Origin of the sequence: Ruminococcus sp. N15.MGS-57 (genome assembly GCF_000980385.1) — a bacterium.
GTDB lineage: Bacteria > Bacillota > Clostridia > Oscillospirales > Ruminococcaceae > Hominimerdicola > Hominimerdicola aceti.
Map to the genome: position 1 here is coordinate 1 of NZ_LARF01000019.1, position 42526 is coordinate 42526.

General features: G+C 42.9%; 40 protein-coding genes. 22 read left to right on the forward strand and 18 right to left on the reverse strand.

The genetic code is table 11. The annotated features are described in order from the left end of the window. Window positions 1-66: 66 nt before the first annotated feature. From WS40_RS05700 to WS40_RS05710, 3 genes are all read right to left on the reverse strand, one after another. Complete coding sequence (locus WS40_RS05700) at window positions 67-861, reverse strand: ABC transporter ATP-binding protein (RefSeq protein WP_022286550.1); 795 nt, start codon at window positions 859-861, stop codon at window positions 67-69. A 10-nt stretch (window positions 862-871) separates the two neighbouring features. Continuing rightward, window positions 872-1843, reverse strand: a complete 972-nt coding sequence (locus tag WS40_RS05705) for an ABC transporter permease (RefSeq protein WP_325208442.1) — start codon at window positions 1841-1843, stop codon at window positions 872-874. Between the two features lie 86 nt (window positions 1844-1929). Beyond that, window positions 1930-2952, reverse strand: coding sequence for an ABC transporter substrate-binding protein (locus WS40_RS05710; protein ID WP_046440919.1), 1023 nt, complete (start codon window positions 2950-2952; stop codon window positions 1930-1932). 218 nt (window positions 2953-3170) lie between these two features. On the opposite strand from WS40_RS05710, the gene WS40_RS05715 reads away from it, so the two are divergent. Beyond that, entirely contained in the window at window positions 3171-5561 is a 2391-nt protein-coding gene (locus WS40_RS05715) for a CotH kinase family protein (protein WP_325208443.1), read from the forward strand. 52 nt (window positions 5562-5613) lie between these two features. On the opposite strand, the gene WS40_RS05720 is transcribed toward WS40_RS05715, so the two are convergent. The 3 genes from WS40_RS05720 to WS40_RS05730 form a co-directional block, all read right to left on the reverse strand. Continuing rightward, complete coding sequence (locus WS40_RS05720; protein ID WP_046440924.1) at window positions 5614-6804, reverse strand: metallophosphoesterase; 1191 nt, start codon at window positions 6802-6804, stop codon at window positions 5614-5616. Window positions 6805-6884: 80 nt separating this feature from the next. Next, window positions 6885-7991 carry an ATP-binding protein gene (locus WS40_RS05725; RefSeq protein WP_046440926.1) on the reverse strand — a complete coding sequence of 369 codons (1107 nt, stop codon included), beginning with the start codon at window positions 7989-7991 and terminating at the stop codon, window positions 6885-6887. Window positions 7992-8106: 115 nt separating this feature from the next. After that, entirely contained in the window at window positions 8107-9417 is a 1311-nt protein-coding gene (locus WS40_RS05730) for an MATE family efflux transporter (RefSeq protein WP_046440928.1), read from the reverse strand. 309 nt (window positions 9418-9726) lie between these two features. Here WS40_RS05730 and WS40_RS05735 point away from each other — a divergent pair, with 309 nt between their 5' ends. Continuing rightward, complete coding sequence (locus WS40_RS05735; protein WP_022286543.1) at window positions 9727-10653, forward strand: LysR family transcriptional regulator; 927 nt, start codon at window positions 9727-9729, stop codon at window positions 10651-10653. A gap of 78 nt (window positions 10654-10731) precedes the next feature. On the opposite strand, the gene WS40_RS05740 is transcribed toward WS40_RS05735, so the two are convergent. Then, window positions 10732-11214: a metallophosphoesterase family protein gene (locus tag WS40_RS05740; protein WP_022286542.1), complete on the reverse strand. Its 483-nt coding sequence runs from the start codon at window positions 11212-11214 to the stop codon at window positions 10732-10734. 82 nt (window positions 11215-11296) lie between these two features. Between WS40_RS05740 and WS40_RS05745 the strand changes: the two genes are divergently transcribed. Genes WS40_RS05745 through WS40_RS05755 form a run of 3 tightly spaced genes read left to right on the forward strand, consistent with a single transcriptional unit; the run spans window position 11297 to window position 12371 of the window. Beyond that, the gene (locus WS40_RS05745) at window positions 11297-11557 is read left to right on the forward strand and encodes a hypothetical protein (protein WP_022286541.1); all 261 of its coding nucleotides are present in this window, start codon (window positions 11297-11299) and stop codon (window positions 11555-11557) included. 39 nt (window positions 11558-11596) lie between these two features. Next, a complete protein-coding gene (locus WS40_RS05750; RefSeq protein WP_256321770.1) occupies window positions 11597-12049 on the forward strand; it encodes a hypothetical protein in 453 nt (150 codons plus the stop codon). Continuing rightward, window positions 12036-12371: a hypothetical protein gene (locus tag WS40_RS05755; protein ID WP_046440931.1), complete on the forward strand. Its 336-nt coding sequence runs from the start codon at window positions 12036-12038 to the stop codon at window positions 12369-12371. The genes WS40_RS05750 and WS40_RS05755 overlap by 14 nt, the downstream gene beginning before the upstream one ends. On the opposite strand, the gene fliB is transcribed toward WS40_RS05755, so the two are convergent. Both fliB and WS40_RS05765 read right to left on the reverse strand, forming a co-directional pair. Continuing rightward, complete coding sequence (gene fliB, locus WS40_RS05760; RefSeq protein WP_046440933.1) at window positions 12368-13471, reverse strand: flagellin lysine-N-methylase; 1104 nt, start codon at window positions 13469-13471, stop codon at window positions 12368-12370. The genes WS40_RS05755 and fliB overlap by 4 nt on opposite strands. Window positions 13472-13571: 100 nt before the next feature. Then, window positions 13572-14504, reverse strand: a complete 933-nt coding sequence (locus WS40_RS05765) for a hypothetical protein (RefSeq protein WP_046440935.1) — start codon at window positions 14502-14504, stop codon at window positions 13572-13574. Between the two features lie 337 nt (window positions 14505-14841). Between WS40_RS05765 and WS40_RS05770 the strand changes: the two genes are divergently transcribed. From WS40_RS05770 to nrdD, 3 genes are all read left to right on the forward strand, one after another. Next, complete coding sequence (locus tag WS40_RS05770) at window positions 14842-15369, forward strand: SH3 domain-containing protein (protein WP_046440938.1); 528 nt, start codon at window positions 14842-14844, stop codon at window positions 15367-15369. 56 nt (window positions 15370-15425) lie between these two features. Continuing rightward, entirely contained in the window at window positions 15426-16112 is a 687-nt protein-coding gene (locus WS40_RS05775; RefSeq protein ID WP_046440978.1) for a M48 family metallopeptidase, read from the forward strand. A 132-nt stretch (window positions 16113-16244) separates the two neighbouring features. Beyond that, window positions 16245-16535 (forward strand): anaerobic ribonucleoside-triphosphate reductase, encoded by a 291-nt coding sequence (gene nrdD / locus WS40_RS05780; protein ID WP_046440940.1) that lies wholly within the window; start codon window positions 16245-16247, stop codon window positions 16533-16535. A gap of 75 nt (window positions 16536-16610) precedes the next feature. On the opposite strand, the gene WS40_RS05785 is transcribed toward nrdD, so the two are convergent. The 5 genes from WS40_RS05785 to WS40_RS05805 all read right to left on the reverse strand — a co-directional run bounded on the left by WS40_RS05785 (window position 16611) and on the right by WS40_RS05805 (window position 23028). Further along, entirely contained in the window at window positions 16611-17432 is an 822-nt protein-coding gene (locus WS40_RS05785; protein WP_046440942.1) for a zinc ribbon domain-containing protein, read from the reverse strand. A gap of 132 nt (window positions 17433-17564) precedes the next feature. Further along, window positions 17565-20513, reverse strand: coding sequence for a YfhO family protein (locus WS40_RS05790; protein ID WP_325208444.1), 2949 nt, complete (start codon window positions 20511-20513; stop codon window positions 17565-17567). Beyond that, the gene (locus WS40_RS05795; RefSeq protein WP_022286531.1) at window positions 20500-21447 is read right to left on the reverse strand and encodes a glycosyltransferase family 2 protein; all 948 of its coding nucleotides are present in this window, start codon (window positions 21445-21447) and stop codon (window positions 20500-20502) included. The genes WS40_RS05790 and WS40_RS05795 overlap by 14 nt, the downstream gene beginning before the upstream one ends. A gap of 78 nt (window positions 21448-21525) precedes the next feature. Then, window positions 21526-22110 (reverse strand): hypothetical protein, encoded by a 585-nt coding sequence (locus tag WS40_RS05800; protein ID WP_046440943.1) that lies wholly within the window; start codon window positions 22108-22110, stop codon window positions 21526-21528. Window positions 22111-22158: 48 nt separating this feature from the next. Next, on the reverse strand, window positions 22159-23028 hold the full coding sequence (locus WS40_RS05805) for an AraC family transcriptional regulator (RefSeq protein WP_046440945.1): 870 nt from the start codon (window positions 23026-23028) through the stop codon (window positions 22159-22161). A 170-nt stretch (window positions 23029-23198) separates the two neighbouring features. Between WS40_RS05805 and galE the strand changes: the two genes are divergently transcribed. The 4 genes from galE to WS40_RS05825 all read left to right on the forward strand — a co-directional run bounded on the left by galE (window position 23199) and on the right by WS40_RS05825 (window position 25873). Then, complete coding sequence (gene galE, locus WS40_RS05810; protein ID WP_022286528.1) at window positions 23199-24209, forward strand: UDP-glucose 4-epimerase GalE; 1011 nt, start codon at window positions 23199-23201, stop codon at window positions 24207-24209. Between the two features lie 159 nt (window positions 24210-24368). Beyond that, window positions 24369-24785: an STAS domain-containing protein gene (locus tag WS40_RS05815; RefSeq protein ID WP_195551838.1), complete on the forward strand. Its 417-nt coding sequence runs from the start codon at window positions 24369-24371 to the stop codon at window positions 24783-24785. Between the two features lie 4 nt (window positions 24786-24789). Next, a complete protein-coding gene (gene spoIIAB, locus WS40_RS05820; protein WP_046440948.1) occupies window positions 24790-25206 on the forward strand; it encodes an anti-sigma F factor in 417 nt (138 codons plus the stop codon). Window position 25207: 1 nt separating this feature from the next. Further along, a complete protein-coding gene (locus WS40_RS05825; protein WP_022286525.1) occupies window positions 25208-25873 on the forward strand; it encodes a sigma-70 family RNA polymerase sigma factor in 666 nt (221 codons plus the stop codon). 935 nt (window positions 25874-26808) lie between these two features. On the opposite strand, the gene WS40_RS11460 is transcribed toward WS40_RS05825, so the two are convergent. Next, window positions 26809-27351, reverse strand: a complete 543-nt coding sequence (locus WS40_RS11460) for a helix-turn-helix domain-containing protein (RefSeq protein WP_325208445.1) — start codon at window positions 27349-27351, stop codon at window positions 26809-26811. A gap of 176 nt (window positions 27352-27527) precedes the next feature. On the opposite strand from WS40_RS11460, the gene WS40_RS05835 reads away from it, so the two are divergent. The 3 genes from WS40_RS05835 to WS40_RS05845 all read left to right on the forward strand — a co-directional run bounded on the left by WS40_RS05835 (window position 27528) and on the right by WS40_RS05845 (window position 31065). Then, the gene (locus WS40_RS05835; RefSeq protein WP_046440952.1) at window positions 27528-28517 is read left to right on the forward strand and encodes a 2-hydroxyacid dehydrogenase; all 990 of its coding nucleotides are present in this window, start codon (window positions 27528-27530) and stop codon (window positions 28515-28517) included. Between the two features lie 737 nt (window positions 28518-29254). Further along, window positions 29255-30295 carry a helix-turn-helix transcriptional regulator gene (locus tag WS40_RS05840; protein ID WP_046440954.1) on the forward strand — a complete coding sequence of 347 codons (1041 nt, stop codon included), beginning with the start codon at window positions 29255-29257 and terminating at the stop codon, window positions 30293-30295. Window positions 30296-30297: 2 nt separating this feature from the next. After that, window positions 30298-31065 carry a uracil-DNA glycosylase family protein gene (locus tag WS40_RS05845; protein WP_046440956.1) on the forward strand — a complete coding sequence of 256 codons (768 nt, stop codon included), beginning with the start codon at window positions 30298-30300 and terminating at the stop codon, window positions 31063-31065. 144 nt (window positions 31066-31209) lie between these two features. On the opposite strand, the gene gdhA is transcribed toward WS40_RS05845, so the two are convergent. Beyond that, window positions 31210-32562: an NADP-specific glutamate dehydrogenase gene (gdhA, locus tag WS40_RS05850; protein ID WP_038670652.1), complete on the reverse strand. Its 1353-nt coding sequence runs from the start codon at window positions 32560-32562 to the stop codon at window positions 31210-31212. Window positions 32563-32970: 408 nt separating this feature from the next. On the opposite strand from gdhA, the gene nth reads away from it, so the two are divergent. The 5 genes from nth to WS40_RS05875 all read left to right on the forward strand — a co-directional run bounded on the left by nth (window position 32971) and on the right by WS40_RS05875 (window position 35480). Next, a complete protein-coding gene (gene nth, locus WS40_RS05855) occupies window positions 32971-33597 on the forward strand; it encodes an endonuclease III (protein ID WP_046440959.1) in 627 nt (208 codons plus the stop codon). Between the two features lie 66 nt (window positions 33598-33663). Then, complete coding sequence (locus WS40_RS05860) at window positions 33664-34200, forward strand: DUF5662 family protein (protein WP_046440962.1); 537 nt, start codon at window positions 33664-33666, stop codon at window positions 34198-34200. Between the two features lie 11 nt (window positions 34201-34211). After that, window positions 34212-34415 carry a hypothetical protein gene (locus WS40_RS05865; RefSeq protein WP_038670658.1) on the forward strand — a complete coding sequence of 68 codons (204 nt, stop codon included), beginning with the start codon at window positions 34212-34214 and terminating at the stop codon, window positions 34413-34415. A gap of 350 nt (window positions 34416-34765) precedes the next feature. Continuing rightward, a complete protein-coding gene (locus WS40_RS05870) occupies window positions 34766-35041 on the forward strand; it encodes an HU family DNA-binding protein (RefSeq protein WP_022286828.1) in 276 nt (91 codons plus the stop codon). A gap of 31 nt (window positions 35042-35072) precedes the next feature. Beyond that, on the forward strand, window positions 35073-35480 hold the full coding sequence (locus WS40_RS05875; RefSeq protein ID WP_046440964.1) for a DUF6465 family protein: 408 nt from the start codon (window positions 35073-35075) through the stop codon (window positions 35478-35480). A gap of 178 nt (window positions 35481-35658) precedes the next feature. Here WS40_RS05875 and WS40_RS05880 read toward each other — a convergent pair whose 3' ends face one another. Next, window positions 35659-36213 carry an SH3 domain-containing protein gene (locus WS40_RS05880; protein WP_046440966.1) on the reverse strand — a complete coding sequence of 185 codons (555 nt, stop codon included), beginning with the start codon at window positions 36211-36213 and terminating at the stop codon, window positions 35659-35661. 344 nt (window positions 36214-36557) lie between these two features. Here WS40_RS05880 and WS40_RS05885 point away from each other — a divergent pair, with 344 nt between their 5' ends. Beyond that, complete coding sequence (locus tag WS40_RS05885; RefSeq protein WP_046440968.1) at window positions 36558-37757, forward strand: 6-phosphofructokinase; 1200 nt, start codon at window positions 36558-36560, stop codon at window positions 37755-37757. A gap of 362 nt (window positions 37758-38119) precedes the next feature. Then, window positions 38120-40747, forward strand: coding sequence for a valine--tRNA ligase (locus tag WS40_RS05890; RefSeq protein WP_046440970.1), 2628 nt, complete (start codon window positions 38120-38122; stop codon window positions 40745-40747). Between the two features lie 142 nt (window positions 40748-40889). On the opposite strand, the gene WS40_RS05895 is transcribed toward WS40_RS05890, so the two are convergent. Continuing rightward, window positions 40890-42526 (reverse strand): DUF5915 domain-containing protein (locus tag WS40_RS05895; protein ID WP_046440971.1); only part of this gene is annotated, 1637 nt, incomplete at its 5' end.

A 42526-nucleotide genomic window follows, 5' to 3' on the forward strand; every position in this document is an offset into this window, starting at 1 on the left:
TCCCAAAAGCAGGAAATCTCGACTCTTTGAGCGCTGTTTTTTTACAACGCCTTTTTGTATGTCTGATTATTCTTGAAGTATCATCTTGTCTGAAAGTTCGTCCTCGGCGGTGTCGGAATAAAGCTTCATAAGCTTTTCCACCGTCATGTTTGCTCTCTGCTCGCCCTCGATAGTAAGAAGCAGTTTGCCTTGGCTCATTACGATAGTCTTGTTGCCGTATTCAATGGCATTTGAAATGTTGTGTGTTATCATAAGAGTAGTCAGTGCGTTTTCCTTTACTATCTTTTCGGTTATCCTCATGACCTTTTCTGCGGTCTTAGGGTCAAGTGCCGCAGTGTGTTCGTCAAGAAGCAGAAGCTTTGGTGTAACGATAGTCGCCATAAGCAGCGTAAGAGCCTGCCTTTGACCTCCTGAAAGCAGTCCCACAGGCATTTTCATTCTGTCCTCAAGACCTAAGTCAAGCTCCTTGAGCCTTTCTCTGAACACTGAAACGTCCTTTTTCCTGATACCGATAGTCAGCGAACGACGCTTTCCACGACTGTAGGCAAGGCCGAGATTTTCCTCTATGGTCATGTTTGGCGCAGTTCCTCTCAGCGGGTCTTGGAAAAGCCTGCCTATAGTTCTTGCACGTTGATGCTCCTTTAGGTGAGTGATGTTCTTTCCGTCAAGGAATATCTTGCCGGTGTCAGCCTCGTAACTGCCACTGATAACGTTCATAAGTGTGGATTTTCCTGCACCATTTGAACCTATTACTGTAACAAAATCTCCGTCAGCCACATCAAGGTCTATGTGCTGGAGTGCCTTACGCTCGTTGGCAGTGTTCTTGTTGAAGGTTATGTTTATATTTTCAAGCTTAAGCATTTTAAACCTCCTATTTGTCACTGCATACACGCTTGTATGCCTTTGTGATATACTTCTTGATAGCAGGCAGAGAGATAGCAATGGCAACTATGCAGGCTGAGAAAAGCTTTGTGTAGTTGCTGTCCATACCGAGATTCATTGCAAAAGCAAGAACAAATCTGTATGCTATCGCACCGAATATCGCCGCAAGTATTCCGCAGAGGATCGAGTGTTTGCTGAAGAATATCTCACCGATAATTATAGAAGCAAGACCTACCACCAGCATACCTGTGCCGCTGTTTGAGTCGCCTGCCGAGGAATACTGAGCGTACATTGCGCCTGAAAGGGATACCAAAGCGTTTGCAATGGCAAAGCCCATGATCTTCATTCTGTCTGAGTTTATTGAAGAAGCCCTTACCATGTATTCGTTGTCGCCTGTGGCTCTAAGTGACATTCCTGCCTGAGTTTTAAGAAACCAGAAAAGCAGAACAGCCGCAATAACAAGCACGATACCTGCCGCCGCAAGCTTGTAATAGTCGCCGAAATATTTCTGAGCTATTGTAAATATAGTATCTTTCTTATAGAGTGAAATATTAGGTCTATCCATGATTTTCAGGTTTATGGAGTAAAGAGCCGTCATTGTGATTATTCCCGCAAGTATAGGCTGAACGTTGAGTTTTGTGATAAGTATTCCCGTCACGCTTCCTGCGATAGCTCCTGCAACTATTGACAGCAGTATTCCCTTGATAGGGTCGCCGTTGAAAGCCTGCATAACTGATACTGCAACGCCAAGGGTGAAAGTTCCGTCTACCGACAGGTCAGGGATATCTAGTATCCTGAATGAGATGAATATTCCAAGTGCAAGGATAGAAAAAACAAGACCCTTTTCAAATGTTCCCGTAACAACGCTTTCCGTGAGCTGAGTGTTTATTATCACAAGAAGTAAGATCAAAAGCACAGCTTTCGGTATAAGCGAGATAACTGTTTTCTTATTCAGTTTCATATAATTTTCCTTTCAATAAAAAATAGCAGGGAGCGAAAGTCCCGCTCCCTACTATTATACTATGTTTGATTTGATTTTGCAATAGTTTAATCAAAGTAAACTGTCTTTTCTCCGTTTGCAATATCGTCAGGAATAGTGATACCGATCGTGTCAGCAGTTGTCTTGTTGATATAAGTGCTGAGGTCTTCGTTGAATACCTTTATTGGTATCTCGGACGCCTTCTTTTCACCGCTGAGTATCTGAGCTGCCATGTTTGCAGTTTCCTTACCAAGGTCGGAATACTCGATACCAACAGTGCCAAGACCACCGTCCATTACCATTGAGTCAGCGCCAACGAACATTGGAACCTTCGCCTTGTTCATAACTTCTGTAACTGTACCCATAGCGCCTGCGATAGTGTTGTCGTTAGGTGAGAATACAGCGTCGCACTTTGCGGCAAGGTTCTGAGCAGCTTCCTGCACCTCAGATGTGTTTGACGCAGCACCCTCGATAACAGTGATACCCTTCTCTTCACAGTAAGCCTTTACTTCTTGAAGGGTAGAAACTGAGTTGTCCTCGCCTGTGTTGTAAAGATAACCGAGAGTTTTTATTTCAGGCTTCATTTCAAGCGCAAAGTCAAGTATCTTTGTAATAGCGAGCTTGTCAGATGTGCCTGTGATGTTTGCCCCTGTGCTTTCAAGCGAGTCGCAAAGACCTGCACCGATAGGGTCTGTTACTGCGGAGAATACTACTGGTATCTCCTCAGAGTATGGAGCTGCAAGCTGTGCGCATGGTGTTGTGATAGCGATGATGATATCGTCACCGTCAGCCTTGAACTGGTCGAGTATCTGCTGAACAGTTGTTGACTCGTTGTTAGCCTGCTGAGCGTCGATAGTGCAGTTTTTGCCGTCAACATAGCCAAGCTCTGCAAGTCTGTCGATAACAGCATCTCTGATAGTGTTGAGAGATGTATGCTCCATTATCTGCACAATGCCTATCTTATAGTGCTTTTCTGATGAGCCGCCTGCCTTTGAATCGTTTGAGGAGTCCTCCTTAACGCCGCATGACGCAAGAGCAGCCACAGCCATTACCGCTGCAGCGGCAAGTGCCAGAACTTTTCTTAACTTCATATATGTACCATTCCTTTCGTGTTTACGGGGATTTTACCCTACTACTCTATTAAAGCACAGCCGTAAAAGTTTGTCAAGTAAAAGTTAAAAGGATTGTAGAAATAGTAAAAGCCGCAGAGAAAATCCCCATGGATTTTGTATGTTTTGCAGTTGGTTGACAGAAATGTGAAAAAAGGCTATAATGATATTTGTAATATTGCAGAGCGGGAGGTTTCATATTGGGACTGAAAAGGGTTTCCGTGATAGGGCTTTGTCTTGCGGCGGTGGCAGCGGTTGTAATGCTTGCTGCTGTGATAATAAGACCGCCGAAAATATATATAAGCGAGATATGCCCCTCAAACAGCGAAACATCTGAGAAAACAGCTATGCAGGACAAAAACGGAGAACCAAGCGATTGGATAGAGATATATAATCCCACGAATAAAGATATTTCTCTTACGGGATTTTCACTTTCAAAAAATGGCGGTGGAGATCAGCCTTTGGGTGGATATGTCATTAAAGCCCATGACTATATAATAGTATACTGCTCGTCAGCAGGCTTTGAAAATGCTGATTTTCCTCACGCTGATTTCAGCATAGGCAAGGTCAGCGAAGCGGAGATAATGCTGAAATATGACTCGTTCCAGTGTGAGAGCATAAAATTGCCTAAGCTTAAAAAGGGCGTGAGCTATTCTAAAAATGTCAAGGGTGAAATGTACGTTTCAGAGCCTACACCTCTTGCAGCGAATGCAGAGAAAACTATTGGAGATACACCTGTGTTTTCTCAGGCGGCAGGCAGCTATGAAAAGGCTTTTGACCTTGAGATAACCGCAGGAGAGGGGCAGACAGTGTATTATACCACCGACGGCACCGACCCTGCCACGTCGGACACAAGAAAGGTCTATGAAAATGCCCTGAGAATTGACGACAGGTCAGATGATGAAAATGTCCTTTCGGCTTATGACCCTATGAAAATACAGCTTGATTATCGTGACAGCATAAAACTGCCTGACAAAAGCGCAGTTAATAAAGGCACTGTCATTAGAGCCTGCGCAGAGGGTACAAGCGGAAAGTGCGGAAAAACTGTTACTGCCACTTATTTTGTGGACGTTTCAAGTGCAGATCATAACGATCTGCCTATAGTATCCATTACCACCGATCCTGATGGGCTTTTCAACGAAAAAACGGGCATTTACTGTCTTGGGGACGTATACAAAGAATATGACGAAGAAAACCCCGACCACCCTTGGAACGGCTCTATCCCTGCAAACTATAATCAGCGTGGCAGAGAGTGGGAAAAGGAATGTTATGTTGAGTATTTCGACAGCGAGGGCAACAGTCTTATTTCTCAGGATTGCGGCATAAGGATACAAGGCGGCTGGTCTAGGGCGGATTATCAAAAGTCGTTCAGGCTTTATGCTCGAAACGATTACGGCAAAAGCTCTTTTGATACAGTTTCCTGGGATAGCTTTACAGATGTAAACGGCGAGGCTATCACCTCATGCAAGACCTTTGTGCTTAGAAACGGCGGAAATGACGCCAATTATTCAAAATTCAAGGACATGATGATACAAAATATGGTGTCAGGCAGAGGCGTTGAAACTCAGCAGGGAACAGCCTGCGTGGTGTTTATAGACGGTGAATACTGGGGACTTTATACTCTCCAATCCGATTACAGCGACAGATATTTTGCGGATAGATATAATGTTGCAAAAAGCAACGTTGTCATGTATAAAAATGATGAGCTGAGCGAGGGTGAGGCTGAGGACGAAAAGCTTTTCAATGATATGTATAAGTTTATCACAGAGAATGATATGTCCATTGAGGAGAATTATCGCAAAGCCTGCGCAATGATAGATATGGATAACCTTGTGGAGTATGCCGCCACTGAAATGTATATCTTCAATGACGATTGGCCGCAGAACAACTATGCTTGTTGGCGCACAAGAACCATAGAGCAGGGCAATAGCTATGCAGATGGCAGATGGCGCTTTGTGCTGTTCGACACGGAATCGTCATGCTCGCATTATAACGAGAAGGATCTGGAAACAAATATGTTCTCGTATCTTAGAAGCCAAAGCTATACAAAGTTTGGCGGAATACTTTGCAGCCTTATAGATAACGAGGAATTCGATTTGAAGCTCACCTCGGCAATGTGTCAGCTTGGAAGCGTGAACTTTACTGCGGAGCGGTTCGGGGAGTATCTCGAATATTATAAGAATATCTATTACGGCGAGCTTGATAATTATTTCGACCGTTTTCCAACATGGGCAAACCTTGCGAAAGCTACAGACCCTATGATAATACGTTGGCAGAATTTTATTGAGGGAAGATATGATAAAGTGCTTGGCTATCTTGAAAGAGAGTTTGACTATTATGAGCGCAGAACAGTGAAGATATCAGCGGATAACGAGCAGGGAAGCGTTTTGATAGGGGGCGTTGAAATAGAAAGTGATTATAGCGGCACATATTTTGACGGCTGTGAGATAAAATTGAACGCACAAGCAAAATCAGGCTGGCATTTTGACCATTGGGAGGGCGTAAAGGGCGATAATACCCAATTGGAGATAAAGGCTAAGGTGAACGGGGATATGAATATCAAAGCCGTGTTTGAAAAGGATATTGTTTAGCATAAAAAAGGTCTGTCACCAAAATCAAGTGACAGACCTTTTACTATATAACTTAACCAGCAAAATCAATATCTACAGAGCATATCTCAGCGTCAGTTCCTACCCTCATGAAAGTGCCGTATACACCAACACCAGAGGTGACAATGGAGTACATATTATCTTTCTTTATCATGCCACATGGGTTTTCCCAGAAAAGACCTATGGTAAGATTGCCTGGGAAAAGCTGTCCGTCATGTGTGTGACCTGAGAAATCTATGTCTGCGCCTGCGTCAGCGGTCTTTTGAAGCTCGTCAGGCTCGTGGGAAAGCACGAATATCGGCTTGGTCTTGTCAAGATCCTTCGTAAGCTCTGATATCTCTGTACGAGTGCCGTCCTCAGTACCGGGCTTGTCAGTGTCACGCCTGCCCACAAGATAAAACTCATCGTTTATCAAAACAGACTCATCATTTATAAGCTTTATGTTACACTCTTTCATAAAGTTTGTCATTTTTTCACTATTAAGCTGCTTGCCGCCCCAATCGAATGTGAAGCCCATTAGTATCTTTTCATCAATGTCATGATTGCCGTAAACCGCATATACGCCATATTTGCTTTTTATGGACTTGAGCTGTGCCTTTATACCTTCGGGATCGTCCATGCCGTCATAGCTGTTGTCAAAAATATCTCCTGCTATTATAACAATGTCAGCGTCCTGCTGGTTTATTTTCTCAACCATGTTGGTGATGTGATCCACACCGATAGCGTAACCCATGTGCAGGTCAGCCACAAGCACAGCTTTTAAATGCTTGTCACTGCCGCACGACTTGTTGACAGTTACGCTGTATTCATTTACCTTGATGTTTCGTGCATTGAAAATGCCGTAAAGACAAGTCGCCACCGCACAAGCCACAACCACCGAACCTATGGAAATAACGCTTCCTCGGGAAAAAAGCAGCGTGTTTTTGAGCTTCGTGTGTTTTGCAATAAGCCTTAGCAGGTCAAAAAGCACCACATACAAAAGGGAGTAGAGCATAATGCCTATCCAGTATGTAGAAATTCGCCTTATGACGATAGCAACGGCGGATTTCGGGAGCAGAAAAGCTATAACAGGCGAAAGCGCCATGAAAAGATAGACCACTGCAAAAGGCACTTTGAAACGCAGCCAGTTAAATCTGTGGTTGCAGTGCTTCATCCAGTAGAAAAATCGGAACATCATGTATGATGATACGCCCAGATAAAAGGGCAGAAGAAATAGAAATATCATTATTATGCCACCTTATAGATAAGTGAGGAATGAGGAGTGAGGAATGAGGAATTAAGGTATCGCCTGCGGCGATGATTTTTTTATTCCTCTTTGAATCTCTCCAAAAAGCTGTGTCTGCCCTCGTCGTCTTTGTATGCAATGACCTGATTGAGCATAACGTTTTCCACGCTCTTGAAAATGTTGTATTCCACCTGCGGATTAACAAGCTTTAGCTTTGCAATAAGCTGTTTTATCTCCATACGCTTTGATACTGTTCTGCTGTCAGGTGCGCAGGTGGTGCAGGTGTCGGTGAACTTGCAGGCACACTGTATGAACCGCAGCCCGTTATAGTCACGCCACCTTTTTATGTCGTCCTCTCTGACCATATAGAGAGGTCTTATAAGCTGCATACCCTCAAAATTTGTGCTGTTGAGCTTTGGCATCATGGTCTGTATCTGTCCGCCGTAAAGCATTGACATTAGTATAGTTTCGATAACATCATCATAGTGATGTCCAAGTGCGATCTTGTTACAGCCAAGCTCCTGTGCCTTGCTGTATAAATGACCTCTTCTCATTCGTGCGCACAGATAGCATGGATTTTTCTCCACATTGTATACAGAGTCGAAAATATCAGACTCAAACACTGTTATGGGTATTCCAAGCCGCTTTGCGTTGCGCTCGATTATCTCACGGTTTGCAGGGCTGTAGCCCGGATCCATAACAAGATATTTTACCTCGAAAGGGAATTTGCTGTGGCGGTGAAGCATTTGTATGAGCTTCGCCATGAGCATTGAATCCTTGCCGCCCGATATGCACACCGCTATCCTGTCATTAGGCTTTATAAGCTCATATTCGTTCACAGATTGTGTGAATCTGTTCCATATCTCCTTGCGGAATTTCTTTTGTATGCTCCGCTCAGCGTCCTGTGAGATATCCTCTACGACCTCTTTGGAAAGCTTTTCTCTCAGCCAGCCATAGTAGCCACCCTCCAGGTTTTCAGCGTCATAGCCAAGCTCTCGAAGCTTTTCGGCCTCAGTGTCGCTTATAAGTCCGCTTTTACAGCAGATAAGAAGACTTTTGTCCTTTGGCAGGTCGCTTTTATCAAGCTTTTCGGCAGGGATGTTCACTGCTCCGTCAATGTGACCATACTCAAAAGAAAGCTCGTCCCTTATATCTATTATCAGCGTGTCGCCGCTTGCATTTATCATTTGTCAGTTGACCTCCGCAAAATTAATCACTATTCTTTATGATAGCATAAAAATCAACTTTTTTCAAGCTTTACGCAAAAATAAAACGGCAAAGCCTGATGCTTTGCCGTTTGTTTTATGTCTTGTGTCTGTTTCTTATATAGAATATTATGGATATTGCCGCTACGATAAATTCCGTGACAGGATAAGCAAGCCATACGCCAGTTAATCCTGCTGCCTTGGACATAATGAAAGCCATTGGCACGATAAGAGCAAAGCCCCTTAATATGGTGATGGTCTGAGCTGGTATGATTTTTTCAGAAGCCGCAAAAAATGCAGATATTATTATATTGAAGCCTGAGAAAAACAATCCGGTGAAGTATATTTTCATGCCGTCCTCTGCCATGCGCTGAAGAGAGTCGATATGCTCGCTGTTGAATATAGCGGCGATAGGCGTTGTGAAAAATGCAATAGCAAGGTAAACCATAAGCGCTATTACAAGCTGTGATATAACAGAATATCTCAGCACTGCTCTAAGACGGTCTTTGTTGCCAATGCCGTGAGCAGCACTGATAAGCGGCTGACCGCCTTGTGCGATACCGGTGAATATGGATACCGCCACAATGGAAGTATTCGCTATCACTGCATAAGCTGCAACGCCTGTGTTGCCTGCAAGACCAAGTATTATTATATTGAACGCAAGCACTACGATGCCTGATGAAAGCTCAGTTATAAGCGACTGCACGCCTATGGACAATATGCCGCCAAAGGTTCTCCCTTCGTGCCTTGCCCTGACGATATGGAAGCTGTTCTTTTTGCGGAATTTGTATATGCTCAGTATGCAAAGGCTTATGACAGGCGAAAGCCCTGTTGCAAGGATAGCTCCGAAAATGCCCATATCCAGCGGGAAAATGAACACATAGTCAAGTATTATGTTTGAAAAGCTTCCCGTAAGCATTGCCGCCATTGAAAGCTTTGGGTTTCCGTCATTTCTTATAAAGCAGTTGAAAGTGTCGTTAAGCACCAAGAACGGTCCGAACATCATAAGCACTTTTAGGTAGGTATTAGTCATGCCCACAACGCTGCCCTTTGCACCAAGAAGCTTTGCAAGTGGCATTGAAAAAAACGCTCCGCCCAAAAAGTATATCGCTCCAAGCACCAGAGCCATAAGCAGTGCACAGGTGAAAACTCTGCTTCCTGCTTCGTCACGTCCCTGACTTTTGTATATTGCAAACTTTGTCGCTCCGCCCATGCCGATCATAAGTCCGGTGCCGTGGATAAGGCTGTATATCGGAATGGCAATGTTAAGTGCCGTAACGCCGTCAGCACCCATGCCCTTTGCGACAAAGAACGTGTCCGCAAGGATATAGCACGATACACCTATCATTCCGAGAACGTTCAGAGAAGCGTATCTGGCAAAGTCCCTAAGATGTGAATTTTTCTTCATTTTTATCCTCCGTTTATCCCACAAAAAAACGCCGAACACCGCTGTCTTTTAAAGCCTAACGACAGCAGGTCCGACGCAAAACTTCTACCCGGCGGCAGAAGTAAGCCTTAAACATATAAGATTATAACAGAGTATAAAGGCATTGTCAAGAGGTAAATGACTTTGCTTTATGTTAAATAAATGTTAAAAAACGCTCCTTGTGGTTGACAAGTTTTTAACAAAGCTTTATAATGAAATTGACAGAAAGCATATATAATATTATATGGCAACCTTAAAATTTTATATACCGATAACAAAGAAGGGGAAACTATGAATTTAACTCATCTCAGATATATGGTAGAGGTCGAAAGACTTGGGTCTATCACAAAAGCAGCTTCAGCACTTTATATGGGTCAGCCTAACCTTTCAAAAGCCATAAAGGAAATGGAAAGAGAAGTTGGCATTCCGATTTTTAAAAGAAGTGCAAAGGGTGTTGTTGCCACAGAAAAGGGCAAACAGTTCTTGCAGTATGCAAAGGCCATACTTGTGCAAATGGATAAAATGGAGAGCCTTTATAAGGATAATGGTGAAAACGCTGTGAACTTCTCTCTGCTTTTGCCAAGGGCAAGCTATATAACCCACGCTTTCACTTGCTTTGTGAACAAGTTAGGCACGAATGTGGAGCTTGACGCAAAAATAAGGGAAACAAACTCCATGGAAGCCATAAACGCAGTGGTGGAATGCGAATATAACATGGGTATAATCCGTTATCCTGTGGCATATGAGAGCTTTTTCATGTCTATGATAGAAGAGAAAAATCTGAAATATCATAACGTGTGGGAGTTCGATTATGTACTTATCACAAGCGAAAACAGCCAGCTTGCTAAAGAAAAAGAGATAAACGAAACTGTCCTTGATAAATACATAGAGGTATTGCACGGCGATAATATCGTGCCGAACATCTCAGCGACTTATCAGAAGAAAAACGCTGAGCTTAATAATCACAGCAGGCATATTTACGTCTATGAGAGAGGAAGTCAGTTCGATATCCTCTCGGCTTGTCCAGACTCATTCATGTGGGTAAGTCCTTTGCCAAAGGAGATATTGAAGCGTTATGGCCTTGTGCAGAGAGTTTGTCATAGCTTCAAAAAGACCAATAAGGACGTTCTTATCTATCAGAGCAATTACCGCCTTAGCCATGCGGATCAGATGTTCCTTGATGAGCTTGAAAGGGTAAGAAAAGAGATATCAGAATAATTTTTAGCATAAAAATGCGGGCGAACATGAAAAGTGTTCGTCCGCTTTTTGTTTAACAAGATCTAAGTCCTGAGCATATTATAGGTCAACGTGACTACAGAATATGCCACCGTCCTTTGTGATGTCAATATAGGCATAGCTTGCAGGCTTGCCGTCTCTCGGCTGTCCTGCACTGCCGGGGTTTAAAATGTGGATACCCTCCTCATAGGCGTAGTAGCGGCAGTGTGTGTGTCCGAAAAGTGCTATCTGTGCGCCTATTTCCTTGGCTTTGTAAAAAAGTCTGTCGGTAGAGTATTTCACGCCCCACTTGTGGCCATGGGTGAAAAATATCTTTATACCGTCATCGGTCATGTATATGTCGTTTTCGGGAGTGAGCGAAGCAAAGTCGCAGTTTCCTGATACGTTTACTATCTTTTTGTCAAGATACTGCACTCTCAGGCTGTCAAGGTCACGTTCGCCGTCACCAAGAAAAATAAACAGGTCGGCGTCGCCGTTTCTCTTGAATATTTTGTGCATTGCAGAATAATTTCCATGAGTATCCGAAAAAACGATTATTCTCATAGTTACACCCCTTTACCAGTTATAACAAGCAATATTATAACATAAATATTTATAAATACTATAGAAAAAAGGAGAATTTTTTATGAGCGCAAAAAACAGCTTCAATTCTATGGATCCAAAAGCCATGCAGGCGCTTCTTGCAGTGGCTTCAAGAAAGCTAGGCACTACTCCTGATGTGCTGAAAGGTCAGCTTGAAAGCGGAGTTTATGACAGGGCGCTTCAGGGTATGCCACAAAACGAGGCTATGATGCTTCAAAAGGCTTTGTCAGATCCGAAAACTGCCGAGAAAATATTGTCCTCACCACAGGCAAGGGCGATATTCAAAAAGCTTCAGGGAAAATAGTATTTTACAGGGCAAAAGCTCGAACAGGCGGTGAAATAATTGGACGATTTGATGAACAAAATACAGAATGTGCTTAATGACGAGGAAAGCATGAAGCAGATAAAGGAGCTTGCGGATATGCTCACGGCGGATAACGGCGGACAGGGAGAACAGGGCGGTCAGAGCGAAGCTCCACAAAGCCCTCAGAACATGGACTTTTCTCAGCTTCTCCAAAGCCTAGGTGGCGTTTCTCCACCTGCGGAAAGCAAGCCTGCGCAAGCGACACAGACAGGGGGTCTTGATATTGCAAAGCTTATGAAGATACAAAGCATTATGCAGTCAGCTTCAAAGCCCGATAAAAATATCCAGCTTCTTCTTGCTTTGCGACCTCTGCTGAAAGAAGAAAATCAGGCGAAAATAGACAGGCTCATAAAAATATTCAAGCTTTTTGCGGTCTATCCCGCACTGAAAGAAAGCGGGCTTCTGGGAGGTGATCTGCTTGGCTTATTCTGATGACAATAATTTCACCACCATGCAGGAGGAAGCCATTCGCCGTGTGAGAGAAATGCAAAGGCGTTCACGAAGCATTGTGAGCGCAAGCCCTAATAGCGAGCCTGCACCACCTAATGCAGAGGAAACCCCTCGCACTCAGAATGCTCATAGCCCACAAAAAGCCCCTCAGAGCAGTTCGCTTTTGAGCGGTCTGCTTGGGGGGAATTTAGGCGATATAAAGATAGACGAGGAAAAAGCCCTTATCGGTCTGCTTATTTACATATTATACAAGCAGGGTGCAGACATAAAGCTTCTCCTGGGGCTTGGTTACCTTCTTCTCTAAAGCGTCCATTCAAGAAGTGCAAGCATAGAAGTATCGGAGAAAATATCGGAAAGATAGCTGTCGTCATATATCCTGTCCATGTTGTCACCTGAGTATTCTATCTCCTTGCAAAGCTCCTTGACGGTTTCAAAGCGTGCGTGAGCGTCCTGCTCACGACTGAGGTTTATGACCTCTGCGGCAAAAACGAACACTATCATAGCCTTTATTTTTGACAGCAGGTCGAAATCTCTCACAGCTTTAAGAAAATATCTGTATACAAAATATACCGCAAGCTTTTCGTACTCACCGCTCGTCTGAGCCTTTAAGGGTGCGGAAAGCTTTTTCACAAAGCGGCTTGCGTCCTTTATCTGCTGTGGGAGAATGTCGCCTATAAAGTCAAGACGTTCAAGATACAAAAGCATATTTTCGGCATTTTCCAAAGGCTTTTCAGGCAAAGCCTTTTTCAAGCTCTCCACACGCTCTGCAATTATCTCAGGGTGGGAAAGCTCCTGGGCAATGGCTTTTATCTCCTCTGTATCCTCTTCGTCAAGAGCATATTGTATCTCCGCTGACGCTGAAAGAACGTTCACAAGCCTGTCATGGAGAGAATATTCTCTGTTTTGAAGCAGGTCAATGAAAGCCGTCCGTGCAAAAAGCATGGTTTCAAGAAGCTGGGGATCGAACTCAAGGTCGTCAGGTTCTTCATCTATCTCTTTGGTAAAAAATCTCACAGGCTCATCGTCAGAAAGATACATTCTCACAGCTTCTTCGCAGGCAAGTCCCACGCCAGCCTCCTTGTAATCTCCAAACCACTCGTAAAACCTCGGGTGTTCACGGCATATGTCTGAGATGTTTTCCTCACCGTAAGCAAGCTGAACAGAGCAAAGCCCCTTTTCGTTGAGCATAGGGCATTTTCCGTCGCAGTGGACAAGATATTTCACGCCCTCGTCTTCCGTAACTGAGTTCACAAACTTCCTGCCTATATCATTGTCAAGCTTTTTGTAAAAGCCGTAGGTGTCCTCGTCTATCTCGATATCCCAATCGGTCATACAGCAGTTGTCAGAACACTGCGAGCCTGTGCAGACAAATTCATCAAATATCTCAGGGTAAAAAAGCTTCATATAAATATCTCCTTATGAGGTGTTGACCTTATTATAATACTAATGCTTTTATCTGTCAACTTTCAGAATAAAAAAAGGCAGACACCTTGCCCGCCTTTTGTCACTCTTGTGTGAAAACTATCCATTTTATGTTTTTGGGGCTTATCTCGTCAAGATACTCTGACGGCACTGTGACAGTTATCTGACGTTTTGAAGTCGCCCCTGCCTTGTTCTCGGGTATCTCTTTAGCCACATATATGAAAAGGGAATCCTTGTCCTTGACCGCCCTTACTGCTTTGTAGTCGATATGTTCATATCCTGAAAGCTCTCCTTTTAGAAAAATAACATGGTTGTTGAAGCCGCCTTCGTTTTCAAAAGCTTCCATATCCTTTTTCATTTCCTGAATTTGCAGCTCACCATTGTATTTCAAATAATATTCACTGAAATCATCATAATTTGAAAACATTTTTTGATAGGGGAATGTCATGTTGGCTTCACTGCTGCACTTGTATATCTTTTGCTCAAAAGGAACGTCTGTAAGCTCACTTGTTACATTCTCTGTCTGATAAAGCTTGTTGCTTCCTGCGTAATATACCGTCAAGCCGTTTTCACAAACGCTGTAAAGGCTGTCGGCAGAAAGCTTTTTTGAGAAAAGCTTCATGCTGCCCTCAGAAAAGTCCTCAGATTCTATGGTAAGAACTCCACTGTCCCCCTCCAAATAGCTTTCAGCATGTATCACCTGCGTGCTTGTGCATACTGTTATCTCAGCCTCAGTGCCGCTTTTTACGCACTCACAGAACTCAGCCCAGCGCATATCACTTTCTTCCGAAGAGTCCATGAAAATCATACCATGCTCTCTAGCCGTGTCAGCAGTTATCTCACTGCCGTTCCATGCTGAGAAAAATATCTTTGCAGGGCTGTCAACGACTTCCTCTTGTTCGATAAACGAGGAGTTTTTAGTATTGACTACGCTCTCTTCAGATCGACCGCAGGCTGAAAAAAGGGTCAGGAACATTGCAGCAGACAATGCACCGCAGATAATTTTTTTATGCAACTTCCTGCCCCCTTGCTTTTATACTATAAGGGCAACGCCTCCCAAGGCACGCCCTTAGAACTCATTATATCACATTTTGTTGATTCTGTTAATATGTATTTTAATCAAATTAGTAAACGCCTATTTGGCTATAATGTCAAAATATCGGTGTAAATATGGCAAATATCTCAAGAAGAGGGCTTAAAGAGTGAAATGTGACAATATTGTAATTAAACTGTCATTGACATTGATGATAAAAAATATTATAATATGTTTATGTACCTGTGCTTTGTTTGCAGGTGTGCAGGTGTGTTCCTGCAAAAGGAGGCGAAATGTGACGGCTTGTGCCGTGCAATATATGGATAATAACAAGAATAACGTTTCCCGCAAGGCTTCGGGAAATACGGCGAGCGTTGTCGCAATAATAGTTGTGGGCATATTTGTGCTGTGCGTGATACTTCTGCTTGCCAAGGGGCTTTTTGCAAGCAATAGTTCAGAAGTGCCAAAGGGTATAAATACTGCCACCATAAATACAAATGAGTCTGTGGCTGAGCCAGTGAACAGCGCCGCCCCTGCGGATACGTCCGTTACTGATAACAGCAGTGTGGACGAAAGCGGTGCGGTAACAGATGTGTCCAGCGACGAGTCTAGCCAGACAGATGTGCTTGAAGTAATGTATGTCACAGAGTATGCTTATCTTCATGTGGCACCTGATAATGACGCTGAGAATATCGTTTGTATGTCACCGGGCGTTCAGGTAAACGTTCTTGAATATGAGGATAACGGATATGTGAAGATAAATTTCATGAACATAGACGGTCCACTCACAGGATATATTTATAAGGATTATCTTACAACAGACAGCTCTATAGCAGTACAGTGGTAAAAAATACAGCGCCGCACAAAAGAATGTGCGGCGCTTTTGGATATGGGGGCTTTGAAGTGCCGAAATATAATACTTTTATCGAGGATAAAAACGGTGAGCGCATAGACTTTATCCTTGACGTTGCCAAAAGAAGTCGCCTTAATATGGGTATGCGTGACGGCACTTTGACAGTGCGTGTGCCTTACGGCTGTTCAAAGCAGCAGCTTGAAAGCTTTATTAATAACAATCTGGGCTGGATAAAGGAGCAAAAAGACAAGGCGGCGGTGGGTCTGCCGAAAGATTTCTGCGATGGCGAAAGGCTCAGACTTTTGGGGAACGAGCTTACCCTGACCCTTGTTCAAACTGATAAGTATTTTTCTCCCAAGATAGAGGACGGCAAGCTTCTCATTGCCGTGAACAAGACCAACGACCAGACCTATGTAAAAGAGCAGACCACCAAGTTCATAAACGATCTCACAGTGGCGGAGATAACAAAAAGTATGCAGAAAATGTCTGCCTCCACAGGGCTTGTGCCTGAAAAGGTCACAATAAAACCGCTGACAGCAAGTTGGGGAAGATGTATCTCAAACAGGCATATTTCCATAAACTCAAAGCTTATCGTTTTCCGCCGAGAGTGCATTGATTACGTCTGCCTTCACGAGCTTTGCCACTTGGTCTTTATGGATCACAGCAAGGATTTCTGGGCTTTGGTGGGCAAGTTCTGTCCCGATTGGCGAGGCATAAGAGAAGAAATGAAAGGCTGACCATGCAGGCATACCCTACAAAATATACTCATGTGCTTTGTAGGTATTAACTATTGACAAATACAAGATATTGTGGTATCCTTTTATTGTGGCAACAATATGTATAACAAAGAAAAATGGAGGTAATGTAAAATGGTAAATGTGAACGTAACAGGCGGGGAGATGTCCCAGGCAGAGATAAATTCATATATCGACAGGGCGCAGAAGCTTTACCCTGAAAAGACTATCCAGACTATCGACCTAAAAATAGACGGCGACTTTGTTGACGTTGATTATCACTTTGCAGACGTGCCTTTTCAGCGTATAAGAAGAATAACAGGCTATCTTGTTGGAACTCTCGACAGATTTAACGACGCAAAGAGAGCGGAGGTCCGTGACCGAGTAAAGCATGGTCTTGCAAGCCCCAGCGTATCAAAACAGTAAAAATGAAACACGGCATATGTCACCGAAAAAGTGGCATATGCCGTGTTTTTTATGGAAGTGTATTGGTGTAGCTTTTTAGACCTTGTTTCCGCAAACGCTGCAAAATTTGGCTCCGCTCTTCAGCTCTGAGCCGCAGTGAGGACACTTTTCAGGTGCGGTCTGCTCGACAGGCTGTTCAGCCGTTTCTGTAGGTGGTTCTATAGGCTCTGTCTGTTGTGGTATCTCAGGCTCAACTACGCTTTGTGACATAACAGGCTCGGCATTGTCGGGCTTTCTGAACTGTGACATATCAGGCTGAGCAAAACTCTGTTCTTGCGGTGTAGTCATTGGGATAGGCGCAGGGGCATTGTCAGGCGTCTTTGCGGCAACAGGTATCTCAACGGCGAAATCTTCGCCCATAAGTCTGCCTGCAATAACAAGTCCACCGATAAAAAGCAGGAAAGCCGCAATAAATGGCAGAACATCATCAGCAAGTGAAAGGGCTACCCTGAACTTGTCATTGTCATAGCCCATTGTTATAGCGTTTGAGAAGTGACCTTTTACCGTAACATAGTATATCATTATGCCCTTTGTTATCATCACAACAAATGGGAAAAGGATAAGAAAGCCTGCGAATGCACCATCAAGCTTTTTCTTGCCCTTTGCTCTTGCAGATGTGAAAAACGCCACAAGGCTGAATATGGCGAGTGCGCATGAAAGACCATAGGTGTTCACATAAGCGAAAATGTCGGGGGTGAACAAAACGTCTATCTTGTTTGTGAAAACGTTGTTGTAAACGAGCTTTCCCACAGGGTCAGCAAGAGCACCTGCTGCCGAGAGAATGAATGCGAAAAAACTCAGCAGACACAGGGACATTCCTGCATATGTAAGCTTCTTGGTGTAGATCTTTTTTGCCATTTTGATTATTCCTTTCATTTGTGAAGTCTTTATCCGCTGTCCGAAAAAATAGGGGCGGATAGAATTTCCGTCCCTATTATAATACTATTTTATAAAAGCCTTGTCAATAGATTTTTTTCGCAGCTTTCGTCGCTATTTATCGTTTTTGCCGCTATCTTCGTCCTCACCGAGAATATTTTTCATCATCTCGTTTATGTGCCGAAGCTTTTCGTCATCATCATTGTCAGGTCGGTATATCCTCAGCGGTTCGTTCGTTGTATCAGTTGTGTCATTTATCACAGGGGTTGTGGCATTCTCACTGCTCTCAGCCGTAAAGTTAGCTTTTGCAAGCACCTTTTTCATGACTTTTCCACGCTTATATTCAAACAGGAATATAAGCACCAGCAGGGCAACACCAAAGCCCGTTATGATAAGAGATACCTTCCAATAGTCAGGTGAGAACTTCATTGTTATCTTGTTTTCACCCTGCTCCAAAGGGATAGTTATAAGGCTGTCAAGAGATTTTTCAGCCGTCACCTTTTTGCCGTTCACAGTGATAGTCCAGCCGTTTTCGTATGGTATGGTTGTGAACAGTACAGAGCCGTCATTTTCAGCATTAACAGTGCCTTCGAGATAAGTGTCCTTAAAGCTTGTGACCTCAAGCACATTTTTCTGCATATCAGCGCAGGTCTGTGCAAAGCTGTCATAATCAAAGGTGTAGAAAAGCTGGTCTTTCCAGTAAGCTTCGTTATCGTCATTTGCTACCGTTATGCGTATGCGAAGCTCCTGCCCCTCGTAGAATTTGCCAAGATTCATAATGGAATAATTGTCGCCCACAAAGAACTGACCTGAATATTCCATAGGCTCAGAGCCGTCCATATAATCGTCCTCGTCCTGTATCCACACGTTGCAGGAACGCTCATATTTGGTTGGAAGATACATATAAAGATATGAGTCCTTATCCATTTTCACAACATAGTCAATGTGACATTCTGCAATGGAAGTGTCTGTAGGGAAGTATTTCGTGTGTCCGTCAGTGAGCTGAGATGTAGAAACGTTCTCCATTTCGCTGTTTATAACAGGTATCTTTGTGAAATATTCCTTTGTTGTGCCTGCGAGGGCGTTGAATACCATGTTCTGATTTTCAAAAGGATTATCTTCAGAAAGTGACACGTCCTCAATGCTCGGTGACGATACCATGCCAAGACCAAGAGCGTTAGGGTTGTTGTAGAATTTATATGTTGCGTCGCCCTCAGTGTATTCTGTAGTGAGCTTGTATTCCTCAGGGACTTTAACTCTTGTGCCTACAAAAGAGGTGTTGCCCGTTTTGTCCATAAGATATTTTATGTCAAACAGAGCGTCGGTCATGAAAGTTGTGCCGTCATATTTTGTGTAGTGACCGCCGTAAGCATAGCCAAGCTTGTGGAGCATCATAAGGGCAGGTGCGTTCATTGTTGAGCTTGAATGTGAAATGCCTTTGTAGCCTGTTCCGATAGGGTCGTTTACAGTTCTGTGGAAAGTTGCCTCCATGCGGTAGAAAAGCGACGGGTCATATTCCTTCATCATTGACACAGCGTTTCTCGTCTGCGTCATGTAAGGTTCATAAGAGGTGTATTTGCTGTATGCAACGTCAGTGTCTATCTTGTCGATAGTGTCAGCACTGTTTGCAAAAAGCTCAACCGCAAGAACGCCTACCATTACGATACAAACAGCCTTTGATTTTGGATATTTCTTGATAAGATAGATAAGTGCGAAATATGCCGCCAGAGCTATCATGGATACCCATATGCCTTGTATAACGTTTGTGGTGTCGCCTGTTTCACTTGTCTTTGTTTCAAAAAGCTGGAAGTGAGAGTAGTTCTCACGCTCACACCAGAAGAGAAATACCATAAGTCCGAAGAAAATTCCGCCGATGTTCTTTGCCGTTATGCCCTCGAGGTTTTCAAACGCCCTGAACGCCATTACTATCATCAGGAATGAGAATATGAAAGAATATCTGTAAGGCAGCCAGTTCGGCACTTGGAAGCCGTGCATCGCCATGTCGGCAGGCTTTATATACATTAGTATTACAAGCAGGAAAGTGAGCAGACCTGTAGAGGTCTTTTCTTTCATCGTTATCCTGTCGTTCATAAAGAACAGCGGAACAAGTATCAATACAGCCGTTCCGCAGTATATCATAGGCATACCCTCAGGGTAAACAGTGTCATATGACATTGGGAAAAGCTTTGTTATGAACGTGAGAAAATCAAATTGTGTTGCAAGTGAGAAATCAGGGTCAGTGAATTCAAATTTGCCAAGCTTCAAAGAATTGTAAACGGTTATAAGAACGAACGCTGCACACATAAGCGCAACAAGCGTGCCGATACCGAAAGCCACACAGCGTGAGAAGAACTTTTTTGGCAATATCCTGCCCTCTCTTGAAAGGCAGTACCAACAGAAGTAGAAAAACGTGAAAATTCCTACCATATAGCCGATGTAGAAATGTGCAATGAACATAAGCGCCAGCGGCACTATATAAGGCACAAGCTTGCCCTCATCAACGAGCCTGTGAACGCCCCAGCATATAAGCGGCAGATAGATAAGTCCGTCAAGCCACATGGGGTCCATAAGCTGTACCACCATGTATGACATAAGAGCATACATGGTAGGGAATATGATAAGTGAGATAGTTTTAGGCTTCTGCACTGATATCTTTTTTAAGAAGAACATGAACGTCACAGCCGCCGTGCCTATCTTTGCAAGCTGTAAAATAAGGATAGAGGTCGCCATCATCGTTCTCGGCAGCAGCACAAGTATCAGCATAAAAGGGCTTGCAAGATAATATGCAAACACACCGAACATTTCTCCGCTGAGGTTTCGTGACCAGTTGTAGATAAAACTGCCGTTGCCATGGAAAGCGTCACGGAACTGCTCGTAGTAGTAAACATACTGACCGTTCAGATCAAGCACAAGCACCGAGCTGTCGCCTATAGGGTGTATCTTGAAAAACGCATAGGCAGAAAACATTATTGCCACAGGCAGAAAGAACACCAAAAAGTACAGCCGCTTATCATAGCACCATTTTTTTATAAATGAAAGGGGAGATGTCTTAGTCTTTTCCATTCTTTTTCTCCTCGTCGTCTTTTCTTATGATATCACGGATTATGTATCTAGGCCGCTGTTTTATCTCCTCGTATATCTTTGAGAGATAAAAGCCTATTATTCCAAGACTGAACATTATTATACTCGATGTGAGAAGCTGTAGGATTATGACCGTTGAAAATCCTACCGCCGACGCACCGATAAGCTTTTTGATAAGGGTGTGAAGTCCCAGTATGACAGAGAAAATAAACGTTATGACACCGCATACTGTCACTATCTGCAAAGGCGCAGAGGTAAAAGAGGTTATGCTGTTTATGGCGAATTTGAAAAGCCCCTTTACAGACCACTTTGATTCGCCTATCTCTCTGTCAGCAACGTCAAAATATACACGCTCCGTCTTGTAGCCTACCCAGCTTGACATTGCTCTGAAAAACGTCAGTCTTTCAGGCATTGCATTCAGTGAATCTACCACAGCCCTGTCAAGAAGCTTGAAATCGGAAGCCGCTTCCATGTCCAGTCCGCTTGACTTGTTTATCATCTTGTAAAACCACAGAGAGAAAAATTTGTATACAGGGTTTTCCTTTCCACGGGAATTTTTTCTGCCCTCAACAATGTCAACGTCATTGTTTTTCCAGATGTTGTACATCTCGATTATGACCTCAGGCGGGAACTGCAAATCACAGTCTAGCAGTACGCAGGCGTCGCCCTTTGCAGTTTCAAGTCCTGCGAAAATTGCGCTCTCCTTGCCGAAATTTCTTGAAAAATTCACGCCCACGATATGCTCGTCATTGCGTGCAAGGTTTGAGATTATATCCCATGTTCTGTCCTTTGAGCCGTCGTTTACAAAAACAAGCTCATAGTCTATACCGTTTTCGCTGAGAAGCTTTGAAACAACAGAAGCACATTTTGCAACGTTGCCCTCCTCGTTATAGCTTGGTATTATTATTGATAGCATTTTTCGTTCTCCTATTCTTTGTTGCCTTTATACACAAAACAGAACGCCATTTGTGAACATGACGTTCTTGAAATATCCTTATTTGTTTTCTCTTTCACGGCGTTTTTCATAATCTGTCCTCAGCTTGTTGAAGTTGTAAAGCATGATGAGCAGGAAAATATACACAAGTATCTTTGCTATTGCCGCAATAACGCCTGCAAGGGTGGTGACGAACTCTATTGGTATTAGCCTGTTGAGCAGGTCGCCCCCAAAGTAAATAAACGTCATAAGAGCAAGTTTGTTGAAACTGCCCTGAAGCCTTACAATGTTTGAAACGTCTTCCACAAGCTCTCTGTGGCTGTCAAGCGCCACAAGGAACATTCTCATAAGGTTCAGTGACATATAGACAGTTGCCGCCGACAGCAAAATGCTTATAACGTTCGCCGCCATTGCCGCAGGGGAGAGAAGTTTCAATAGAAGCTGACATACCACCGCAAGAGCGCACATAGCGGAAGAAGTGTAAGCAGGCTTTTTAAGATGTGCGAAAGCGTCAGTGCGTTCTTCAGCCTCAGCCGTTCCCACTGCGAAAAATAAAAAGCCTGCAAGCTTTATAACGTAATTAGAAGTCCAGCCTGCGTTTAGCATGAAAAGCATGAAAAACGAGCCGACCATAAAGAAATTCATTGTTTAAGACCCTTTCGTAGCTGATTATACCTATTTATTATATCTCATTTATATACCCTTGTCAACCGAAAACGCCTTGTTTTCACCTTTTGTACACAAAGCGTCAGCCCTGTATTCCGTAGGTGACACACCCTTTGTCTTGTGGAATATCCTTGAAAAATAAAGGCTGTCATTATACCCTACCGACCTTGCCACGGCCGACACAGGAAGCTCAGTTTCTTCCAGCAAACGGCAGGCGGCGTTCACACGGAAATCAGTTATATACTGTGCAGGAGAAAGCCCCTCATATTCCATGAAAGCTCGATATAGCGTGGCACGGCTCACGCCAACGAAATCGGTGGCATTCTCGACCCCTATCCCAAGGGTGTAGTTGTGTGCAATGTAGTTTTTCGCCTTTGTGACATATCCCTTTGCGGTGCCCCCAGAACGGCTTTGACTTCCAGAGCGTTCCATAAGAATGCCCAGCGTGATGTAAAGCTGACCTGTCATTTTCACAAGATCTGAGCTTCTGTTTCCACTAAGACGATAAATGCGTTCAAGACTGTCTTTAAGCTCGCTTCCAAAGTCTGCGGAGATAACGGGACACTCTCTTGTGAAGCCTGCACGATCAAGGATAAATTCAGCGTCAGAGCCGTTGAAGCCTGCCCAGTAGTATTCCCATGGGTCGTCCTTGTCGGCAGTGTATGTTATAACAGTGTAGGGGTAAATGAGAAAGGTGTCCCCTGTGCTAAGGTGATACTCTCCCTGCGGTGTTTTGTATATGCCCTTGCCACTTATGATGTGGTGGATAAGATAATGGTCACGAACACCGCTTCCCCAACTGTGAAGCCCCTGACATTTTTCATAGCCCACGTTGTATACTGACAGCGAAAGTGCGTCCGTCTGGTCTGATTTAAAGGAATGACGGTCTGTATTCATTCTGTGTGTTCCTTTCTGTGAGATGGTCTGTTAAAGATATGATAGCATATTTTTATTCTCTTTGCAACAAAAATCCATGTGTTTGAAACAAAAATGGTATTGCAAAAACGTGAAAATATGGTATAATGTAAGTGTAAGAAAAAACCTGACATATTTGGGAGGTAAAGAATATGGCAAAAATACTCGTTACAGGCGGAGCAGGATTTATCGGAAGCCACACCTGCGTTGAGCTTCTTGAAGCAGGCTATGAAGTAGTTATAGTTGATAACTTTTCAAACTCAAAGCCGGAGGCTCTTAACAGAATAAAGAAGATAACAGGCAAGGACTTTGCTTTTTATGAGGCAGATCTTCTTGACCTTGCGGCGCTCGAAAAGATATTTGAAGAAAACAAGATAGACGCTGTTATACATTTTGCAGGTCTTAAAGCTGTTGGCGAATCTGTTCAGAAGCCTGTTGAATATTACCATAACAACATCACAGGCACTCTCATGCTTATCAAGGCAATGAGAAAATACGGCTGTAAGAAGATAGTTTTCTCATCTTCCGCAACAGTTTACGGCCCTGTGAACAAAGCTCCATATACGGAGGATATGCCTACATCAGCAACAAACCCTTATGGCTATACAAAGGTAATGATAGAGCAGATACTGAGAGATGTTTATGTTTCCGACAACGACTGGTCAGTTTCACTTCTGAGATACTTCAACCCTATCGGCGCACATAAGAGCGGTCTTATCGGCGAAGACCCTAACGGTATACCAAACAATCTGCTTCCTTATATCTGTCAGGTAGCAGTAGGAAAGCTTGAAAAGCTCGGTGTGTTTGGCGACGATTACGATACTCCTGACGGAACAGGTGTAAGAGATTATATCCACGTTGTTGACCTTGCTAAGGGTCACCTTTGCGCAGTCAAGTATGTAATGGAAAACAAGGGTGTTGAAGCCGTAAACCTCGGCACAGGAAAAGGCTCAAGCGTTTATGACGTTCTTCACAGCTTTGAAAAAGCCTGCGGAAAGAAGCTTCCATATGTAGTAAAGCCAAGACGTGCAGGCGACCTCGCAACCTGCTATGCTGATACAGCAAAGGCAAAGAAGGTCTTTGGCTGGGAAGCACAATATGGTCTTGATGAAATGACAGCAGATAGCTGGAACTTCATTAAGAATAATCCTAACGGACTTTAAGACATAAGCATAGAACATAATAATTTTCCTAGGCAGGGACACACAAAAAAGTGTGTTCCTGCTTTTTTCACCCATACGATAATGCGACAAAAAAATCCCACTGTAAGTGATAATATATTTTCAGCGGATAAAACGAAAAAATGAAAGGAATGATAAAGCATGAATGTGGAGATAAAAAACTATCCGTCAGCCAGAACTCTTGTGGCAGAGATATGCGGCGATATCGACCACCATACAGCAAAATATTTCAGGGGAGAGATAGATAAAGCCATTAGAAGCCATAACCCTCTTACCCTTATCCTCGACTATTCTCAGGTGACTTTTATGGATAGCTCAGGTATCGGGCTTGTTATGGGCAGATACAGGATAATGTCAGAAATGGGTGGCGAGGTGATAGTGGCGTCGCCTCCTGCTTATATCCGAAAGGTCTTGCAGCTTGCAGGTATGCACAGACTCACAAAGATAGTCACGGATATGACCCCGTATATACAAGAGAAGAAAGCAGCTCAGGAACAGAATGAAAGCCCCGATGACAAAACAAAGGAGAGTGATAAAATTGAAACGAAAACCCCTTAATGAAATGAAAGTCAGTTTTCCCAGCTATTCTGAAAATGAGCGCTTTGCTAGAGTTGCAGTCAGCGGTTTCCTTACTCAGCTTGACCCTCAGATCGACGAGCTTGCAGATGTCAAGACCGCAGTGTCAGAGGGAGTCACAAACGCCATTGTCCACGGATACCGAAACACCCTAGGGGAGATATTCATGCAGATAAGGATATTCGAGAACAGACACGTCTACATAAAAATAAGGGATAAGGGCTGTGGTATCGCTGATGTAGAGCAGGCTATGCAGCCGCTTTTCACCACTGCACCTGAGGAGGAAAGAGCAGGCCTTGGCTTTGCGGTCATGGAAAGCTTTATGGATAAAGTGAAGGTGCGCAGCAAGCTTGGAGAAGGAACTACCCTTATCCTTGAAAAAGCCTTGAAAGAAAGAGTATAAAATGAGCAGCATAGTCGAGACCCCTCTTGCAGAAGAAAATCTGGGGCTTGTTCACCTGTGCGCAAACCGCTTCCGCAACCGTGGCATAGAGTATGACGACCTCTACGGTGCGGGCTGTATAGGTCTTGTAAAAGCTGCGAAAGCCTTTGACAGCGACCGTGGTGTGAAATTCTCCACCTATGCAGTGCCAGTGATATTAGGGGAGATAAAAAGGCTTTTCCGTGACGGTGGCACGATAAAAGTGTCACGGAGCATAAAAGAGCTTTCCATGCGCCTTGTAAGAGAACGTGAGCGATTTTCCATACAGCAGGGGAGAGAACCTACAGTAAGCGAGCTTTGTGAGCTGTCAGGAGAAAGCGAAGAAGCCGTTACTCTAGCCATGAACGTCGCCCTGCCCCCTGTTAGTCTTACTGAAAGCTCAGATGAAGACGACCGCCACGGACAAATAGATATCCCTGTTGATGCTCCTGACATAGAAATTGCTGACAGGCTCTCTCTCCGCCAGGTCATAGCTTCCCTTGAAGCGGAGGATAGAAAGCTTATATACCTGAGATATTTTCAGAATAAAACTCAAATGGAAACGGCAAAACAACTTGGTATGTCGCAGGTGCAGGTGTCAAGGCGAGAAAAAAAGCTGCTCACTTTAATGCGTGAACAGCTTAAATAATATCATTACAGTGGGCGGCTTTTGGTCGCCCATTTTTTACAAATAAGACCTGAGTATCTCGATAGTTTCTTCATGTGAGCAAACAGCGTCAGAATCTATAAAGTGCTGAAAATAATCCCAGAAAGCCTGAACAAGGCTCGTTTCGCTTATCTTCAAATAAGAAAAATCAGAGAAGCAGTTGTTTCTGGCAATGATGTTAAGACTTGTGTTGTCAGAAATGTTGATACAAAGATTTTTCGACACCGCAAAATAGTCGTTCTTTATTATCCTGTAGTCTGCCATGCCGTTTTCACAAAGCGATATCATTATCTGTAGCATTATCTTGCGTTCTGCAAGAGTGGGAAAAGTATATGAATTTCTCGGAAGCTCAAAAATCTCTCCCGTCGTCATAAACTCTGCAAGGCCCTTTTCACTGAACAGATTTACAAATTTGTGTTCAGAAAGAGCCTTCTTGCCCATGGTGAGCTTTGCTTTTACAAATTTCTTTGCGTCAGCTGGCAAAAGTGCATGGGCGTTGTATATATCCTCTGTAAGACAAAGCATGGTGCATGGCTGAAAATCCACGCCGATGAAATTTGCGTTGTCATCGTACCAAAAGTAAACATATTCCAAAATATCCACGGCGTGGTCGAGAAGCTTTGCACATTTTGTCTTGAACTTTTCAAACTGCCGCATATAAAATTCTACCATAGGCTTAGATCTGTATATAACTCCCTCGCAATAATCGCTGTCTGTTCTGATCAGAAAATTATTCGTTATCATTATGTTTGGCATGATGTTCGTGGAGTTGAAATATGCCGACGCACCCTCATAATAATAAAAAGCCTCATACTTTTCATGCTTTTGTGCAAGGTGACATATGAACGGAAAAATATCCAGATTGTATTTTGCGGTGGTTTTTTCACCTGAGGTGTTGTCAAAGAAGAACAGATGGTTTATGGCAGACTCGCTGCCTTCTGCGGCAATAGACAGCAGATTGGTAAGAAACTCTGTTGGCTGAGCGATGACCTGAATGTCAGAACCATTATGAACATCGCTGCATATAAGTACCTGCAGGTTTTTTCTAAGCTCACGTTTGTCGGTATAGATGGATATCTCAGGCACAGAGTTATATCAACTTCTGTCTTGAAAGTCAGAGCGTCAGGATCTTCCATGTTGGTGTTTGCCATATCGTGTATTATCTTTGACACCTGCTTACGGCGATTGTAGACATCTTCCCCCATCTCAGAAATGTTATAAAGCTCCATGAGCCTGCTTTTATCCTCTGTGGAAAGCATGAGCTGCAAGCTTATATTTTCTACAAAATCTACGCTTGGCACTTTCCTTTCACCTTTGAGTATCTTATGAAGATATGTTCTGTCGATACCACATTTTTCGGCAAGGGCTTTTATAGTAATATCTTTTTTCTTTATGTATTCTCTGAGAAGTTCCGAAAATTGTGACATTGGCATCATATCCTTTCTGTAGAAAACAGGCATTTAAAGTATATTTAAAGTATATTTTTACATACCGACACCTATATTATATCCTATTTACGCACAATTGTCAACCTTTGATAATTTTATCTTATTAAGGCAAAAACCGTATATTTTTATAAACAGCTGCAAAAAATACAAGCGTAAAATGAAATACTTTAAAATTTGGAGGAGTTTTCATGAAAATAATATTCTATGACGCAAAGCAGTATGATATAGATTCATTTGAAAAGCAGCGAAAAAACTATCCCGATATAGAAAGCATCTACCTTGAAGCTGACTTGACGGAAGACACAGCAAGGCTTGCCGAGGGCTGTGAGGGCGTGTGTGCCTTTGTAAGCTCAACGATAACAGGCTCAGTGCTTAGACGGCTCCATGAACACGGTGTAAAGCTTCTTCTTATGCGATGTGCAGGCTATAATAATGTTGATATAAAAGCCGCCGATAAATACGGCATAACAGTGCTTAGAGTGCCTGGGTATTCTCCGGAAGCCGTGGCAGAACACGCCATGGCGCTTGCGCTTGCAGTAACAAGAAGAATACACAAGGGCTATATAAAGGTAAGAGAGAACAATTTCAGCCTGAATGGTCTTATGGGACTTGATTTCCATGGCAAGACTGCTGGTATAATAGGCACAGGCAGGATAGGTGCGGCAATGTGCAGGATATGCCACGGCTTTGGTATGCGTGTTATAGCTTATGACGTTTATCAAAATCCCGACCTTGATTTTGTGAAATATTATCCCCTTAGCGAAGTCCTGAGAGAAAGCGACCTTATCTCGCTCCATTGCCCCCTGACAGAATCAAGCTATCATCTTATCAATACTGAAACTATCTCCCTTATGAAAGAGAATGTTGTTTTTGTAAATACCTCACGAGGTGCGCTTGTGAATACCGAAGACCTTATAAAAGGTATCAGAAGCAGAAAATTCCACGGAGTGGGTCTTGATGTTTATGAGGAAGAAACAGAGAATGTCTTTGAAAACCGACAGGAGGATATCCTAGAAAGCTCCGTGACCGCAAGGCTTCTGTCTTTTCCTAACGTTATCGTCACCTCTCATCAGGGCTTTTTCACCGAAGAAGCCCTAGCCGCTATAAGCCGCACAACGCTTGAGAATGCTTGTGCTTTTGAGCGTGGCGTTATCATAAAGGAAAATCAGGTCAAATAGACCCACGGGAACATTCCCATAAGTCTGGCATGATATAAAAAAGGCGCTGTAAAAAACGCACAACAAATCCCATGGGTTTCTTCGATATGGAAGCCCACGGGCTTTAATATATCACACAGCAAAAAAACCATCCGATCTTGCAAAAAGAGTATAGCAAACACACTGTCAGATCAGGACAGAATATGGGAAATTGAAGAGGCATATAACAAAATTTTTGCAGGGTTTAAAAAGCGTGAATATGACGGAAGCAACCTTGAAAAGTCAAAATATGCGATCTGCTTGATCAGAAATAACGTTCCTTTTTACATAGAAATGGGATCATCAGCCAACAGAAATATGCGAAGAATAATCAATTTCTTAAAAGGATTTGCAAAAACAGCAGACAAAATACAAGAGCGGAATAAAGAACTTCAAAAGCGAATTAATGATATTACAAATGAACTTAAAGTAAAATCTCCATACATTAACAGTATCACCAAATGTTAATCCAAACTTAGAGAATTTCATAAAGAAATATACGATAGTATGGGAAAAGGCTGTGATAGTTTTCTGTGATTTTAATAGTAGCCAAAAACATATTTGCAAATTTGTAAATGTCTACAAAATCATTGATTTTATTCTGAAAAACATCTCATATCCATTGACTTGTCCTACGCAACTCGGTACAATATAATAAAGATGAGTAACTAATACCGCATCATATTTGGCATTAAATACGTCGACAGGAGATGATAAGTATGGGAAGACAGCCTGTAAAAAATAATCTTATAATGACGCTGGAAGTAATAAAACGGCATTCTGACGTTGATCATAGGCTGACGCAGAAAAATATACAGGAATACTTGCAAACTGATTTTGAACTTACCTGTGACAGAAAAACTGTAAAGCGAAATCTTATGAATTTGATTGAGTTTGGGTTCGATATTGAATATACAGAAATAGAGCGCAAAAATGGTTCGCAGAAATCTGTTGATGATGTGAATGTGATTATCACCGATATATATTATAATCACACATTGGAGCCGAGTGAGGTAAAGCTTATTTCTGACGGCTTGCTGTTCTCAAGGTATGTTACGGGTAGAGAAACGGAGAGACTTATTAGCAAAATTGAAAAACAGTCAAGTCCATTTGCTGAAAATAGAATTAAAGGTTCAGTGAATTATGAAACTATTGGGCATACAGAAAATGCACAGGTGCTTTATACTGTCGAGTTGCTTAATCAGGCAATAGAGGAGAAAAAGCAGATAGAATTTTTATACTGCGAATATGGAACAGATAAAAAACTGCACCCGAAGAAAACTGACAAATATATAATTAATCCATATTACACAGTGACCGCAAACGGCAGGTACTACCTTATTTGCAATGTTGACAAATATGATAATATCGCAAATTTTCGGGTCGATAAAATACTGGAAATACAGTTGATAGATATGCCGCAGAAGGATATACGAAAAACGGCAGGCAACAGCCATGGCTTTGACCTTTCAAAATACATGAAAGACCATATTTATATGTTCAGTGGGGAGACAGTGAATGCAGAGCTTGAGGTAGATCGTTTCCTTATAGGGCAGATAATCGATTGGTTTGGTAAGGGCTTTAACGTGTTGTCAGAAAGCAATGACAAATGCGTAATATCACTAAAGGTCAATGAAAACGCCCTGTTTTATTGGACTATGCAGTATAGTCAGTTTGTTAAAATAATCAAGCCTCAAAGCGTGGCGGACAGAGTTGTAGCGGTGGCTAGGGACATTATTTTGAAATATGGGGAGGAGTAGGTATGGCAGAGAATGAAACTGTAAAAAAGATAAATGAGGAGTTACTGGACGCATTTACGTCTTGGTATAATAAGGTTGCTTCAGAAGTGACGCCATCTATGAATTATACATTTTCCAGACCTTTTATAGGAGGTGTGTGTGATAATTTTGGTGCGGGAAAGAAAAACATTATGATCGTGGGTCAGGAAGCAAGAGGTTTGAATGACTATGGTAAATCACTAAAAGAATATCAGATGTGGAGCATCGGATTCATGTCGAAGCAATTGGGCTGTAAGAAATATTTGAAAAATCAGACATACAGTAAAGTCACTTCGCCTTTTTGGAGGTTTGTTTGCGGTTTTACTGATTATAGCATATACTGGACTAATATTGATAAACTACATCTCATTTCAAAAGGGAAAACAAAACGACTAAAAGACGAATGTGAAAAAGTTCTCAATAAAAAATATCTAAATGATAAGTCGTCAATATTTGAAAGGGAAATAGAGATAATAAACCCAGCAGTTATTATTTTCCTTACAGGACCTCATTATTACAAAACAATGGGATATGCTCTTGGAACTTCTTTCGATGACAAACCCATGCTCACTAAAAAACAATCGAAGCCGATCGTGAACATAACGGATAAATTAGAGAAATATAGTTCTGTTGAGTCTGCTTTCTGGACATATCATCCGAAATTTTTAAACATGAGAAAGGGTACAAACAATAAAAATGAAATAGAAAATGTAATAGATTATATTAAGATAAACATAGATACGAAAAAGTAAATATTGAATATGTTCCCCCTATCAGCGTGACACTAAGACGCTGATAGGGGGATATTCTATTTTTGCCGCATCATATATGATATAAAAAAAGCGGACAGTCAGTTGACTGTCCGCTTCGTATATAGCTTTGTTTATACGCTTATATTAGTAAGCGATACCCTGCCACTTCATTGCGTCAGCGACCTTCAGGAAACCTGCGATGTTAGCACCTGCAACGAGGTTGCCTTCAAGACCGTACTCCTTAGCTGCATTGTATGAGTTGTGGAAGATGTTTGTCATGATGTTCTTGAGCTTAGCGTCAACTTCCTCGAATGTCCAAGAAAGTCTCTCGCTGTTCTGTGACATCTCAAGAGCTGATGTAGCAACACCGCCTGCGTTAGCAGCCTTAGCTGGTCCAAAGAGAACACCTGCATTCTGGAATACAGCGATAGCCTCTGGAGTTGAAGGCATATTAGCACCCTCAGCAACAGCAAATACACCGTTAGCTACGAGAGCCTTAGCTGACTCTTCGTTGATCTCGTTCTGTGTAGCGCATGGGAGAGCGATGTCGCACTTGATAGTCCAAATGCCGCTGCAGCCCTCGTGGTACTCAGCACCCTGTACTCTGTTTACATACTCCTTGATTCTGCCTCTCTCAACTTCCTTGATCTGCTTAACAACATCGAGGTTGATGCCGTTTGGATCGTATACATAACCGTTAGAGTCAGAAAGTGCAACTACCTTGCCGCCCAGCTCTGTAGCCTTCTCTGTAGCGTAGATAGCAACGTTACCAGAACCGGAGATAACAACTGTCTTGCCTGCGAATGTTTCATTCTTCATGCACTTGATCATCTCAGATGTGTAGTAGCAAAGACCATAACCAGTAGCCTCTGTTCTTGCAAGTGATCCGCCGTATGAAAGGCCCTTACCTGTAAGAACGCCTGTGAACTCGTTTCTGATTCTCTTGTACTGACCGAACATATAGCCGATCTCTCTTGCACCAGTACCGATATCGCCTGCTGGAACGTCTGTGTCAGCACCGATGTGCTTGCAAAGCTCTGTCATAAAGCTCTGGCAGAATCTCATAACCTCTCCGTCAGACTTGCCCTTAGGATCGAAGTCTGAACCACCCTTACCGCCGCCGATAGGAAGACCTGTAAGGCTGTTCTTGAAGATCTGCTCGAAGCCGAGGAACTTGATTACTGATGCACATACTGAAGGGTGAAGTCTGATGCCGCCCTTGTATGGTCCTATAGCAGAGTTGAACTGAACTCTGAAACCTCTGTTTACCTGTACCTTGCCATTGTCATCTACCCAAGGAACACGGAAAATGATCTGTCTTTCTGGCTCAACTATTCTGTCGATTATACCTGCCTCAACAAGGTCAGGTCTCTTTTCTACAACAGGAATGAGGCTTTCCAGTACCTCATATACTGCCTGGAGGAATTCCTTTTCGCCGGGATTTCTCTTCTCAACCTTCTCATAAACGCTTTCAAGATACGCATTGTTCAAAGCCATTATTAAAACTCCCATCTTATAAATTATAATTTGTGCACGGCTTTTTTACTCATTCCGCACATCACTTACTTATTATAGCACACTATTTTGCAATTTGCAAGTAGTAAAATGCAAAATTTCATAATTTTATTGAAATTGTATAAAAATCATAGCCTTTTTTTGAAATGTGAAGTAAAATCACAATTATAAATTCATAATTCGTGTAAAATTTCCGTGAAATGTCAACAAATCAGTGTACTGTGGCCAAAGCTGTTCAACCCGCAAAAATGACAAAACACATTTTTATGCCGATATAACGCACAAACCCGCTGGAATATCGTCCCTGATATGAAATTTTGGTTGACGAATCCTGCAAAAAAGTGTACAATATAAAGTAATAAAGCACTTATAAACAAAGGAGCAGTACCGATGACAAAGAAAGAACATGCACAAATAATAGTGGAAAGACTGGAGCAGGTCTACCCCGAGGGCATATGCTCCCTTGACTATAAAAAGCCCCACGAGCTTATGATAGCAGGCAGGCTTTCTGCTCAGTGTACAGACGCAAGGGTGAATATCGTCACGAAAGAGCTTTTTGCAAAATATAAGACCATTGAGGATTTTGCTAACGCAGATGTTGCTGATATCGAGGAGATAATACGCCCCTGCGGTCTGTATAAAACAAAAGCTCGCTCTATCGTGACAATGTGCAGACAGATAATGGATAACTTTGACGGTGAGATACCTGATACCATAGAAAAGCTCACTACCCTTGCAGGCATAGGCAGAAAGACGGCAAATCTTGTAATGGGCGACGTTTTCCATAAGCCTGCGGTGGTCACAGATACCCACTGTATAAGGATATGCGGCAGACTTGGGCTTACAAAAAATAAAGAGCCTGCAAAGGTGGAAGAGGATCTGAGAAAGATACTTCCCCCTGAGAGATCCTCTGATTTCTGTCACCGCCTTGTACTGTTCGGACGTGAATACTGCAAGGCAAGGGGAGAACGCTGCAGCGAGTGTCCCCTGCTTGATATCTGCGGCAGCAGAAAATGACCGCAGGCTGTTGAAATAATAAAGCAAAAGTAGTATAATAAGGTCACAAGATGAAATGCAGAGGAGATGAGCGTTTTGATAAAGGCATGGGAGCATTTCAAGACCATTACAAGACATCGCCACGGAGTGATAAAAAACTGCTATAAGGCAGGCATTTTGTGGCAGGGTCTGAGGCATGACCTTTCAAAATATTCCCCGGAGGAGTTTCTCAAGGGCTGTAAATATTATCAAGGCACACGTTCGCCCCATGAAGCAGAGCGTGAAGAATACGGATTTTCTTACGGCTGGATGCATCACAAGGGAAGAAATAAGCATCACTTTGAATATTGGACGGACTATGACCTGTGTACTAAGCTGATGACCCCTGTGAAAATGCCCCTTAAATATGTGAAAGAAATGTTCTGCGACAGAGTTGCCGCAAGCAAGATATATATGAAAGACAAATACAACGACGGTGCACCTCTTGCGTACTTTTTAAGAGCAAAAAAGACAAGAGCCATCCACCCTGAAACATCAGACCTTTTGGAGAAGCTTCTTACAATGCTTCGTGACAAAGGCGAGGACTACACTTTCGCTTATATAAGACGTTTGAAAAAATATTAGGGGGAGTTTCCATGGGAATTTTCAAAAAGAAAACTGTCAAGCCCGTCCCGGAGGAGTGCAGGGGAATGGAGATAAAAATAATGTCAAGCACCTGTACCGGCGAGAAAACTATCGGATTTTATAACCGCAACACTCGTGAGATAATGTATCCCGAGCTTGTGAAAAGCGACAGCGATGTTGAGGCTTTTTATGAAAAATACGGATTGAAAAAATGAATTATGTTGCATGAGAGAATATATAAAAGAATGTAAATATTTAATGAACTTTGAAATGAAATATATGTAAGAATATTTTGTGGGTGATTTTTACAGAGTGCGAAAAATAGGCGTTTATAAAAAAATAATGATGCTGATCGAAAGTTAATTATGGCTAAATTATAAATACTATTTCCAATGTGTGAATAAGTACAAAAATCAAGCGGTGACTATGCCTCTTTTTTATGTAAAGCTACAAAGATTGCAAGAAAGCACGCAAAATCGGGCAAATTAATTGACAATAGGGGTCAAATACGTTATAATAACAGCATAAAAACAATGTAAAAAATTATAACGGAGGTAGATTCAAAATGACAAAAAATGATCTGATATCCGCAATAGCAGAAAAGGGCGGCTATTCTAAAAAGGAAGCAGAGCAGGCACTTGCGGCTGTAACAGAAACTATCACAGAGGCACTTGTAAAGGGCGAAAAGGTATCTATCGTAGGTTTTGGTGCATTTGAGGTAAGAGATCGTGCAGCTAAGGATTCTATCAATCCTGCAACAAAGAAGCCTATCCATGTTCCTGCAAAGAAGGTTCCTGCATTCAAGGCAGGCAAGGCTCTTAAAGAGGCTGTGGATAAGTAATTAGTAACACTTTTAAAGGAGAGGTTTTACAATGGCTGAAAAGAAGATCACCGCTGACAAGAAGGCAGAAGAAGCTGTAAAGGAAGTCAAGGCTGAGGTAAAGTCTGCTGCTGAAAAGACAGGTGCAGCAGTAAAGGAAACAGCAAAGAAAGCTGTCAAGACGGCAGAAAAGGCAGTAAAGACCGCAGCAAAGGCAACAAAGGCAAAGAAGGAAACTGTAAAGAAAGCAGTTGAGGCTGAGATAAAGGACGAGGTATTCGTTCAGTTCGCAGGCGTAGAGATAAATGTTGAAGCTGTAGTGGCTGCTGCAAAGGCTGACTACAAGGCAAAGGGTCACAGAACACCAAAGACAGTTTCAGTATACATCAAGCCTGAAGAGGGCGTTGCTTACTACACTGTAAAGGGTGTAGGCTCAGAGGACTATAAGGTAGAACTCTAATTGTAACATTTGTGTGTAGGGGCGAACAGCGTTCGCCCGCTATTTAACACGTTCTATCTGTATGATAAGCTACATCAAGCGGAGGACAACACCTCCGCTTTTTTTGCATATATAAACAGAAAGTGCAGCATATTTCCATGCCGCACTTTCTGCGTTATTTAAGAAATCGTAAAACACATTACTGTGGTGGTGTCGAGAAGAATGTCTGCCATGCGTAGCCCTTTGTGCCATTATATTCAACATAATACCAGCCGTTTTCGTTGCGGTAGTATTTGCAGGTCGCACCCGACGGGATAGTGAGAAGATTTTCACTGCTCGATGTAGGCTGTGGGTGGAGATAAACTGCACTTATGCACTGGATATCACCAACAGCGTCACCGTTGTCATCCTTATCACCGTCATATGGATCTTCGTCAGGCTCAGTGGTCTTTTTGGACTTTTTAGATGTTTCCTGCGGCTTTTCCGAAGTGGTGGTGGTCTTTGGCGGAATGTATTCCGTAGAAGTTATCGTACCGGTCTTTTTCGGAGTGGTGTTGGTGTTCACAAAAAGAGTTTTTGCAAATATCATTATTACTATGGCTACCACAAGTACAGTCAGCAGTATCGCTATTATTCCCTTTACAGTAGGAGTGAGCCAAGTGGAGCTTTCCTGCTGCTGAGGTCTGTTCTGACCCTGCGGTCTGCGATTCTGTTCGGGACGATAGTAGCCTTTATTGTTTCTGTTGTCAGGCATTATTTATATTCTTCCTTTCGGTTCATTGACTAAAGTTCGACACATTTCGTGTCTATATCTTTAATTATACAAAATATAAACTGTTCTGTCAATTAAAATTCGGTTACGATTTACATTTACTTTATAACAATATGGTGTAAATCGGGAGGCGTTTTTATGTAATAGATGTGAAAATTATCAAAGTGGATAGATATAACGTTTTCTTGAAGGCTTGTTTTGTTACAAAGGGAAAAAATATGTTAATAAATTTTCATAACCCTTTTATTTGTATATATAATATGCTATAATAATAACAAATATGAGAATTTTAATATTCTCAGTAAGCTGTAAGGAGATTGATGATAATGAATATTGCCGTTGCACAATCAGGAGGACCTACCTGCGCTATCAACGCTTCATTGGTGGGAGTTTTCAAACAGGCTGTGAAAACACCACAGATAGACGCCGTTTTCGGCTCGCTCAATGGTATCGAGGGTATCATAAACGACCAGCTCATAGATCTTAAGCTTGTTATAAAAACAAACGAGGATATGGAGCTTCTAAGACAGACACCGTCAACAGTTCTCGGCTCATGCCGTTATAAACTTCCTGATGTTGAGGAGGGCGGTGAAACATATGAGCGTATCTTGAACTGCCTTGAAAAGCATAGGATAGAAGCTTTCTTTTATATCGGCGGAAACGATTCTATGGATACCGTGGCAAAGCTTTCCGATTATCTTGCGGCAAAAAATTCAAAGATAAGAGTTATAGGCATACCAAAGACTATAGATAACGACCTGCCTGTAACAGACCATACACCAGGCTTCGGCTCTGCCGCAAAGTATGTTGCCGCAACGGTTCAGGAGATAATCCGTGACAGCTCGGTTTATTCTATCGAGTCCGTCACTATCGTTGAGATAATGGGCAGACACGCTGGCTGGCTCACAGCTTCCACCTGCGTACTCAGAGCAAATGACGAGATAGCCCCTCACCTTATCTATCTCCCTGAAAATAACTTTACCGCCGAAAAGTTCCTCGAGGACATAAGAAATCAAATGGCAAAGCACAAAGCCGTTATCATCGCAGTTTCCGAGGGCGTAAAGCTTAAGGGCGAGGAAAATAAGCCGAGAGTTGTGGATAATTTCGGTCACGAGTATCTCTCTGGCATAGGAAAGACCCTTGAACAGCTCGTTAAAGAGAATATCGGCTGTAAAGTCCGTTCTATTGAGCTTAACGTTATGCAGAGATGTTCTTCTCATATCTGCTCAAAGACGGATATAGACGAAGCCGAGGAAATAGGCTCGGCAGGCGTAAAAGCGGCTCTTGCAGGGAAAACAGGTAAAATGATGATATTCAAGCGTATCAGCGACGTGCCTTATGTTGTGACCGTTGACAGCGTTGACGCCCATGATGCTGCAAATAAGGAAAAATTCTTCCCTGCCAAGTGGTTAAGCGAGGACGGCAATGACGTAAAGCCGGAAGCCGTAAGATACTTCCTGCCACTTATCCAAGGCGAGGTAAAAATAGCAATGAAAAATGGTATGCCCGTTCATTTCAAGCTGTAAGCGTAAATTCGTTTTTATGCAAGTTGTAGGGGACGGCGCCCTCGACGTCCCGTTTGTTTAAGTCTTTTTCAATACTATCAGCAGAGCAGTTTCAAGCTGTTCTGCTTTTTTCGTTCCATACCGTCATCAGCCCTTGACAATTCGGTGCAAAAGTGAGATAATATTATAATAGGTGCAGTAATGCCATATCATGCGGAAAGGAAAGAATATAATGTGTGATCTCAAATTCAGCTTTCAAATGAAATTCACAGTTCCGTTTCGCAGACAGCCTAAGACACGAGTCTGACGGCAAAAAGGCAACGCCTCTTGGTCTTGCCACGATACTGTGATAGAAAAATATTTGCGAAAGGAATTGTTTTATAATGAAAAAAGAGCTTTCAAAGCTTTATGAGCCTAATAAGGTAGAAGATAAGATCTACAAATATTGGCTTGACGGCGGATTTTTCCACGCTGAGCCTGATTCCAAGAAAGAGCCATACTGTATAGTTATCCCACCACCGAACATCACAGGACAGCTCCATATGGGTCATGCCCTTGATGAAACTTTGCAGGATATACTTATCCGTTGGAAGAGAATGAGCGGATATGCCGCAGAGTGGATACCTGGTACAGACCACGCTTCTATCGCAACAGAAGCAAAGATAGTTGAAGCTATGCGTAAAGAGGGTCTTACAAAGGACGATATCGGCAGGGACGGTTTCCTTGAAAGAGCATTGGATTGGAAAAAGAAATACGGTGGCAGAATAGTTGAGCAGCTCAAAAAGCTCGGCTCTTCCTGCGATTGGGACAGAGAGCGTTTCACAATGGACGAGGGCTGTTCAAAGGCTGTAAAGGAAGTTTTCATAAACTACTATAATAAGGGGCTTATCTATAGAGGCGAAAGAATAATAAACTGGTGCCCGCATTGCCGTACATCTATCTCAAACGCAGAGGTTGAGTATGAAGATCAGGCTGGTCACTTCTGGCATCTGAAATATCCTCTTACAGACGGAAGCGGATATGTAGAGCTTGCTACAACACGTCCTGAAACGCTCCTGGGCGATACTGCTGTTGCAGTAAATCCAAAGGACGAAAGATATAAGGATATCGTAGGCAAGACACTTACTTTGCCGCTTGTTGGCAGAGAGATACCTGTTGTTGCCGACAGCTATGTTGATATGGAGTTTGGTACAGGCGTTGTAAAAATAACTCCAGCCCATGACCCTAACGACTTTGAAGTCGGTAAAAGACATAACTTGCCTGTTATCAACGTTCTTACTGAGGACGCAAAGATAGTTGACGATTATCCTGAGTATGCAGGCATGGATAGATACGAGGCAAGAAAGAAAATAGTTGAAGACCTTGAAAAGGGCGGCTTCCTTGCTTATGTTGAGGACCACGAGCATAACGTAGGTACTTGCTACCGCTGTGGAACAACTGTCGAGCCAAGAGTATCCCTCCAGTGGTTCGTTAAAATGGACGAGCTTGCAAAGCCTGCAATAAAGGCTGTTGAGGACGGCTCTATCAAGTTTGTTCCTGAAAGATTTGAGAAGAACTACCTTAACTGGATGAACGATATCAGAGATTGGTGTATCTCACGTCAGCTTTGGTGGGGTCATCAGATACCGGCATTTTATTGCGACGATTGCGGTGAAACTGTGGTAACAAAGGAAGACCATGCTTGCTGTCCTAAGTGCGGCAAGGAAATGCGTCAGGACCCTGACACACTTGATACATGGTTCTCATCAGCACTGTGGCCGTTCTCAACTCTCGGCTGGCCTGACAAGACAGAGGAGCTTGAGTATTTCTATCCAACAAACACTCTCGTAACAGGCTATGATATCATTCCTTTCTGGGTATCCAGAATGATAGTTGCAGGCATGGAGAACATGAAGCAGAAGCCTTTTGATACTGTTCTTATCCACGGTCTTGTTAGAGATTCACAGGGCAGAAAGATGTCAAAATCTCTTGGCAACGGTATCGACCCGCTTGTTATCATCGACCAGTACGGCGCAGATGCCCTGAGATTTATGCTCGCAACAGGCAACGCACCTGGAAACGATATGAGATTTATCGAGGATAAAGTAAAATCCTCAAGAAACTTTGCCAATAAGATATGGAACGCCGCAAGATTCATCATGATGAATCTTCCTGACGATTTCAAGGCTGATAAGCTCCCTGAAAACCTCAATGTTGAGGATAAGTGGGTAATATCAAAGTTCAATACTCTTGCAAAGGAAGTAAACGATAATCTTGATAAGTTCGAGCTTGGCGTAGCAGTTTCAAAGCTTTATGACTTTATCTGGGATATCTATTGCGATTGGTATATCGAACTTACAAAGCCAAGAATAGCCGCAGGCGGTGAAACAGAAGCCACAGCACAGGCAGTTCTCGTGTGGGTAATGAAAGGAATGCTGAAAATGCTCCACCCATTCATGCCTTATATCACCGAGGAGATCTGGCAGGCTCTCGTAAATGACGGCACAGCTATCATGGTTCAGGATTACCCTGTATATGACGAAAAGCTTGAATTTGCCGATGAAGAGGCAACATTCGAGAAGATAATCGCAGGCATAAAGAGCATAAGAAACTGCCGTGGTGAAATGAACGTTCCGCCGTCTGTAAAGGCAAAGCTTTATATTGAAACTGCACAGCCAGAAGTATTCTCACAGGGCGTAATGTTCTTTGAAAGACTTGCTTCTGCATCTGAGGTCATTATCACAGATAAGTGCGAGGAAAAGGATTGCGCCGCCGCTGTTACAGACAGTGCAAGATTTTTCATTCCGCTTGCCGATATCATAGACGTTGACAAGGAGCTTGCACGTCTTGATAAGGACAGGAAGAATGCACAGAAGGATATAGACTTCCTTAGCAAAAAGCTCAGCAATCAGGGCTTCCTTGCAAAAGCCCCTGAACAGCTTATCGAAGCCGAAAAGGCAAAGCTTGCAAAGGCAGAGGAGAAGATGTCAAAGATAATGGAATCTATCTCCGCTCTGGAAGCAAGAAAGTAATATAAAAAAAACAATGGCGAGGTCTTTCACCTCGCCATTGTTTTGTGTTTTATGTATGGGGAGCTGTGCATGGCTTATAACCCAAAACAAAAAAGGCAGGACAGCCCGAAAGCTGTCCTGCTTGATTTTTTATATCTCAGAATTAGTTCTTCTTTACGCCGATAGAAACCTTTTCGCCGTTGATATCCCAATCCTTTTCGTTGCCGACATTTTCGCCAAGAACGATATCGTCTGCAAGAACGTCATGAGAAATAGCCTCTCTGTTCTTGTCAACAACAGCCATAACCTTTTCGCTGCCGCTTACAGAAACAGTGATGTGATCCATTACCTCAAAGCCCGAATCCTTTCTCATTGTCTGAACCTTGCTGATAACTTCTCTTACAAAGCCCTCTTCAATAAGCTCAGGTGTGAGAACAGTGCTGATAGCAACAGTAACGCCGTTTTCAGAAAGGGTGTAGAAGCCCTTTTTCTGCTCAGACTCGATGAGAACATCATCCTTGTCAAGTGCTATTTCACCGCTTGAAAGTGTGAGTTTCAGACTGCCTGTTTCGTTCAGCTCGCCCATAGCCTTGTGTCCGTCAAGCTGTGAAAGCTGTGTTCTTATCTCACCAAGCTGCTTGCCGTACTTTGGACCAAGTGTCTTGAGCTGTGGCTTGAACTTATAATCAATATATGCAGATACATCATTTGAGAACTGAACGTCCTTGAGGTTAAGCTCGTCTCTGATGATGTCAATATAGTAGCTGTCAAGTGGGTGGTCTGCTGCAACGTACATCACGCTCAAAGGCTGACGGTTTTTAAGGCTTGCGCCGTTTCTTGCAGAACGTCCCAGAACAACTATCTCCAGAACTTCCTCCATGTCAGACTCAAGCTTTTCGTCTATCATGTTCTCGTCGCAAACAGGATAATCGCAAAGGTGGATACTCTCAGGAGCGTCCTTGTCAACGCTTCTAACAAGATTCTGATATATTTCCTCAGTGATGAAAGGCACCATAGGTGCTGCACACTTGCAGAGCGTAACGATAGCAGTGTAAAGAGTCATGTAGGCGTTTATCTTGTCCTGTGACATACCCTGTGCCCAGTATCTCTCTCTGCCTCTTCTTACATACCAGTTAGAAAGATCGTCAACAAACTCCTGCATAGCCTTTGCAGCCTCAGGTATCCTGTAGTTGTTAAGGTTGTCGTCAGCAGCCTTTATCATAGAGTTCATCTTTGAAAGCAGCCACTTGTCCATTACAGAAAGCTTGTCATATTCTATCTTGTGCTTTGTAGGGTCGAACTGGTCTATCTCAGCATAAAGCACATAGAACGCATATGTGTTCCAAAGCGTGCCCATGAACTTTCTTTGACCCTCTGTTACTCCCTTGTCATGGAACTTGTTAGGAAGCCATGGAGCAGAATTGGTGTAGAAATACCACCTGATAGCGTCTGCGCCGTATTTAGCCAATGCCTCGAATGGATCAACAGCGTTGCCCTTTGACTTTGACATCTTCTGACCGTTCTCGTCCTGAACAAGTCCAAGTACGATAACGTTCTTGTATGGAGCCTTGTCAAATATAAGCGTTGAGATAGCAAGCAGTGAATAGAACCAACCTCTTGTCTGGTCAACAGCTTCTGAAATGAAGTCAGCAGGGAACTGTGACTCGAAAATCTCCTTGTTCTCAAATGGATAGTGGTGCTGTGCAAAAGGCATTGAGCCTGAGTCGAACCAGCAGTCTATTACCTCTGATACACGGTGCATCTGTTTTCCGCACTCAGGGCATTTGATAGTTACAGCGT

Bases quoted from the DNA above. Each gene is read 5' to 3' on its own strand.
- WS40_RS05700 (WP_022286550.1), bottom strand. From the start codon at position 861: ATGCTTAAGCTTGAAAATATAAACATAACCTTCAACAAGAACACTGCC.
- WS40_RS05705 (WP_325208442.1), bottom strand. From the start codon at position 1,843: ATGAAACTGAATAAGAAAACAGTTATCTCGCTTATACCGAAAGCTGTG.
- WS40_RS05710 (WP_046440919.1), bottom strand. From the start codon at position 2,952: ATGAAGTTAAGAAAAGTTCTGGCACTTGCCGCTGCAGCGGTAATGGCT.
- WS40_RS05720 (WP_046440924.1), bottom strand. From the start codon at position 6,804: ATGATATTTCTATTTCTTCTGCCCTTTTATCTGGGCGTATCATCATAC.
- WS40_RS05725 (WP_046440926.1), bottom strand. From the start codon at position 7,991: ATGATAAATGCAAGCGGCGACACGCTGATAATAGATATAAGGGACGAG.
- WS40_RS05730 (WP_046440928.1), bottom strand. From the start codon at position 9,417: ATGAAGAAAAATTCACATCTTAGGGACTTTGCCAGATACGCTTCTCTG.
- WS40_RS05735 (WP_022286543.1), top strand. From the start codon at position 9,727: ATGAATTTAACTCATCTCAGATATATGGTAGAGGTCGAAAGACTTGGG.
- WS40_RS05740 (WP_022286542.1), bottom strand. From the start codon at position 11,214: ATGAGAATAATCGTTTTTTCGGATACTCATGGAAATTATTCTGCAATG.
- WS40_RS05745 (WP_022286541.1), top strand. From the start codon at position 11,297: ATGAGCGCAAAAAACAGCTTCAATTCTATGGATCCAAAAGCCATGCAG.
- fliB (WP_046440933.1), bottom strand. From the start codon at position 13,471: ATGAAGCTTTTTTACCCTGAGATATTTGATGAATTTGTCTGCACAGGC.
- WS40_RS05770 (WP_046440938.1), top strand. From the start codon at position 14,842: ATGGATAATAACAAGAATAACGTTTCCCGCAAGGCTTCGGGAAATACG.
- nrdD (WP_046440940.1), top strand. From the start codon at position 16,245: ATGGTAAATGTGAACGTAACAGGCGGGGAGATGTCCCAGGCAGAGATA.
- WS40_RS05785 (WP_046440942.1), bottom strand. From the start codon at position 17,432: ATGGCAAAAAAGATCTACACCAAGAAGCTTACATATGCAGGAATGTCC.
- WS40_RS05790 (WP_325208444.1), bottom strand. From the start codon at position 20,513: ATGGAAAAGACTAAGACATCTCCCCTTTCATTTATAAAAAAATGGTGC.
- WS40_RS05795 (WP_022286531.1), bottom strand. From the start codon at position 21,447: ATGCTATCAATAATAATACCAAGCTATAACGAGGAGGGCAACGTTGCA.
- WS40_RS05800 (WP_046440943.1), bottom strand. From the start codon at position 22,110: ATGAATTTCTTTATGGTCGGCTCGTTTTTCATGCTTTTCATGCTAAAC.
- WS40_RS05805 (WP_046440945.1), bottom strand. From the start codon at position 23,028: ATGAATACAGACCGTCATTCCTTTAAATCAGACCAGACGGACGCACTT.
- galE (WP_022286528.1), top strand. From the start codon at position 23,199: ATGGCAAAAATACTCGTTACAGGCGGAGCAGGATTTATCGGAAGCCAC.
- WS40_RS05815 (WP_195551838.1), top strand. From the start codon at position 24,369: ATGAATGTGGAGATAAAAAACTATCCGTCAGCCAGAACTCTTGTGGCA.
- spoIIAB (WP_046440948.1), top strand. From the start codon at position 24,790: ATGAAAGTCAGTTTTCCCAGCTATTCTGAAAATGAGCGCTTTGCTAGA.
- WS40_RS05825 (WP_022286525.1), top strand. From the start codon at position 25,208: ATGAGCAGCATAGTCGAGACCCCTCTTGCAGAAGAAAATCTGGGGCTT.
- WS40_RS11460 (WP_325208445.1), bottom strand. From the start codon at position 27,351: ATGCCTGTTTTCTACAGAAAGGATATGATGCCAATGTCACAATTTTCG.
- WS40_RS05835 (WP_046440952.1), top strand. From the start codon at position 27,528: ATGAAAATAATATTCTATGACGCAAAGCAGTATGATATAGATTCATTT.
- WS40_RS05840 (WP_046440954.1), top strand. From the start codon at position 29,255: ATGGGAAGACAGCCTGTAAAAAATAATCTTATAATGACGCTGGAAGTA.
- WS40_RS05845 (WP_046440956.1), top strand. From the start codon at position 30,298: ATGGCAGAGAATGAAACTGTAAAAAAGATAAATGAGGAGTTACTGGAC.
- gdhA (WP_038670652.1), bottom strand. From the start codon at position 32,562: ATGGCTTTGAACAATGCGTATCTTGAAAGCGTTTATGAGAAGGTTGAG.
- nth (WP_046440959.1), top strand. From the start codon at position 32,971: ATGACAAAGAAAGAACATGCACAAATAATAGTGGAAAGACTGGAGCAG.
- WS40_RS05860 (WP_046440962.1), top strand. From the start codon at position 33,664: ATGAGCGTTTTGATAAAGGCATGGGAGCATTTCAAGACCATTACAAGA.
- WS40_RS05865 (WP_038670658.1), top strand. From the start codon at position 34,212: ATGGGAATTTTCAAAAAGAAAACTGTCAAGCCCGTCCCGGAGGAGTGC.
- WS40_RS05870 (WP_022286828.1), top strand. From the start codon at position 34,766: ATGACAAAAAATGATCTGATATCCGCAATAGCAGAAAAGGGCGGCTAT.
- WS40_RS05875 (WP_046440964.1), top strand. From the start codon at position 35,073: ATGGCTGAAAAGAAGATCACCGCTGACAAGAAGGCAGAAGAAGCTGTA.
- WS40_RS05880 (WP_046440966.1), bottom strand. From the start codon at position 36,213: ATGCCTGACAACAGAAACAATAAAGGCTACTATCGTCCCGAACAGAAT.
- WS40_RS05885 (WP_046440968.1), top strand. From the start codon at position 36,558: ATGAATATTGCCGTTGCACAATCAGGAGGACCTACCTGCGCTATCAAC.
- WS40_RS05890 (WP_046440970.1), top strand. From the start codon at position 38,120: ATGAAAAAAGAGCTTTCAAAGCTTTATGAGCCTAATAAGGTAGAAGAT.